Source organism: Lewinella sp. JB7, assembly GCF_024297185.1.
Lineage (GTDB): Bacteria > Bacteroidota > Bacteroidia > Chitinophagales > Saprospiraceae > Neolewinella.
In genome coordinates, this window is sequence record NZ_JANCTD010000001.1 from 115,343 (window position 1) to 173,013 (window position 57,671).

Sequence of the window (57,671 nt, forward strand, 5' to 3'; positions counted from 1 at the left end):
GCATGATCACCAACATCGACGACAACTTCGCCCGCCTCCTTCGTCACCTGGACCAGCTGGGCATCTCCGAAAACACGATAATTATCTTCACCACCGACAATGGCACCGCGGCGGGCTACCGACGGGATCCGCGGACGGATCAAATCATGGGATTCAACGCCGAGATGCGGGGCACGAAGGGTAGTGAGTACGACGGCGGCCACCGGGTGCCCTTCATCATTCGGTGGCCGGCCGGTGGACTTTCCGGCGGACGCAAACTCTCCGGCCTCACCGCCCACGTCGACGTACTACCCACCCTGGCTACGCTGACCGGACAGACGTTCCGACCGGACAATACCCTCGACGGCACCGACATCAGCGGCTACCTGCTCGGCCGGCACGAGGCACCGGAACGCCTGCTGGTCACCGACACCCAGCGCGTACCCTGGCCCGTAAAGGGAAAGAACAGCTGCGTGATGGAAGGGCAGTGGCGGCTCGTCAGCGGGAGCGAACTGTACGAGGTGAGCGAAGACCCCGGGCAGACCACCAACGTAGCCGATGCCTACCCGGAGCGGGTGGAGCGGATGAATGCCTTCTACGAGGACTGGTGGGCGGACGTAATTTCGGAAACCGAGCTTTCCACCATCGAACTGGGCGGCACCGCGAAGCCGGATGTGATCACCTGTCACGATGCCCGCATCATGGAGGGAACGCCCCCCTGGAACCAAATGCTAATCCGCCGGGGAGAGCCCATGAAGCTGGCCCCCTACGCCGTCGATTTCGTGCGTGGTGGCACCTACCGCTTCGAACTGCGTCGCTATCCGTTGGAGAGTGGACTGGCGCTCGGCGCGGCTGCCCACGACAGTATCCCCCCGACACCCTATACGGACGCTCGCATCCGGGGCCGGTCGATGTCCTTCCGGCAGGCGCACCTCCGCATCGGCGACCGTACTTATTCGGCCGACGCAAACGACGGTGCCGACGCCGCCGTCATCGAAGCCGAAGTGCCGGCGGGTAAGGCGGAGCTACTGGCCTACTTCGACCTGACCGACGGCGGTCAGAGCAATGCTTTTTACGTGTACGTGGAGTGGGTGGGGCCCGGTAAGTAATATTTTTCTATAGCCGTTGGACGGTGTACCCCCGTTGGACGGTGTACCCCCGTTGGACGGTGTACCCCCGTTGGACGGTCTACCCCCGTTGGACGGTCTACCCCCGTTGGACGGTCTACCCCCGTCCAACCGCTATACGGACTTTAATTAATAAAGTTCTTTATATTCGCGACTCACGCTGTCTATATGTCCGTTTCCACCTATCTGGATAAACTGCACTACCGCTCCCGGCAGAATCGCTGGCTCAGGTACTTCGCGATCTTTAACCGGATAGCCCTGGCCGCCGGATTTTTGCCGGCCGGCTTCGTGAAGATCAACGGAGAGCGCTTCACCGACTTGCACAATCTCCACCCGCTGGGCGGTTACCTGGAGGCGCTGTTCCATACGGGATATTACTACACCTTCATCGGGATAGCTCAGGTAGCCGCGGCGGTGCTACTGCTGATTCCCCGGACGGCGCTGCTGGGGGCCTTACTATACCTTCCCATCATCGTCAATATCTGCATCTTGTCGTTCGCGGTTCGCTTCCAGGGCTCCCTGCTGACGGCCCCGCTGATGATCCTGGCTAACCTCTACCTATTGTGCTGGGATTACCACAAACTGCGGCTCATTTTTCCCTGGAACTATGGTACCGGCCGGTCCGCGCTGCCCCCTCCGGAGGAGATGACCTTCCGGTTTCCCATCAAGTTCGTAGCGGCGGTGGTGGCGACCGTTCTCCTCGTTTTCGCTTCCGTCGTGTGGGTGATGCGGAATGCCCTCATGCCCATGAATCGCGTACCGGAATGCCGGACCCGCTGCGCCGGCAGTACCGACCCCGAAGCCTGCCTGGAATTTTGCGAGTGCGTCCATACCCGCGGCGAAACCCTGGACAACTGCCTGGAAGCCTACGAGCGGGCGGTGGGGTAGGGTTCCTTCGGCCCGAAAGCAGGGCACGTACAGATGATAGTCGAACAACGCAGAGAGGCGATCCCAACCGGGATCGCCTCTCCTGAATTTGTACTCCGTTGTATGGAGTCACGGCGGTGAATCGCGGGCTTACTTCACGTCGAAGCGGTCAGCATCCATCACCTTGGCCCAGGCCTTGGCGAAGTCATTGACGAACTTGTCGGAAGCATCGTCGGCGGCGTACACCTCGGCGAGCGCGCGCAGCTCCGAGTTGGAGCCGAAGATCAGATCCGCCCGGGTACCGGTGAACCTGGTCTCGCCCGTACGGCGATCCTTACCCGTGAAGGTGGTTTCGCTGTCGTCGTCGGCCGCCCACTTGGTGCTCAGGTCCAGGACGTTATTGAAGAAGTCCTGCGTCAGTTGTCCGGGACGATCCGTGAAGACTCCGTACTTGCTGTCGTCGTAGTTGAGTCCCAGCGCGCGCATACCGCCGACCAGGACGGTCATTTCGGGGGCGGTCAGGGTAAGTAGCTGAGCGCGGTCGACCAGCAGTTCCTCGCCGGTGGCGTTGATGGGATTGTTGCGGTTGATATAGTTCCGGAATCCGTCGGCGTATGGCTCGAGGGCTTCGAAGCTTTCGGCGTCCGTCTGGTCCTCGCGGGCATCCACGCGGCCGGGGGTAAAGGGTACCGTGGTGGTTTTACCGGCCTCCCGGGCGGCCCGCTCGATGGCAACGTTACCGCCGAGCACGATGAGGTCCGCCAGGGAAACCTGTTTGTTGCCCGACTGTCCGTCGTTGAAGTCGCGGCGTACGTTCGCCAGGGCATCGAGTACCTTCTTGAGCTGTTGCGGCTTATTGACCGCCCAGTTACGCTGGGGAGCGAAGCGGATGCGGGCACCGTTGGCGCCGCCCCGCTTATCGGAACCCCGGAAGGTAGCGGCGGAAGACCAGGCGGTGTACGCCAGCTCCTGTACGGAAAGGCCGGTCTCGGTGATCTTGTCCTTGAGCGTCTGTACGTCAGCGTCGTCGATCAGATCGTAGTCGCGCTCGGGGAGGGGGTCCTGCCAGAGCAGCTTTTCCTGGGGTACATCGGGGCCGAGGTAACGGCTCAGCGGACCCATGTCGCGGTGCACCAGCTTGTACCAGGCGCGGGCGAAGGCTTCCTTAAATTCCTCGTTGTTGTCACGGAACCGCTTCGAGATTTTCTCGTACGCGGGGTCGACCCGGAGCGCCAGGTCGGTGGTGAACATCGACGGGTGGTGCTTCTTGCCGGCATCGTGGGCGTCGGGGATCAGGTCCTGCCCCTCCCCGTTCTTGGGACGCCACTGCCAGGCACCGGCCGGGCTCTTGTAGAGTTCCCAGTCGTACTTGAACAGAAACTCGAAGTAGTCATTGCTCCACTGGGTGGGGGTGCGGGTCCAGGTTACCTCCAGTCCGGAAGTAATCGTGTGGGCACCGTGGCCGCTTTCGTAGCTGCTGTTCCAGCCCGTGCTCATGGCCGCGATGGGGGCGCCGGCGGGCTCGGCGGCGACGTACTTCTCGGGATCGGCGGCGCCGTGGGCCTTCCCGAAGGTGTGACCACCGGCAATGAGGGCAACGGTTTCCTCGTCGTTCATGGCCATACGGCCGAAAGTTTCGCGAATGTCGCGGGCGGCCTGCAGGGGATCGGGATTACTGTTCGGTCCCTCGGGGTTTACGTAGATGAGACCCATCTGCACGGCGGCGAGGGGGCTTTCCAGTTGGCGATCACCGGTGTAGCGCTCGTCTCCGAGCCACTCGCTTTCCTTACCCCAGTAAATATCGCTGGCGGGCTCCCAGACATCCTCGCGGCCACCGGCGAAACCGAAGGGTTTTACGCCCATGGTTTCGAGGGCCATGTTGCCGGTCAGGACCAGCAGGTCGGCCCAGCTGATCTTACGGCCGTACTTTTTCTTGATGGGCCACAGCAGCAGACGGGCCTTATCGAGGTTGGCGTTGTCGGGCCAGCTGTTGAGGGGGGCGAAGCGCTGATCACCCGATCCGGCGCCGCCGCGGCCGTCGGCAATACGGTAGGTACCGGCGCTGTGCCACGCCATGCGGATGAAGAAGGGGCCGTAGTGACCGAAATCGGCGGGCCACCAGTCCTGGGAATCGGTCATCAGATCGCGCAGATCCTGCTTCAGGGCCTCCAGGTCGAGGGTTTTAAATTCCTCGGCGTAGTTAAATCCTTCCCCCATGGGGTCGGTCTTTTCGGAGTGCTGCCGGAGGATCGACAGGTTGAGGGCGTTGGGCCACCAGTCGCGGTTGGAGGTGCCGGCGCTGGCGGTGGAGTGAGCACCGCTCAGAAAGGGACAGCTGCGGCTCGATTCGTTAACCTCCCAGACCTTCCCGTTGTCGTGATCGTGGTCCTGATTATGCGATTTTCCGTGGCTCTGGGCTTCCTTTTGAATACCCGAATTATTGGTCTCTGCCATGTTAGCTAACAATTATTGTGGGGGGCCGGACGGACCGACCGCGCGTGGATTAAAGTTCAGGCAGTAAAAGGGCTGGGCGCCCGCCATGGTTCAAAGGCACTATGAAAGCTTTGTGTAAAATTGGGCGGGAACGCAGGAGCAAGGGAATTCAGGTAAAGCCGTGGCTCCCGCGCGCCGCCGCCCCGAACATGCCGCACCGGGCCGGGTTGGGAGTTACACTTCAACCCACCAACCATGCACGACAAGAATCAAGCACCCACCCCCGACCGCAGCAGTAAGGACGAACACCTGGAATCCTACCGGAGCGACGCCAGCGGCCAACCCATGACCACCAACATGGGCCTCAAGATCAACGACGCCAACAACTCGCTCAAGGCGGGCGTAAGGGGAGCCACCCTGCTGGAAGATTTCATGCTGCGGGAGAAGATCAATCACTTCGACCACGAGCGGATCCCCGAACGGATCGTGCACGCCCGGGGAAGCGCGGCCCACGGGGTCTTCGAACTCTACGAAGCCATTCCGGAATTCACGAAGGCGGGAATCTTCAACGATACCTCGCGGAAAACCCCGGTATTTACCCGGTTCTCCACCGTGGCCGGCTCCAAGGGGTCGCCCGACCTGGCCCGCGACGTGCGCGGATTCGCCGTCAAGTTCTACACCGAGGAAGGGGTCTGGGACCTGGTCGGCAACAACATGCCGATCTTCTTTATTCAGGACGCGATGAAGTTTCCCGACCTCATCCACTCCGTCAAGCCGGAGCCGGACCGCGAAATCCCCCAGGCTGCCTCGGCCCACGATACCTTCTACGACTTCGTTTCGCTGACCCCCGAAACCCTGCACAACCACATCTGGGTGATGAGCGACCGCGCCATTCCCCGGAGTCTGCGCATGATGGAAGGCTTCGGTATCCACACCTTCCGCATGATCAACGACCGGGGGGAGGCCCACTTCGTCCGCTTCCACTGGAAGCCGGTACTGGGCGTCCACTCCGTGACCTGGGACGAAGCCGTGAAGATCAACGGTGCCGACCCCGACTTCCACCGCCGCGATCTCTGGGACGCGATCGACGCCGGCCAGTACCCCGAGTGGGAACTGGGCCTGCAGATCATTCCGGAGGCCGACGAGCATAAGTTCGAATTTGACCTGCTCGACGCTACCAAGCTGATTCCGGAAGAGATGGTGCCCGTAAAGATCGTTGGTAAGATGACCCTGAACCGGAACCCCGACAACTTCTTCGCCGAAACGGAGCAGGTGGCCTTTCTGCCCACTCACCTCGTACCCGGTCTGGACTTCAGCAACGACCCTCTGCTGCAGGGACGGCTGTTTTCCTACCGCGACACCCAACTGAGTCGCCTGGGCAGCGTGAACTTCGAGCAGATCCCGATCAACCAGTCGGTCACCGCCGCCCACAACAACCAGCGAGACGGCCACATGCAGATGCAGATCCCCAAGGGAAAGACCGCCTACTTCCCCAACACCCTCGGCGGCGGGTGCCCCTACCTCACGCAGATCTCGGAGGGCGCCTTCGAATCCTTCACCGAACGCATCGACGGGAACAAGATCCGGGCCCGGAGCGAAAGCTTCGTCGACTACTTCTCCCAACCTGCCCTTTTCTACCGGAGCCTGAAGGACTGGGAAAAGGCCCACGTGGCCGACGCCTACACCTTCGAACTGGGCAAGTGCACTTACAAGCACATCCAGCAGCGCATGTTGTGGATGATCAAGCAGATCGACGAAGCCCTGGCCAAGGAAGTGGCCGAAGGACTGGGAATGGACGTACCCGATACCATAGACCAACCCATTAACCAGGCCATCGGCGCCGATGCCGACGTGGAGAAGCAACAGCCGGGCGAAAAGAAGATCTACCTGGACAAATCCGCGGCGCTCAGCCAGACCCACCTGAAGTCCGATACCATCGCCACCCGGCAGATCGCCGTACTGGCGGCGGACGGCTTCGACGGCGACGACTTCACGGCCATGTCCGAGGCGCTGAAGGCCAAGAACGCCATGGTGAAGATCGTAGCGCCCCACGGCGGCACGATCACCTGCAGCAAGGGGCACGAGCACGAAGTCTTCGCGGCCATCATGACGACCGAGAGCGTACTCTTTGACGCGGTGTACGTACCCGGCGGAAAGCAATCGGTGGAAGCCCTGCTGAAAAAGGCGAAGTATAAGAAGTTTGTCAACGAAGCCTTCAAGCACTGTAAAGCCATTGCTACCGACGGTGCGGGAGAGAAACTGCTGGACGCCACCTTCGCGGGAGACCATAAGGATGACGCCGCCGTATTCGTGGACGGTAGCCCGAAGGACTTCATCAAGGCCATCGCCCAGCACCGGAACTACGACCGCATGGAGGTCGCTAAGATGGTGCCCGCCTAGCGTAGGCGGACGGCTACGTCCCGGAAAGCCCCCTGAAGAGCAGGCACCGCATACTGGTTGCGGTGCCTGCTCGTCGTTTCGGGAACACCGGCCCGGGCCGTTCGGGCGTCCATTCAGAACACGGCTGCTGCTGTTCGGAACATGCGACGCCAAAAATGAAATGATCGCCCGGAAATCGCATTACCTATGTGACATCGATAGCGAACGTTGTGAGAGACGTCGAATTTATCCGATAGTATTTTTGCTTGATTTGCATAGACACTATGGTTTCATAAAGCTTGACGTTGTGAGAGACGTGAATTTAACCGAGCCTGACTTTTTCGACACTATGAATATTGAAGCTTGACGTTGTGAGAGACGTTGATTGATATGAACAGCACTTGTTTTTACGGATTGCCTACCATAGCCCATACGTATACTGGCATTTACAGCATGCGTTCAAGAACTAATTGTTGGTGCGATCTTACAAACCCGGCCCCTGATGCGGCCGGGTTTTTTTGTGCCCGGTAAGTAGCTGATAATGAAGCCAGAATAGTCGTTCCCTCTGCTTGTCGGGCAAAACTGGTGCCGTTCAGAACACCGTAGTTACCCCTCAGAACATACGAACGTCAGGATGAAATTTAGGGCCGGAAATCGCCTTATCTATGTGACATGGATAGCGAACGTTGTGAGAGACGTCGATACCGATTAGCAATTTTAGTTGATTTGTTTTTTGACACTATGAATACTGAAGCTTGACGTTGTGAGAGACGTTGATTGATATGAACAGCACTTGTTTTTTATGGATTGCATACCATAGCCAATACGCATACTGGCATTTACAGCATGCGTTCAAGAACTAATTGTTGGTGCGATCTTATAAACCCGGCCCCCTGATGTGGTCGGGTTTTTTTTGTGCCCTGTCGGAAGCAATTATTATGCAGTCCCGGAGACGTAGATCCTCATGATATTAGCAGATGCACTATATGTACGCCGGGGAGGTTAGCTTTATGGAATGCGACATCTGATATTCACCCTGATCATCCTCTTGTTGGCTACGCTCAGCTGTTCCGGGCAGGAGCTTACGTACCGCGAAGTATTCGATGGCTACGTATTTACCAAAGACAGCGAGATCATCACTATGCGAGAAATGATCCGTGGTCAGGAAAGGGGATCGGAGCTAAACCGCCTGTTCAGAAGCGCGAACCGGAACAAGAACTGGGCGAACGTCCTTGCCTTATCCGGTGGCCTGGTCCTGGGGGCGGCCGTAGGGGATGCAATACGGAAAGACGACAGTGAGGAAAGCCTTAATCGGTGGCAGACGTACGTCGCCGGTGGCCTGCTGGTGGGTGTCACTTTCCCCCTGTCCGCTACGGCTGACAAGCGTGTACGGCAGGCGGTCGACCTCTACAACGCGGACCCCGCACTGGGAGATTCCCCATACCCCGTCCGACCGGAACTCCACTGGGGCGCTACTCGGGAAGGACTGGGGCTCGTCCTGCGCTTCTGATCCACGCTTGCACCCGCGCCCCGCCGCCGCCCTCAGGTTCCATGTCGGAATAAACCGGTAAATTATGATCGTAACTGCCCCGGTTGTTTGCTTCACACAAAACCAACCGATATGAAACCTTCATCCGTACTTTTTATACTGTGCCTCTTCCTGGTCCCGGGAACGGCGGCGCTCGCCCAGTCTCCGACGGAGCAACTGATCCAGGACTGGGAACGCGGAAAGGCCTTTACTCTCGAGTATCTGGAGGCAATGCCAGCCGAGCAGTACGATTTCAAACCCACTCCCGACATGCGGTCCTTCGCCCAGCAAATGCTCCACCTGGCGGACGGCATCTACGGTATCTCCTCGGCCGGCACCGGCGTGGACAGTCCGGTGGCTCAGGGAGAATCGGAAAAATCTTCGGATCACTCAAAGGAGAACGTAACCCGCATAGTCACGGAAGCCTACGATTTCGTACTCGCGAGCATCCGTGATATGGATCCCGCTACCCTTAGCGAACAGATCAACATGTTCGGTCGCTTCGACCTGAGTCGCGCCTCGGCCATCGACAAGGCCTTCGAGCACCAGACCCACCACCGCGGACAAACCACCGTCTACCTGCGACTCGCCGGCGTGGAGCCTCCGGGGGAGAAATTGTTTTAGATAAGCCTCGTCGGGGGAATTGGAATGGGAATGGGGATTTACAATTTACCATTTTCAATTTTCAATTTGCGGGGATGCTTGCTGCGCTCGTGTGCGTCGTCGGTCGGCACCTATACCATGCGGCAGCCCAATCGTACATGGTACATGAGAAACGGTACATGGTAAATCCCTTGATCCCGGCGTACTAACACCTCCCACGTGCGGCAGCTCAATTAAAAATTTCAAATTCTAAATTTAAAATTTCATCACCACTCCTTCCTCACCCGTCACGCCTATACCGTGCGGCAGCCAAATGGTACATGGTACATCAGAAATGGTACATGGTAAATCCCTACATCCCACGTGCGGCAGCCAATTAAAAATTTCACATCTTAAATTTAAAATTTCATCACCACTCCTTCTTCTTCCGAGACGTGGATCACCCGTTCCGGTACCGTCCGGTAGCCCGCATCTTCACTGGAGTTTTCGAGCCGCAATACTCCCCGGGGGCACACCGCCGCGCAGACGCCGCAACCGACGCAACTGGCCCGCACGATGTCCTGTCCCATCTGGGCGTAAGCACGCACGTCAATGCCCATTTCGCAGTAGGTGGAGCAGTTGCCGCAGCTGATGCACTGCCCACCGTTCGTGGTGATGCGGAACCGACTCTGGAAACGTTGAACCAGTCCCAGGTAGGCCGCCAACGGACAGCCGAAGCGGCACCAGACGCGATTGCCCATGAGGGGATAAAAACCCGTGCCCACGACGCCGGCAAATCCCGCGCCGATGAGGAAGCCGTACCATTTCTGGACCTTCCAGGTTTGAAAGCCAAGTAGACTTTCGGCACCGGTAAAGTAAGAATACAGCGTAAGGGCCGTCATCAGAATGGCCGCCACCAGCACGCCGTGGATGATCCAGCGCTCGAACTTCCAGGCGCGCAGGCTCTTGTCGCTGAGCTGCCGCCAGGGGTCACCCATGGTCTCGGCCAAGCCACCACAGCCACAGACCCAACTGCAGTACCACCGCTTGCCCACCAGATGCACCATGAGGGGTACGCCGACGATAACCAGAAAGATGCCCCACACTAACATGAAAGTGCCCAGGGCCCCGGCACTCTGGAACTGATCGAGCTGCCAGCCGAAGAAAAAATCGTAGTCGAGGGGCCAAATATTCTTGAGGTCCTGCTGGGGCTTGTTCAGCGCTCCGAGAATTTCGGGGATGATGAAGGCGAAGGCCGTCTGAAAAAACATCACGGAGAGTGTTCGGACGATCTGGTACTTATTGTGGCGGTACTTGGCGATCATGCGAACGCCCATCACCAGAATGATAAGGGTGTACAGCACGCCGTAAAGAAACCACTGGCTCGCCACGCCGCCGAATAAGCCCTGCTTGAGCGGATCGACCATCGTGATCCAGGGCGCGACGTGCTCCGGGGCCCAGTACAGCAGGACGTAGAAGCCGATCAGGTACGTCCCGGCGAAAATGCCGAGGTAGGCCGACAGTCCGGCCGGGTCCGCCGCGCGCGCCGGAGCATTGCGCCAGGAATGCTGCACGAACATCACCAGGCCGATGATCGCCAGTGCGGTCGCCGCCGTGACGGCCGGCCAGAACCAATCGCTGGCCATATACCGGATGCCGTAGCCGATGATGCCGACGGTCGTGACTCCCAGGAAGAAACTTCGCCACCCCAGATTAAGTCCTTTGGTCAACTGGGCGTGGTAGACATGGTCGTTCTTAATGCCCGCGTGCCCCCGAAATTTGGGCAAAATATACAGCAGGCCGCCGAGCAGACCCAGCCCGATGGTCAGTCCCAGGAAGAGTACGGGATTGTTCTTCACCGGCCCCCGCTCCGCCGCGGCGGTCAGGGCCGCCAGATTCTGCTTGAAGTAGATCGGATCGGAAAGGCGGATATCCCACTCGGAAACGCCTTCGGGGAGGGCATTCTCTTCCTGGAGCCGGTCTACCCGCTCGTTCACCCGCACTTTGGCCGCCTCGAATACTTCGCCGACCCTCGCGCTGAAACTGAAGCTGCTGCCGAAGGTGGTGCCGAAAAGCCCCCGCTCCCGCCCCGCTTCGCGGAAGGCATCGCCCTGAATTTCGTGGATCAGGCGCGCCTTCGGGTCGACATCGGTGACCGGCTCCTGGGCAGGTGCGTCGTCCGCCTGGACGCTGGTTCCGCCCGATGAGCCGGCGGAAACCGTAGAGGCCGCTTCGCCGTCTCCGTCCTGAACCGACCGTGGGTCCGGAGCCACCGTATCGATCAGGTCTTCCTCGCTGAGCTGGTACCGTTCCAGGCCCAGCATGGCCGTGAAGGTCAGCAGCGCCAGGACGAATAGTCCGAGTCCGATATACTGGAGCAGGGATTTTTGGGTGGTCTTACTGGGCATCAGGGGTAGCGGTTGCGCGCGGTGCGCGGCGTTTGAAATTAAGGAACTGCAGGGCGGCCTTCAGACCGCGCTTCTGGCGAAGCTGAAGCTGCTTGCCGGTTTGCCGGTTGTACAGCTCGACGACCTCCGCTTCGTACTCCTGGTAAAACTCGGGATCGAAGTTGGCCATCCCGAGCTGCTGGAGCACCTCCTCGACGTGGGTGCCGCGGGCGATCCACTTTTCGCAGACCTCGTGGCGGTAGCGGATGCCCATCAGGTTGAAGCCGACTACCCGACCGTCGCTTTCCTCGTAGTTGATGCGGACGGACTTTTCCCCGTCCGGGTGCTCCCAGTAGAGAGTAGTCAGCCCGTCGCGGCCGTGCGCCGGTACCTCGCCGTACACCTGGTACTCAATGTCGATGAACTTGGCGGAATTGAACCAGATGCCCGGATCGTAGGCTACCGGGCGACCGAGCAGGGTGTAGGCCACCGTCTCGCCCATGATGCGGCCGGTGTACCAGACCGCCTCGATGGCTTTGCGCCCGGGCCGGGGGTTGCGCACCTCCGCGCAGTCGCCGATGGCGTAGACGTCGGGGACAGAGGTTTGTAGGTAATCGTCGACCAGAATACCCTTACCGAGCTCGAGCTCCGCTACGTCCCGCAGAAAATCGATGTTGGGATGCACCCCGGCGGTGAGACCTACGTACTGGCACTCGATCCGTTCGCCCGTTTTGGTGGTGATGGCTCCCGCGGCCCCGCCCCCGTCGTCCTGAATTTCCGCAAGCTCCGTGTCGTGGCGCAGATTGATGCCGTGACTGACGATGTGACGGCTCACCATGCGGCTTTCCTCCGGCGGCAGGGCATTGCTCCAGTAACTTGATTCGCGCACCAGCAGGGATACGGGAATGTGCCGACTGTGCAGCATTTCGGCCAGTTCGATGCCGATGAGGCCGCCGCCCACCACGACGGCTGCCTTAATCTCGGGGGTGATCTCCTCCAGATTGTCCAGGTCCTGGGCGCTCACCATGCCGCTGACCCGCCGGAGGTCCTGTCCCGGCCAACCGAATTTATTGGGGCTGCTGCCGGTGGCCAGTACGAGCTTATCGTAGGCCAGGGTGCCACCGTCGCCGAAGTGCAGCACTTTTCCGTTCGTATCTACTCGTTCCACGTACCGCCGCAGGAGGTCAATGCGGTTCTTCTTCCAGAAAAAGGGTTCGTAGGGCATCAGATCTTCCCAGCGCTGGTGGCCCATGTATACGTACATGAGGGCGGTGCGGGAGAAGAAATAGTCCGATTCGGCGGAGATCATGGTGATTCGGACGTCATCGCTGAGTTTGCGCAGCCAGCGGGCGGCGGTCACTCCGGCGATACCGTTGCCGATGATGGCGACGTGCATAGTAACTGGGATAGGTAGTTCCACAAACTACGCCATCCGGGCAGAAGTGCGCGTTCGCCACCGTCCGTGCTGTCGCAAGCTTACATTTACGCCTATGCCCCACCGCTATTTCGTTCACCTGGCCTACCGCGGCACCCATTACCGGGGCTGGCAAAGACAATCCGGCAACACGGTAAGCGTGCAGGAAACGATCGAACGGGCGGTGACGCAGGTGCAGTCTTCGCCGGTGAAAGCAGTAGGATGCGGCAGGACCGACGCCGGCGTCCACGCCTCCGACTACTACCTACACTTCGACAGCGAGCAGCCCCTGCGCGACAACTGGCTCTTCATCGTCAACAAGCTCCTCCCCGACGATATCGTGCTCTACCGGGTGTGGGAGGTCGACTCCGGTGCCCACGTTCGCTACGACGCCCGGGAGCGCACCTACGACTACTTTATTCATACCCAGGCCGATCCCTTCCTGGCTCCGCTGAGTAGTTTGTACGAAATGGAAGGCTATGACTTCACGACTATGCAAGGAGCGTGCGCGTTGCTCACCGGCCACCACGATTTTCGCGCCTTCTGCCTGACGCCCGATCGCCACAATACCACCACTTGTGAGCTGCGCGAGGCCAGTCTGCACGACGAGGGGGAGGGCCGTTACCGATTCCGCTTCGTAGCCGATCGTTTTTTGCGGGGCATGATCCGGATCTTTGTCTTTCAGTTGTTGCGGGTGGGGCAGGGAAGGGTGACGCCGGAGGAGATAAAGCGTGCGCTCGAAACCGGCCAGCGACTGGGGGTGGGGCAGGCACGGCCGGAGGGCCTATTCCTCAGTAAGGTGGAGTACTGAGGCCGGGCGGTCAGCCGGCATCTTGGTCGGGAACATTCCGTTCGGTGGTCATTCCCGGTTCCGCGAATCCATCCAGATCGTGACCGGACCGTCATTAATGAGCTCGACCTGCATATCGGCCCCAAACTCACCGGTCTCCACCGGACGGCCGGATACTTCGGCCAGCCGTGCCACGAACCGCTCGTACAGCGGAATGGCCACCGGCGGCCCGGCACTGCGCGTAAAGCCCGGCCGGTTGCCTTTCTTCGTACTGGCGAAGAGGGTGAACTGGGATACGACCAGCAGGCCGCCGTCGGTGTCCGCTACACTGAGGTTCATCTTCCCCTCCGCGTCGCTGAAGATGCGCAGGCGGCTGATCTTTCCGCAGAGGTGCTCGATGTCTTCCGTGCCGTCAGCATCCTCGATGCCGAGCAGGACGAGGAGGCCGGGGCCGATCTGGCCGGAAACCTCCCCGGCAATCGTTACGGAGGCCCGGCTGACACGTTGAATAAGGATACGCATGGCGGCAAGGTACGAACGTGCAAAAAGCCCGGACTGCATACAGCAGCCGGGCTTAAAATTTTGCAACCTTCCGGGAGTTAATCCGGTGGTATCAGTTACTTCTTGTAGGTATCGTCGCTGACGGTCAGCTTATAGCGACCCTTAGCACGACGGCGGGCCAGCAGCTTGCGGCCATTTTTGGTTGACATACGGGAACGGAAGCCGTGCTTGTTGACGCGCTTACGCTTGGAGGGCTGGAATGTCCTTTTCATCTTCTATATTTTTCGGGGCACGCGAGACCGGGCCGGAGGTTCTGCAAAAGTCGGGCAAAGGTAATGCTTTAGCAGACAACCTACAAACTTCGCCTTCAATTTATTGCCCCCGCGATTGCGCCTTACCTTGACCCTCGCAAAACCCCGCGTATGTTCCGTGTCCCGCTTTTGCTGCTTTTCGGATGGCTGATCGTCGCCAATCCGGCAGTCGCGCAACGCGGCGTACCCCGGGCCGAATTCCGCAGCCTGCCCGTACTCGACCTCCCCCTCCAGGATAATGCCATCCTGCTCCGTCGCGAAGCCGAAGCCCACCGAGCGGACCGCCCCCGGGAGTTTGCCGTCACCCTGCCCGTACAGATCACGCCCGACCGGGAGGGGCAGTGGACAACCGTAGATGGCCGGGCTACCTGGCACCTACGCGTCCGGAGCCCCGGTGCCAAGTCCCTCAATCTCGGCTTCACCGGCTACCGGCTTCCGCAGGGAGCCGAGCTGTACCTCGCCACCGAAGAGGTCCGTTACGGCCCCTTTACCTCCGCCGACAACGCGGATCACGCTCAGTTCTGGTCGCCCCTCCTGCCCGGCGATGAGTTGCTGATCGAACTGGTCATGCCCGATGCGGGGCGGGAGGGTACCGGCCTCGTCCTTTCGTCCGTGAACCACGACTTCGTCGGCGTGGCCGATCAGTCCGGCCACTGTAACATCGACGTGGTCTGCGGATCGGCCGACGGCTTCCCCCTCATCGACGACTACCGCGACGTGATCCGCAGCGTCGCCGCCTACACCCTCAACGGCCGTAGCCAGTGTACGGGCTTTCTGGTCAACAATACGAATCAGGACGGCCGCCCCTTCTTCATCACCGCGGAGCATTGCAACGTTGACGAATCTTCGGCCCCCTCCCTGGTCGCCTACTGGAACTTCGAGAACAGTAGCTGCCGGCCACCGGATTCGGCGGAGAACGGCGCGGCGGGTAACGGCAAGCTCGAGGTGTTCAACTCCGGTGCCCGCCTGCGCGCCCGTCACTTACCCACCGATCTGGTACTGCTCGAATTCGACGACCCGGTCAATCCCCGCGCCGATGCCTTCTTTGCCGGCTGGTCGAACGAAGCTACCGCGCCCGCCGACGGCGTCCTTACCGTACACCACCCCAACGTCGAGGAAAAACGCATCACCTACTCCTACCAACCGACGGCCGTAAGTAACATTACCGGCGATAGCCTCTACGCCGCAGGCGACTTCCTGCGGGTTCCCACGTGGGATGCCGGTACCACCCAGGCCGGCTCGTCGGGTGCGCCGCTCTTCGACCTGGACGGAAGGGTCCGCGGCCAACTCTTCGGTGGGCGGGCTTCCTGCGAGCGGGACGGTGACGATATGTTCGGTTTTCTCCACCGCAGCTGGACGGGCGGCGGCACCCCCGATACCCGACTCGTGGACTGGCTCGACCCCAACCAGACCGGTGCCGTCACTCTCGACGGACTCGAACAAGCCGATCTTCCCTTTCTCCTGACGGCTAAAGCCGGGTCCCTGACCAGCTGCGTGACGGACTCCGTGGCATTTACCGTACGGCTCGGGGAAGGCTTCGCCGAAACCAACAACGTCACCGTTTCTACCGACGATAACCTTACGCTCTACGCTCCTTCCGTCGCCTCCCGCGGCCGGGACTTCCAGATCATTTACCGGGGTACGGTCGTGCCGGCCATGGCGGGGGAATACTCCATCCGCGTAACCGTGACCGGTGAGGGGGTCGCGGACGAGTTAACTCTCCGGCTACGACTGACCGACGGTGCTCCCTCCGCCCCCACGCCGGGGCTGCCCGTCGCCGGTGAGTCCGACGTCGACCCCTTCGCCCAATTCACCTGGGCGGCGCGGGAAGGGGCCACCGCCTACAACCTCCAACTGTCGACCGATCCCACCTTCGCCAGCCGCGAGCTTGACCTGTCGATGATTACGGAAACCCGGCTGGAGCTCGTCTACCCGCTGGCGGGGACAACCACCTACTACTGGCGGGTACGCTCCCGCAATGCCTGCGGGGCGGGGGAATGGTCGGCTACGTCCACTTTCACCACCTCCGACCGGAGTTGTACGGTAAAATACGCGAGCGACCTGCCGCTGACCATCTCTTCCCGCGACTCGGTACGCGTGGTGTCCGAGATCTACGTGGCCAACCCAATTACGATCTCCTCCCTCGAAGTGACCCTCGGGCTGGAACATACTTACATCGGTGACGTGTACGCCGATCTCGTAGCTCCGGACGGTACCGTCATCTCCCTCTTCCGGCCACTGCAAAACGGGCTGTGCGCGGGCAGAAACCTCTACGTCAACTTCGCCGACGACGCCCCGGTGACGGCCGAATCGTTCGGGGAAGATTGTGAAACGGGGCGCCGCGATGACTACCGCCGCGTGCAATCCCGGCAACCGCTGTCCAGCCTCAACGGTACCCTGGCCCGGGGCACCTGGCAGCTCTTACTCACCGACCGGGCGATCCGGGACGGTGGGTCCCTCACCGACTTTGGTCTGAACATTTGCGGGGAACGCACCAGGGACCGGGAGGTCGGCATCGGGTTGCGGTCCGCGCCCATCACCAGTTGCTCCAATGGGGACGGAGAGGCTCGGTTGCAACTACGGGGCACCTTTACCGATCCCGATTTGCGGGTGGAGGCCGGCAATCTGGCCCTGGATAATTATAGCTACTCCATCGACCGCCAGAGCGGGGAAGTGCTGGTGCGCTTCAGCGCCTGGACGCTGGTCGGGCCCGGCACCTTCGACTTATCCTACGTTGTGACCGACGACGACGGCACCGAGCGGCGGGCGGTGAGTACGCTCACGGTACTGCCGATCCCCGAACCCGTACCCCCCGCTACGGTCCGCGCCGATTCGACCACGGTTACCTTTTACTGGAGAACCTCCGACGTGGCGCGGGAATACCGGTTGGAGATCGCGGAAACCGAAGATTTTGCCCGGGTCGTAGGCGCCCGTACCTCTCCCATAAATGTGCTCACCCTTCCGCGCGCCGATCTGCCGGAGGGATTTTACTGGCGATTGGTCGCCGTAAATGACTGCGGCGAATTTCCCGGTCCGGCGCAGTTCGTAACGCTGGAAGACCCGAACGCGCTGTTACCCGGAACCGTTGATCCGCAGCTAAGCCTCTACCCGAATCCCACCCGGGGCATCCTCCATCTGGAAGCGGGAGCGGCGTGGGTAAATAAACCCCTCCACCTCGTGCTGTACGACGCCGCGGGCCGACCGGTCCGTCAGTGGGAACGGCGAGCGGATGGTCCCGTGCAAATTGACATCCAGGGTGTTCCGACCGGCGTTTATCACCTTCGCATTTCGGGAGCGCCGGGGAGCGTTACCCGACGCGTATTGCTCCTTCACTAATTACATTGCACCTGCTGCCCTGCCCACCCGGCTACGCATAAAAAACCCTCTACCGCCATGCTTCTGCGTTGCCTTTTCTCCCTGCTTTTAGTATCCACCGTGCTGCACGGACAGCCTTCGGTGCGGGATGTGGTGCAGGATTTTGCGGGAACGCAGGAGCTAAGAAATGCCGTAATAGCCGTGGACGTACGCGACGTAAATACGGGCCGTCAACTGGCCGGCCACAACGCCGAACGGGCCTGTATCCCGGCGTCTACCCAGAAGTTGATCACCACCGCGGCGGCGATGGATCTTCTCGGTCCCGACCACCGGTTCCGGACCTGGCTGGTGGCGAACGGACCCATTGAGGGAGGTACCCTGCGCGGAAATCTCGTCATTGTGGGTGGTGGGGACCCTACCCTGGGAAGCTCGCTCATGGAGGGCGTGGCTTCGCTGGACGAAGTGGTCCAGACCTGGGTAGATAAAGTGAGGGCGGCGGGCATCACCCGCATCAGCGGCGCGGTGGTCGGCGACGGAAGCTACTACACGACCGACGGCGCCGGGCGGGGGTGGTCATGGGCGGACCTGGGCAACTACTACGGGGCGGGTACCTACGGCCTCAACGTAAACGAGAACGCCTACTACCTGTCGTTCAGTCAGCGACAGCGCGAGGGAGCTACGCCCCCGATCCTGGATACGGAACCCAAAGTGCCCGGACTGGTATTCGTAAATGAGCTGACCAGCGGACCCCGGGGCAGTGGTGACCGGGCGTATATCTTCGGGGCACCCTTCAATTACCGGCAGTACGTGCGGGGCACGATACCGGTCGGTACTGGCCGGTTTCGCATTCGGGGCTCGATCCCCGATCCGGCACTGCTGGCCGCCCAATTGCTCGACCGGAAGTTGGAGGCCAGTGGCGTGGACGTGGTACAGCCGCCCGCCAGCGACCAAACGGTAGGTAGCGGCCCCTACGGCAATGGGAAGGTGCTCGACGAACGCAGGTCACCCCCCTTGAGCGAAATCGTCGACCGCACGAACCTGACCAGCAATAACCTGTACGCCGAAACGCTCCTGCGCGAAATGAATAAGGCCCGGGGCAACACCGATTTGGCGTCTACCGATATCGTAATCGACTGGTTGGAATCCAGGGGAGTGAAAACCGAAGGCGTTCGCCTACTAGACGGTAGCGGCCTCTCGGCACGCAACTTCTTTCCCCCGTCGGCCATGACGACCCTGCTGGTCGATCGGTCGGGAAGCGATCGGTGGCGGGAAAGTATTCCCCTGGCCGGCCGTACGGGAAGCTTGCGCCGGGTACTGCGGGGGACCGTCGCCGAGGGCCGGGTACAGGGGAAAAGCGGAACCATCGATGCGGTACGGGCATACGCCGGCTACGTGGACCGGCCGGACGGTAGGCGACTAGCCTACAGCATCGCGGTGAACAACCATACGCTGCGGGGAAGCCGGCTGAACGAACTGATCTACGGCCTGATGCGCGACCTCTGCACGGCAAGTCTGTGAGCGGACCGTATCTTGCCCCGCCACCCGTCCGAATCATGCGCTTTCCGTTCATTGTCCTCCTGTTGTGTCTCCTGGGATGTAGGGATGCGGACGGTCCGGCCCCTCCACCGGAAGACGTGTATGCTACCGGTAAGACGGAGGAGGAGCGTGACCGCCACGTATGGCAGAAGCCGGGTTTAGTCATCGAGGTGCTCGGCGATATCGAAGAAAAGGTGATCGCCGACATCGGGGCCGGGGAGGGTTTCTTCGCCCGCCGCCTCGCACCCCTTGCCGACCGCGTGATCGCCGTGGAGATCGATCAACGATGGATCGACTACCTCGATACCTTGCGGGTAACGGAACTTCCGACTTCCCTGCAGGGGCGGCTGGAAACCCGTCTGGGCCTGCCGGACGACCCACGCCTGGAGGACGGGGAGGTCAATATCGTTCTCTTCGTCAATACGCTTTACCTCATCGATCATCCGGAAGACTACCTCAAGAAAATACGGCCGGCCCTGCGGTCCAATGGGCGGGTAGTGATCGTGGACTGGAAGAAAGAAGAGACCGCGCTGGGCCCCGATCCGGGCGATCGGATCGGCCTCTCGGAGCTCGCCCACATGCTCGAGCGGGCGGGGTTTGCGGTCGTGTCCACCGATAATACCGGACTGGATTACCAGTACATTATGGTAGCGGAGAAAAAATAGGCGGTTGTTACCGGTCCAGCCACCGCAGCAGGAGCGGAATGAGCAGGAGGTCGCTGATCACCGCGCTCGCCAGGGTCAGGGAGATGAGTAGCCCGATGGTCACGCTCGGCGGACTTACGCTGAACAACATTACCAGAAAGCCGAAAAAGAGTACGACCGACGTGAGCACGATCGCCTTGCCGGTCTCCCGGAAAGTCAGGTGGATGGCCTCCTGGGTGGCCAGGCCCCGGCGACGGGCCAGTTTGTACTTCGACAGGAAGTGAATGGTATCGTCGACCGCGATGCCGAAGATGACGGCAAAAACGATGCTTACGCCGGCTTCCAATTCGATGCCCAAATAACCGAGCATGGCTCCCGCGATGAGTAGGGGAAGGAGGTTGGGGATCAGGCTCACGATCAACATGCGCCAGTTGCGGAACAGCAGGGCCATGAGTCCGCAGACGATCACGATGGCCAGTCCCAGGCCCTGCAGCAAGTTGCGGCGGATGTACTCGGCGTTTTTATCCACGATAAGACCGGTGCCGGTAGAACGGATATCGACCAGGGAGGTATCGACGTGGGTGTTGATCCAGTCGGTCGTATTTGCCAAAAACACCTTGATGCTGTCGGCCCCGATATCGTCCAGGCGGCTGGTGATGCGGGCCTTTTTTCCGTCGCGACTGACGAGCAGATTCAGGTTAACGTCGGGAATACGTTCGGCCAGACTACGGTACTGACGGTAGCGCCCCTCGTCGGCCGGCAGGACGTAGGCGTCGGGGCGATTGTTGTTGAAGGCCTGGTTGATGCTGCGGTACACCGCCGTGATGCTTGCCGTACTCTGCACGAAGGGAAAGGCTTTGACGTGATCCTCGATCTTAGCGATCTCCCGGAGAACACGGAAATCGGTGACCCGGCTACTGTCGCTGGTAATGACGGCGAGTTCGAAGGGCCGGAACCCGCTCAGTTCCCGTTCGAAGTACTGGAAGTCTTCGGTAACCTTGCGCCCCCGGGGCAGGTTGGATTCGATGCGGTAGTTGGTGGTGATTTGGGAAATGCCGAGCACGCACAATCCCACTACCGCTGCGGCCCCGATTTTTATGGCCGTACCGTTGGACTGGGTGAAGCGGTAGGTACGTTCCAGCAGTCGGTCCCAGAAGGCCTGCTGCCGTCCGATCTTGACGATCTGATCCACGCTCAGGTAGCTCAGCAGCGAGGTGGTGAATAGTATCACCGTGAGAAAGGCGATCATGACTCCCAGTGCGGCGTTGATCCCGAAGTCGCGGATCGGATCGATCCGGCTCGTCAGCAGGGTAGCGAAGCCCACCGCCGTGGTGATGGATGTCAGCAGGGTGGCGAGGCCGATCTCCCGGATCGTGGTGCGAATGGCGGCCTCCTTCGGTTGGCCCTTACGCAACTCGTCGATGTATTTCGACATGATGTGAATCACGTCCGAGGTACCCACGATGATCATCAGTACGGGGTAGAGGGCCGCGATCGCGTTGAGTTCGCGACCGAGCAGGCCGAGGGTTCCCATGAAGAGGAGCAGCCCCAGCGCGATGCTCACCAGGGACACCGCGATCCCGAGTGGCCGGCGGAAGAGCAGGAACATGACCAGGCTCACCAGCAGGCCGGAGATCAGCGCCGACACCGCGACTTCCCGGATCTGAACGTCCACCAGCTCCTTCTGGAAGTACGCCGGGCCCAGATAGTGATGGTCCGGAAAGTCGTAGGTCGCCATCAGGCTGTCGAGCCCCCGCATGAGGGAACGGCTCTGCTCAAGATTGATCAGGCTCGGGGTCTTCAGTACGGTGACCAGTGCCGTGCCGCGTCGGTTGATGAGGTTGCCCACGAAGCGCTCGTCGGCCATGATGCGAGCGCTGTCGGCGGCGTACCGGCTGGGGTCACTGAGGTGAATGGCCGGGATCGTCGTTACGGCAAAGGGTGTTTTGATCGGGTAGCCGAAGGAAGTCAGCGACTGAGCATTGTCCACCTCCGGCAGGTCGCGCACGGCCAGGGAGAAGGCGTGAGCCTGCTGGAGGAAAGTGCTGTCGAATACGGTGGGTTCCCGCTCGAGGGCAACGAGTAAGAAGTTGTCGTCCCCCTCGAATTCATCGATGAATTCAAGGAAGAAGTCCAGGTCCTCGTCGCCCCGGGGAAAAAACTGCTGAAAGTCGAAGGTGAAGTTGAGCCGGAAGCAACCGTAGACGGCCACGGCCGCGTACAGAGCGAAAAACAGAATGACCGGAAGTCGGTAGCGGCGCATACGGGCGGGATGATTCCCTGCTTAAAGAACGGCCGCCCGGGATTGTTGGACGGAAACCACGTATTCTTTATCCCTTCCCCCGACCGCGTCCGCTCTTCCCGCTCCCTCCGGCACGGGGCTTGCGTTTGTACACGAGGTGCATCCGGCTTTCCAGGGGGTTGGCCGTATCCTCCAGGTAGCGCTGGCGGTTAATGAAGGCGTCGCGGGCAAGAAAGAGGGCGGCGAGAAAAGAGTCAGGACTTGCCTTGTCCTGCCCCACCAGATCGTAGGCCGTCCCGTGATCGGGGGAGGTACGAATGGCGGGTAGCCCCGCCGTAAAGTTGACCCCCTTACCGAAACTAAGGGCTTTGAACGGCACGAGACCCTGATCGTGGTACATAGCCAGCACCGCATCGAACTTGCGGAACTTTCCACTGCCAAAGAAGCCGTCGGCGGGGAAAGGGCCCAGCGCCATAATGCCGGCAGCCTTGGCGGTTTCCACCGCCGGCCGGACGATCTTCTCGTCCTCATCCCCGATCCGACCCTCGTCGCCGGCGTGGGGGTTGAGGGCCAGCACGCCGATGAGCGGCTTTACGATCCCGAAGTCGCTCCGTAGGCTCTGGTCCATGATCTTTAGCTTGGCCACGATCTTGTCCTGAGTGACCTCATTGGCCACCCGGGAAACGGGGATGTGGTTGGTCACTACCCCGACTCGCAGATCGTCCGCTACCAGGAACATAAGACTCTCGTCGGCCTCCAGGCGCTCCGTGAGCATTTCCGTATGGCCGGGGTAGGGAAACGCGTCGCGGGGCATGACCGACTTATTGATGGGGGCCGTTACGAGGGCATCCAGCCGCCCCTGCTTCAGGTCCTCCACGGCGCGATCCAGCGACCGGGCGGCGACCCGCCCCCCGGTCTGGGTCGGCTGTCCGGGAGAGTACTCGATGGGTTCCTCCCAGCAGATCACGAGGCTGACCTCCCCGTCTTCGGCCGTCTCCGCGCCGTCAATCTCCGTGAAGGCGAGTGGTTCTTCCCCCCCGGCCGTGGAATTGGTAAAAACCTCGGGCGTGGCGTAGATCACGGGAGTGACCAAGTCGAGGACCCCGTTGCGGCGCAGCGCCTTGACGATCACCTCCGGGCCGATGCCGTTTACGTCGCCGACCGATATACCAACTCGCAGGGGATCCATACGTATACTGTTTGATTGGTGGGCAAAGGTAGCCACCACCCGACGGGGAACGGTAAAGCATCCGTAAGTTTGTGCCGTGGTGAAACATGTGCTGGTATGGGTTATGGCGGTGACGCTGTGCGGCTGCGGAGGCGAGGACGAAGCGGTACAGATACAGCTCACGCCCGATCAGCGGGAAGAATACCAGGCTATTGCGGCCAGTCGTATCGATTCCCTGCGGCCCCTACTGGACAGTCTGTGCTCGGCCACCTTCGAGGATCGGGTTGCCGTAGCCACCGACAGTATCGTTCAGCGCCGGTTGGAAGAAGAGCTGCGCCTGCGGGCCCGCCTCGGTCAAAGTCCGGAACAATGAGGTACGCTCCGCTGCTGCTTCTGTTGCTCCTGCTGGGCTGTCGTGGAGAAGAGGTCGATCCCCGCGTCCTGGTCGAGCAACGCGCCGCGGAGCAGGTCGCGGCTATCCGGGCCAATCTGCTGCGCGACTGTCAACGTAACGTGATGGACGCCGCATCGGCACGGGCCGATTCCCTACTGCTGGATCGCGCCCGCCGTATGCGCCGCATCGCGGGTCGCCCGCCACGGCCCGGTCGGCCCGGAGCACCCCCGGTCAAGGAGCTATCCGCCCCCCTGCCGTTACGGCCCTTGTTTCCCTTCGAAATTCGCTACGATACCCTGCTGCGCGATAGTCTGCGGCGGGATAGCATCCGTCTGGATAGCCTGCTTCAGGAGCGAATTCTACGCGATAGCCTGCGGTGAGGAACTTGATTTGTAATCAAATTGATTACGTAATCCGACGAATTAAGAAAATTATCACCTAATTGTTGCGCCGGTGACCCGAAGTTACTAACTTCGGGCCGTCAGCCGACTATTCGAACGGCTAATTCGACGGCTGTCGCCCCACATTCAAGTTTATTTTTTGCAACCTTTGAAAAGGCCGGAGATCACTCTCCGGCTTTTTTTATGCCATCACGCTAGCTGCGTACCCGTAGTGGCGTACACCCTCGTGTCCTTCGCTGCGGTCGTGAACGTCCGCCAGGAAGAAGCCTCCCTCGCACTGGCCGGCGACGTTCCGGTCCAGTCCGCAACGGTGGAGTTGTTCGTAGGTAGGGTAATCGATCTCTTCCCGGCTATCCAACCGTGCCCGGAGGTCAAAATCTTCGGCCACTTCCCGCCAGCCGTTTCCGACCTCGGCGGAAAAGACCTTTGCTTTAGAGCCGCTGCCGTAAGCGAAGACAAGCAGACTGCTGCCGGAAAGTTCGCGATCGCCGGTCAGGGCAGCTTCGAGGGTGGAAACTATGCTCAGAAAAACGCTGCCGGCGTAGAGGTTGCCGACCCGGGCGCTGGCCCATTCTCCCGGAGCGATGTACCGCTCCACGAACCGACCGTACTCATCCGTCTTCGTCACCGCCCGTAAGAATTCCCCGCACTTGGCGATGTACTGCTCCCGATCCTCATAATCGTCGGCACAGGGTACGTCGAGATCATTGCGTTCGATAAATTCCATCCACTCCTGCCGCGCCTTCAATTCCTCCATGAACAGTTCGGAGAACATCCGACGGGCCTGGTAAGCGTAGGGTAAGTGAAAGGCCAGTCCGGCGTAATCGTCGGTCAGGGAACCCGCCCGGGTACCGCGGCGGCGGCGGTAATCGATGAGGGCCTCCCGAATGCGGGCCTGGTAGGCCTCCGTGCTGTAGGGACCGTCGAAGACCGGCGTATCCTTGTGGAGGGTGATGTACCGCTCGTTGCAGTCGAGGACACCGTTCACCTCCAGCCCCAGATTCAGTTGATCCTCCAGTTGATCGAGTTGATAATCCTCCGCCGAGAGATCGGGCAGGAGATTGATGACCTCGCGTATGATGGATTGCTTGCTCACCCGCCGTTTGGGCTTAAAGAAGTCGTGGGCCGGCCGGGTAGCCACCCCGAAGTCGGGATCGATCGTGAGCAGGCGGGGGTCACGCTTTACGAGCATGGCCACGGCCCCGGCTCCCTGGGTATACTCTCCCGTACTGCCGAGTTCGTACTTGGCACTATCGCTGGTGACCACGATACCGGTGCGGCCCTCCCGCGCCGCGGTCCACTCGAGGGTATTTTGCAGGGCATCGACCCCACCGATGCAGGCGAAGGTCAGGTCCACCACGTCGCAGTGAAGAAAGCAGTTCGGACCGTAGGCGTCGGCGAAATGGTCCTGCAGCATATCCAGCACGTAGGTCGCCGTAGGCTTGGAACCGTCGAGGGCGCTTTCCGTACCTAGGTAAATTCGGCCGACGGTGCAGGGGTCGATGTCATTCTTATGCATCAGGTCCAGCACGGCGTTCGCGGCCATGGTGGCGGCGTCTTCTCGGGCGTCGGCAACGGCCATCTGCTCCAGCCCCAGTCCCTTGTTCAGCTTCGCGTAGGGGATGTCTCTCCGTTTGGCGAGTTGCTCGATGGACAGGTACAGTTGGGGAATATAGACGGAGAAGTCGTCAATACCGACGGAGGGAGCGGACATGTAGCGGAGGGTTTATAGCCACTTCAACGCCGCGCCAAATCGCATGGTTTAGGCTAGGGAGCACTTAGCGGGCTACCCGGCAGTGGCGCAGGTATTCTAACACCATAGCGGGTACCAGATCACCGATCAGGCTGTGGCCGCAGTCACGGGTAGTAATTAGGCTCGACCCCGCCCAGTTCTCGTGCATCCGGTAGGCGCCGTCGATGGGGGCCAGGTCATCGCATTCATCGTGAACGATCAGGCCCGGTACCCGTAAATTCTTCACGTACTTAATGAAGGAGATGTCGGTAAAGCTCACGTCTAGTTTACGCCGGAACTGCTCGTCAATGCCCCGTTTCACCTTTTCGTGTACCCCAACGAAGTCGCAAAACTTGTCGATAAAGTTCTCCAATTCACCCGGTACGGCCAGCGATACCAGTTGCTGGGGTTCGTAGGCCGCCTCCATCTCCGTCAGGTACCAGATCGCGGCCATCCCGCCGGCGGAGTGACCGATCCAGTAATCGGGCGCGAATCCATGGTGCTGTAGATAACACTGAAGGGCCTCGGCGTAGATCAGGGCGTTGAACCGTTTCCCCCCGCTGCGGCCGTGGGCGGGGGCGTCGAAGGCGTAAATGGAATAGCCGGCTCGCCGCAGAGGCTCGAAGAAGGCAAACCAGCGACCGCTGTTGCTCTCCCAACCGTGCAATAGGAGTACGCTGGGCCCCTTGCCCGGCCAGTGAAAACACTGCAGTTTGGTTCCGTTGGCGTTGACGGTATACCGCTCGGCGGTACGCATAAAGGCATCACTCAGGGGCTCGTCGGCCGCCCGCCGGGGCTTGCTCAGGAGGTAGAAGCCGATCTTACCGGCCTGCCGCCGCGACATACGCGCGGTGCCGTTCAGCAACCGACGGATGCTTCCGATGACGAACTTTTCTCTCTTACCTGCCATGCGGCATTTGGGTCTTTTGCACCGACAAACTTAAAGTGCATTCCGGGAACTTACGTACGATCGGGGCCGTTATCTCGATTCTTAACCCCTCCCCATGGCCGAATTGCTCCCCCGCCTGACCCGACTGTACGTCCGGGCGTTCTCCGGCCTTCCCCGTAAAGTATGGCTTTTGTCGCTCGTGATGGTGGTAAATCGCAGCGGAGCGATGGTCATCGCTTTTCTCTCGGTCTACCTCGTTAATTCCATGGGCTACACGGCCACCGATGCCGGGTGGGTCATGGGAGCCTTCGGCGCCGGCGGTATCGTAGGCAACTACGTCGGCGGACTCCTCAACGATCGCTACGGTTCCTGGCACATCATGATCTTCAGCCTCGTCATCGCGGGGATACTGCACATCCTGATTGGACAGGTCACCTCCTTCTGGCCGTTGTGCGTACTGGTATTCCTCACCTCGGTCACCGCGGATGCCTTCCGGCCGGCTAATCGCGCCGCCATCGCCGTCTACGCCCGACCCGAAAACCTCACTCAGTCTTACGGCCTGCAAAGGCTGGCCGCCAATCTGGGATTCTCGATCGGGCCGGCACTGGGCGGACTACTCATCCACGCTTACGGCTACGAGAGTCTTTTCTGGGCCGACGGCATCACCTTCCTGCTGGCGGCCGTGCTGTTCCTGCTTACGCTTCCCGCCGACGAAACCTCGCGTCCGCTGGTTGACACCGCTCCCGCGTCCCCCGCCCCCGGAAAACCCCTGACGGAAACGCGCCGGGCCCTGCGGCAACCCTGGTTGCTCTACCTGATCCTGGCGAACGCCTGCGTGATCACCTGCTTCTTCCAGTTCTTCAGTACGGTACCGGTGCATCTCACCCAGAACGGGTATACGGAAAGTCAGTTCGGCCTGCTCCTCACGATCAGCGGTGTGGCCATCGTACTCATCGAAATGCCGCTGGTGTACCTGGCCGACCGCCGCCTGCGCCCCCTGTACGTTATGCTGGCCGGTACGGCCCTTATCCAGGTCGGTTACTTCCTGCTGCCGCTGGCCGTCGTGACGGGCTATTTCCTGCTGGTCGTATGGATCTTGCTCATCACGCTGGGGGAGATCCTGTTTATGCCCTTCACGAGTACCTACGTAGCCAAGCACGCGCCGCCCGCCCGCCGGGGCGAATATCTGGGGGTTCTGTCGGCGAGTTACTCCCTGGCCTTCATCCTCACGCCGGTACTGGGGTTCCAGCTGGCCGAATACTTTGGTTACGTGGTATCGATTTACACCGTCACGAGCATCGGGATCCTCGGCCTACTGCTACTGTTGCGCGTAGATCACCTCCGGGAGGTACGTACCCGGGAGCTTAGTGCCGACCTCGTTTAGGTCAGGGTATCGATGACGGTCTTCAGGGTCACGAAGAAGGGCTCGCGCGCTTCCCGGGAGATTTCATCCTCACCGTCCTCTGCCAGCAACAGGTCCTCCACGAAGGCTAGTAGTTCTTCCTCCTCACTCTGCTCGAAGAAGGGGGTGAGGCGATCGCGAAAGTTGCCCTTCGCGGCACCGATGATCTCGTAGTTGCGCTCCTCGGCCGCGGCGATCTGGTCACCGGTCACTTCGGTCAGGCCGGCGCGTTCGTCGTCTACGGACTGGAAAATGACGAGGGCGGCGAATACGAGCAACTCGCGTTCCCGCTCGGTGAAAGCCTCCACGTCCTCGTTGGTGAGGTAGTCCATAAGGTCGGGCTGGCTCTCGGCGAAATCACGGATTTCGGTTTCGTAGTCGTCGCCGGCTCGCTCCAGGCGGGCGAGCGTTCGTTCGATGGTTTGTTCGGAAATCATATGTGGGGGGTTGGGGGCGGGGACGCGGGTGCGGTGAATATCCGCAAATCAGGCCTTCGCGGCCACGAATCCGAAGCGCCCTCCGGCCTCATCGATGATCAGGAAGCAGAAGCTGTCGGCGTTCTCCCGGTAAACCTTGCGGAAGGGGTCGATCTTCTCCTGGGTTACGACCCGCTTAGCCACCAGTTCTTCGAGGGTGGTTACGTTGACCGTCCAGACCAGGTCGCGGGGAGTGGGCACCTCCATGAGGTGAATGCCGGGTACGCTCTCCGTATCGTCGCCGGCGTAGGCGACGAAGACGGGGTAGTTGCTCACCTTTTCGTCGATTACCGTTTCCGCCGCCTGGCGCAGGGGCTGGTGGTAGGACTTAATGTCGGTCTGGAGCTGGATCCAGTTGGCGTTGTCTTGCATGCGCGGGGATTCGTTAGGGGGCGAGGCGTTCGCGTTGCCAGTCGTTGTCGCCGTGGCGGGTATAGACGAGGCGATCGTGCAGGCGGCTGCTGCGCCCCTGCCAAAATTCGATCAGTTCGGGGATGACCACGAAGCCTCCCCAATTTTCCGGACGGGGGAGTACCTCCTCGTCGCGGAACCGCTGTTCCATCTCTTCCCTGCGCCGGTCCAGAAAGTCGCGGCCGGGGATCGCGTCGCTCTGCGGGCTGGTCCAGGCACCGATCTGACTCTTCTTGGGGCGGCTCTGAAAATAGGCCGTGGAGGTTTCCGGATCGACCCGCTCCACCCGGCCCTCCACGCGGACGGACCGCTGGAGTTCCAGCCAGTTGAAGACCAGGGCCACGTGGGGGTGAGCCATGATTTCGTGGCCCTTGCGGCTATCGTAATTGGTGTAGAAGATGAATCCCCGGTCGCTCACTTCTTTCAGCAGGACCGTGCGGGCGGCGGGGTGGCCCGCGGCATTCACGGTAGCTACCACCATGGCATTCGGCTCGGGATCCTTGCTATCCTTAGCCTCCCGGAACCAGCGGTCGAAGAGGGGGAACGGGGTAGGGGGCGCGTCCGCCTCGAGGAGAACGTCGGCCTGGTAGTCGACCCGGAGGTCGGAAGCATCGATGGGCATGGTTCAGCGTTTTATCCGCGGTGCGGACTAAAGGTAACCGGGCGACCACGGGATAGGTGCGATCCCCTAGGCCGCGGCGCGGAGCACTTCCAGCATTCCACCCTCCAGTTTACTCTTGGCGTAGACGGCATCGATGGTGTAGTGCTTGATCTCCTTGTGGCCGGGCAGGTCGAACATGGCGTCCGTCATGATGGCCTCACAGATGGAGCGCAGGCCCCGGGCACCGAGTTCGTACTCGAGGGCGGTTTCGGCGATGTACTGAATGGCGTCGTCGGTGAAGACCAGGTTGATGCCTTCCAGGCGGAACAGGTGCTGGTACTGCCGCAGCAGGCTGTTGCGGGGCTCAACCAGGATGCGCTTCATGGCGTCAAGGTCGAGGGGGCGCAGGTAGGAGATCACGGGCAGGCGACCGATGAGTTCGGGGATCATGCCGAAGCGCTTCACGTCGCGGTGGGTGACGTACTGCAGCATATCTTCTTCCTTGATCTGCTTCTTATTGGCGTTGCCGTAGCCGATCACTTTGGTGTTGGTGCGACGGGCGATGATCTTTTCGATGCCGTCGAAGGCTCCTCCGCAGATGAAGAGGATATTCTGAGTGTTCACCTTGACGAGCTTCTGCTCGGGGTGCTTACGGCCGCCCTGGGGGGGCACGTTGACGTCGGTTCCCTCCAGCATCTTGAGCATGGCCTGCTGCACGCCCTCGCCGCTGACGTCGCGGGTGATGCTGGGGTTATCGCTCTTGCGGGCCACCTTGTCCATCTCGTCGATGTACACGATCCCGTGTTCGGCGGCGGCTACGTTGTAGTCACACACCTGTAGCAGTCGGCTGAGGATACTTTCCACGTCTTCCCCCACGTAGCCGGCCTCCGTAAAGACGGTAGCGTCGACGATGGCGAAGGGAACCTGGAGGAACTTGGCGATGGTCTTCGCCAGGAGGGTTTTGCCCGTGCCGGTGCGGCCGACGAGCAGGATATTGCTTTTTTCGATCTGCACCTCATCGTCGCTCGTGGCGGGGTGGGAGAGGCGCTTGTAGTGATTGTACACGGCGACGGCGAGAATCTTCTTCGCCTCGTCTTGTCCGATCACGTACTTGTCCAGGTGCTCCTTGATCTGGCTCGGGATGATGCTCTTGGGCAGCTTAAATTCAAAACCGGGCTTTTTGGCCTCGGGCTGGGGTTGTTCTTCGGGGTTGAGGCCTCCGTAGAGCTCCTCGGCGACGATCTCCTGAGCTTGTTCCACGCAAACTTCACAGATATGGGCGTCAAGACCGGCCACGAGCACCAGGGCATCGCTTTTGTCACGACCGCAGAAGGAACAGCGGAAATCTTGTCGTTTACCTCGCATCATATATAAGATAGGTAAGCGGAGGCGTAACCGCAAGGCCACGCCTCCGCTGGTGAGTATTTAGGCCGCGGTCTTATCGCGGTTCAGGACCTCGTCCACGAGGCCGTACGCAACGGCTTCCTCGGCCGTCATCCAGTTGTCGCGGTCGGAATCTTTTTCGATCTGTTCGAAGCTCTTTCCGGAATGCTTGGACAAGATAGTGTAAAGCTCCTCGCGCAGCTTCGAGATCAGGCGGTAGTTGATCTCCATGTCGGAGAACTGACCCTGCATGCCGCCGCTGGGCTGGTGGATCATGACCCGGGCGTGGGGCAGGATGGAGCGCTTACTCTTCTCGCCGGCGGCAAGCAGCACGGAGCCCATCGAGGCGGCCAGGCCGGTACAGATGGTAGCCACGTCGGGCGTGACGTACTGCATGGTATCGTACATGCCCATGCCGGCGATCACGCTGCCGCCGGGGCTGTTGATAAACATCTGTACGTCGCGCTTCGGATCCACGGATTCGAGGAAGAGCAACTGCGCCTGCACGACGTTGGCGACATAATCGTTGACGGCAACGCCCATGAAGATGATGCGGTCCATCATCAGGCGGCTGAAGACATCCAGGGCGGCGATGTTCATCTGCCGCTCTTCAATGACGTTGGGGGAAAAGCCGGTGACCTGGGGCGACGCCATGCCGCCGATGGTCTGAGCGTATTTCTCCAGGTGCATGGTACTCAAACCCATATGGCGGGTAGCGTACTTCATGAATTCATCCTGGGGGACTTGGGGAGTCATATTAACTTATTTTAGGGATAGTTTCTCCCCGTTAACGTTGCGGCGGCTCCGGCGGTTGACGGCCCCCTACTCCTCCTCCTGCTCCGGGGTGTTGGCCTCGTTGAAGGTCCGGATGGTCTCGTTGAACTCCTCGACGGACAGCGGCTTCTCCTCCAGGGTAAGGTCGGCGCGGATCGCGTTCATGACCTTTTTCTCCATGGCGTTGCTGCTCAGCTCCTCGCGCTGCTTCTCGTCCTTGAGCATGTTCTGGATGTAGTTGTCCAGGAACTCGTCGGTGAGGAAGTCGGGGCGCTGGCCGCCGAGCATGCGCATCAGATTCTGGAGGGCTTCGGCGCGTACGTCCTCGTACTGGAGTTCGATCTCCTTCTGTTCGGCGATCTTATTGCGGATGAGCATCCAGCGTACGCCCCGCTCGAAGTTCTCGAAGTTACTTTCCTTGTCGTCCTTGCTCAGCTTCCGCATGAGTTCGGTGGGGACTTCAAAATCGTTGCCCTCGACCAGTGCCCGCTGGATCTCGAAGTTGGCCATGGAGATGCCCTGGGCGTTGAAGCCTTCGGCCGCGTTGGCCGCCAGCCGCTCGCGCAGTTGCTCCTCGGTGGTCACTTCGCCGGAGGGGTCGAACTGGATGAAGAACTCCTCGTTGAGCTCGGCCGGAGTGAGGCGGCTGATCTTGTCGACGGTGATGGTGAACGACTTGCCCGACAGGTCGGTGTCCTTCGCTTCGTCGTCGAGTTCCAGGAGATATTTCTTTACGTTGGCTTCCGTACCGTTCTGCTCTACGGTCGTGAGGTCGTCGACGGTGATGGAGGCGCCGACGTTCTGTCCCACGAGCTGCGACTTGACGTCCTCGGTCAGATTGTCAACGTACAGTTTGGTGGAGTTGCTCAGCTCACCGTCCACTTCCTGTACGGTGACGTCGAGAATATCTTCCTCGGCGATGGGGCCTTCCTCGACCTCCTTGCTTTCGCCGCGCTGCTTGCGCAGGTTCTCTACCTGCTCGTCGATGAAGTCATCGTTCGTATCCAGGACGTACTTATCGAACGACCGCTCGGGGAGCTGCAGCTCGAACTCGGGTTCGAGGCCCAGGTCGTAGGAGAGCTTGAGGTCCTTAATATTAGTGGCGCTGATCTGCTCTACCTGCTCCTCCTCGTCGGGAATGGGGCTGAAGATGAGGCGGATGTCATTCTCTTCGATGTAGCCGAACAGTTCCTGCTGAATGGTACGATCGAGGAGGGGGCCGAAAACCTGGTTACCCATCAGCTTGCGCAGCGCGGAGATGGGGGTCTTGCCCCGGCGGAATCCCTTGATGTTTACCCGCTTGCTCTCCTTCTTCAGCTCTTCGTTGAGCTTCTTACCGAGCTCCTCCTTCGAGAAATTGAGTTGAATCCGACCGGTGACCGGGCCGGTCTTTTCGTACGTTACTTCAGCCATAATGCTACTAGGTTAAAAAAGGCCCACCCGCAAAAGGTAGGCCATGTGTGCGGGTGAAAGGACTCGAACCTTCACGCCTTGCGGCACTAGATCCTAAATCTAGCGTGTATACCAATTTCACCACACCCGCGGGGAAAACGCCCGCAAAGGTACAATCTCCGGCCGGAACGTGCAAGATGGTCCGTCAATCCGCCCGCGATATTCTCCCTGATTTAGCTCATGCTGTAAATAAAGCGTTCGGAAATAATCTTGCCGTTGCGGACCTCGTACACGCAGATCTCGTGCTCCTGCACCCGGTCACCGTCCTGCTTGGTCACGTCAATGCTCATCCCGACGGTAAAGAATTGGTGATAAACGAGGGGCTCGGTCACTTCAATGCCGTGTACCGTCATGCCGTCGTCGTACGCTTCGCTCTTCGCGATGAGGGTGTCGAGTCCGCTGACGTCGCCGCGGGGAATGCCCGGCATTTCGTGAGAGGAAGCATTCTCGGCGAAAAGCTCCCGGTATGCCTGGGTACTTTCCATTTTGCGGGACAACTCGACCAGGCGGTCGGCAATTTGTTGAACGGTCATCATAGTCTGGTCTGTGTTTAAACAAACTTAGGGAAAGCACCCGAATAAAACAAATCGTTTTTAATTCGTCCCGCTTGCCGGCTCTCCGCTCCCTTCGTTGCTCCCGCGATCCCGCCCCCGCCGTTACCTTTGCCGCATGCTTACCGAACCCTTCGAGCGATTCTGGAACACCGTACGCCGCGCCACCCACAACGCCCGGCTCGTCAAGTTGACCCTGAGCAAGCCGCGGCGGAAGGGACCGGCCACTCCCCGCAATCTGTACGCCCGCCCGGTGGAGGTGAAGGGAGAGCAGCTCCTGCAGGTCACCCACCGCTACCACGACCGGGAGGAGGCCAAAAACTACCCCTACGAGGACGGACTGACCTACCTGCGTGGCCAGTTGGAGGAAACCTACTACAACGGCGACCTCTTCAGCCTCGACGAGCAACTGTCCGTCATGCAGAGCCGAAAGGGCAACGCCCGCCTCACCGAACAACCGCCCCAGCACCGCGAAGCCGCCGCCGAACACAACCGCGAAAAACACCGCGACGTCCCCGCCGGCCGGCCCTATCTCCACGCTCTCGGCATCACGAACGACAAGGGGGAGGTGACCGGAGCGGGCCGGCGAAAGTTCCGGCAGATCAATAAGTTCGTGGAGATTGTCGACGGGCTCGTCCGGGCCCACCCCCTGCCCCCCGGCGCCCACATCGTCGATATGGGCTCCGGCAGCGGCTACCTGACCTTCGCCCTCTACGATCACCTTGCGAATACGCTGGGCCTCGACGTGCACGTGACCGGCGTGGAACTGCGAACCGCCCTCGTGGAAAAGTGCCGACGCATCGCGGCGGAGAATGCCTTCGGTAACCTATCCTTCGAGGAGGGCTACATCGACAGTTACCGCCCGGAACGGATCGACATGCTCATTGCTCTGCATGCCTGCGATACGGCTACCGATGACGCGCTCTACCGGGGGGTGCGGGCCGGTGCCGAAATTATGATCGTAGCCCCCTGCTGCCAGAAACAGGTTCGGCGGGACATGGTCGTCCCCGCGGAACTCAAACCCCTCCTCGGTCACGGCATTCTGCTGGAACGACAGGCCGCCATGGTCACCGACGGACTCCGGGCGCTCTACCTCGAAGCGGAGGGCTATGACACCAAGTTGTTTGAATTCATCGCCCTGGAGCACACGGCGAAAAACGTTATGATCACCGCCGTGCGGACCGGGATTAAGCGGGCGGGAGCGCGGGAGCAGGCCGAAACCCTGAAGCAACGGTTCGGGGTGGGGCGCCACCACCTGGAAGAGTTGCTCAAATAACGCAGACCGGGGGGAAACACCCTCCCTCATTGTACCTTAGCCCCATGTCCGCACGTCGTTCGTACTTCCTGCTTTTGCTCCTGTGCTTCGGTGCCGGCCTGATCGCTCAGCAGGCTACGAACCGCACCGTGAACGTCCGCGCCGAACTGGCCCGCAAGGAAATAACCATCGGCGACCAGATCTACCTGGACGTAAACATCTCGGCCCCGCCGGGGACCAGGGTGTACCCCATAGCCCCGGCCGCCCTCAACGAATTGCCCGGCCTGGAAGTCATCCGCGACGAGGAACTGCGCACCATTGCCGAACAGCCCGAGCGGTTGCTGGAGCAGCGCATCCTGATCACCAGCTTCGATACGGGCTACGTAACCATTCCGCCGCTGGCCATCTTCTTCGAGGACGCCGGCGGGCGGGCGGATACCGCCTTCACCACCGACCTGCTGCTCACCGTGAAGGGAGCCGTCGTATCGGCCGAAGACGACATCCTGCCCATCAAGCCGATCATCGAGGAGCCGCGCAATCTGCTGGATTACTGGTGGGTGTTCGCGCTCCTGGCCCTGACCCTGATCGTGGTGGGTGTGCGGGAGTACCGCCGCCGCCGGGCCGCGGTCGCGCCCCCACCGCCGCCGCCCCCGCCGGCCCACGTGCGGGCACTGGCCGAACTCGACGCCCTGGAGGCCCGCCAACTCTGGCAGAACGGCCAGACGGATGCCTACTACGTCGAACTCACCCACATCCTACGGGCCTACCTGGAGGCCCGTTTCGGCATTCCCGCCCTGGAACTGACCACCCGGCAGATCACCACCCGGTTGCAGTCGCAGGAAGGACTTGCCGTCGCGGAGCGGGAAGAACTCGCGCAGTTGCTGCGGTTGTCGGACGAGGTCAAGTTCGCCAAGGCCGTTCCGGCGGAGGATCTGCACCCCCGGGGGATGCAACGGGTCAGGGACTTCGTGCGCGCTACGGGCGTCGACCCTGCGGCGGAAACTACGGAAGCTACCCTGGCGGGTACCGATAAAGAACACGGATGATGGGCTGGTGGAACCAATTTACCTTCGTTTACCCCTGGCTGCTGCCGCTGGCGATCGTGCCGGTGCTGCTGTACGTATGGAATCAGCGGCGGGCGGGGGAGCGGCTGGTGAGTTTACGGCTGCCCAGTACGACGGCCATCGACGGACTAACCAGCTGGCGCAGCACCCTACGGCCCTTTCTGCCCCTGCTGCGGGTGATCGCGCTGGTGCTGATGGTGGTGGCACTGGCCCGGCCCCGCCTCGATCTGAGTGAGGAGTCCGTAACGGCGGAGGGGATCGACATCGTGCTGACGATGGACCTTTCCACCAGCATGGGGGCCCAGGATTTCAATCCCAACCGGCTGGAGGTTGCCAAGCAGGTGGCCCGTGATTTCGTCAGCCGGCGGGAGTACGACCGGATCGGACTGGTCGCCTACGCGGGGGAGGCTTACACGAAGTCGCCCCTCACGGTCGATAAGGATATCATCGATCGCTTCATCGGCGAGTTGCAGATGGGGGAAATTACGGACGGCACCGCCATTGGCCTCGGCCTCGAAACGGCCATAAACCGGCTTAAGGAAAGCGAGGCCGCGTCGAAGATCATCATTCTGCTGACCGACGGGGAAAACAACGCCGGTGACCGGCACAAACCGGAGGTCGCGGCGGAAATCGCCCGCAAGTTCGGCATCCGGGTGTACACCATCGGGGTGGGTAGCGGGGAGGAAACGCTCATGCCCTCCGCTCCGATTGGGGGAGGCCGCTACCGCTTCAAACCTACGCGCGGTACCGTGGACGACAAGCTGCTCTCCTACATCGCCGAGGAAACCAACGGCCGCTACTTCCGGGCCCGCGACACCGAGGAGCTGGAGTCTATCTACGCCTACATTGACGAACTGGAGAAAACGGAGATCGAAACCACCGTTTTCAAGCGTTACGAGGAGCAGTTTGCCCGCTTCCTCTGGCTGGGCTTCGGCCTGCTGCTTCTGGAAACCGTATTGCGGTATACCGTGTTAAGGACAGTTCCCTAAGCTCCCGATTACGTGTCGAAAAATTTGCCCGCCGCCCGCCAACAACTTGCCCTGGTCTACGAACTGATGACCATAAGCGGGCAGCCCGGATACCAGGAGGTGACGCTGGCCGAATCGATCTTTACCGCCCTGTCCGATCTGCTCGAACTGCTTCCGGACGAGGGCGTAACCGAACTGCTCTACCGGCTCAGTGAGGGCGTGCCGGCCATCAAGGTCGCGGAGCTCTACAACGTCCTGATCTGGTCAGCCGACGCCCGGGGTACGATCGACGCGGAAGAGATCCAGCAGTGGTTTTACGGCAAACAGCGCCGTCGCATCGAGATCGCCGCCCAGGTGGATCTTTTTCCGAGCAACAGTATGGACGAGTGCGAGCGGGTAGTGGGGGAGCTGATGAAACGGTTTCCGGACCTTGACTATCTCCTCTACCCCCTGTGGAAGGAGATCAAGGCACAGATTAAGGAGGAAAAAGCCTGGTCGGATTACCGACGCGAGACCTTCGAGATGCCAAAGGAAATGACGCCGGATATCATGAAGATCATTCGGGGGATTAAGAGTAGGTGATTTTTTATGGTTGCTGCGCAACGGGGGGGGCACCACGGATTGAAGCGACAGGTCGAGCGGCCTCTGGTCCGAGACGGAATTGGTTGCTGCGCAACGGGGGGCACCACGGATTCCGCGAATTAAGACGACAGGTCGAGCGGCCTCTGGTCCGAGATATTTTTTTCCACCGCAGATTACGCAGAAGGCACAGATTACGTCGCGGATCTAGGTCGAGTGGCCTCTGGTCCGAGACGGTTTGCTTGCTGCGCAACGGGGGCAGCGCAGTCGTTGGCCGACCGAGGCACGAGGCTCGTCCGCCGACTAAGCGTAGTGCACTGCTTACCTTGGCGCTTCTCTTTAGCGTACGAACCTTAATTTCTTCACTATGGTCCGTTTCGAACACTCCGAATACCTCTGGCTGCTCCTCCTGCTACCCGCCGTGATCGGTTTGTTCTTCTGGTACTGGCGGCAGCGGCGGGCCGCGCTGGAGCGGTTTGCCGACCGGGAACTGCTCGATTACCTGGCCCCGGGGATCAACCGTCGGCTTCCGTGGACGAAGTTCATCCTTTTCGCCCTCAGCCTGCCCCTGCTGGTGGTGGCCCTGGCGAATCCCCAGTGGTCGGCGCAGCGGGAGGAAATGCAGCGCCGGGGCATCGACGTAGTGATCGCCCTGGACATCAGCAACTCCATGCTCGCCGAGGACGTTAAGCCCAGCCGCATGGATCGCGCCCGCTACTTCACGACCACCCTCATTGACGAACTCGTCGGGAACAACATCGGCGTGGAACTCTTCACCTGTACCGCCGTCATGGCCGCCCCCCTCACCACCGACTACAATTTCGTGAAGAGCGTCGTCAGCACCGCGGCCCCCTACCAGATCAGCGCCCAGGGCACCAACCTGGCGGAGGCCATCACCACGGCCGAGGCGGCCTTCGACGCGGAAAGCGCCAACCACCGCGCCCTCATCATCATCTCCGACGGGGAGGATCACGCGGGATCGGCCGCCAGCGCCGCCGCCCGCGCCCACGAGGCCGGATTACTGGTCTATACCGTCGGAGTCGGAAAATCCGGAGCCAGCCTGATGCCCGTCCAGCTCAACAACGGCCGCAGCGATTACATCCGGCAGTCGGGGGGCGGTCCGGCCACTACCAGTGCCGACCAGGCAACGCTGGAGGATATCGCCGGCAGCGGCGGCGGGGCACACTTCCCCCTCAGCGGCGACAGCGAAAATCTGGCCCAGGCCCTCCGCGCCCAGGTGGACCGGATCGAAAAGCAGGAGTTCGAAACCCAGTCGTTCTCGAGCTACGACAGCTACTTCTACTGGTTTCTGGCCCCGGCGGTGCTCTTGCTCCTCGTCGAAATGACCATCGGCTACCGCGCCCGGTACGACGCTGCCTCCGGCGGCGATGTATGATGCGGTTTCCGACCGCGCAGGGTACAATGCGGTTTCCGACCGCGAAGTAAGATGCGGTCTCCGACCGCGAAGTACAATGCCGCCCCCGGAGGCATGGGAATACTAACGACCCCCACTCGCGCGACTACAAGTCGCGGTGCACTTCGCTCCCGGAGGTAGCGTCGTACAGGTCGCGGACAATCCGCCAGTAATTCCCGTGCTCCAGCCGCAGCACCCGCTCGGCGATCTTTTCCGGAGAATCCTCCGGATCCAGACGTACCGCCGCCTGGTAGATAATGCTGCCCTCGTCGTAATTCTCATTGACGTAGTGGATGGAGATCCCGCTTTCGAGATCGCCGGCGTTCTTGACCGCTTCGTGGACGTGGCGGCCGTACATCCCCTTGCCTCCGTACTTAGGCAGGAGCGCGGGGTGGATATTGACAATCCTGTTCGGATAGGCTTGTACGAGGTAGCCGGGGATGAGCCACAGAAAACCCGCCAGCACGATCAGGTCGACCCGGTAAGCGCTCAGTGCTGCGAGCAACTCCTCGCCGGTGGCCCAGTCGGCCCGCTTTACCACGAGACTCGGGATCCCGCGCTCCGCCGCCATAAGCAGTCCGCCCGCGCCGGTCCGGTTACTGACGAGGAGCACGACCTCGACCCCGTCCTCCGGGTGCTGCTGAAACCGGTCGATCATGACGCGGGCATTCGACCCGCCGCCACTGATGAAAATGGCAATGCGTTTGGGCTGACTCATGGATGCAAGAACGGGCTTCCCCGCCAATTTACTAGGCGATTGCCCGGATCCGCCGCGCGGTATAGATGGCCACCAGGCTCATCACGATGGTGAAGTAGCCCAGCACCTCGTAGTGTTGCAGCTTGCCGTCGGGCCCCTCGGTGATGATGAAGCCGGCAATGACCGTGCTGAAGAAGAGGGCCATTTCGTTGACCGACTGGCGGATACTCATAAAGCCCCCCCGGTTTTCGGGGCGGACCACGGACGTGATCATGGTCGTGGCCGGTACGTTGCGCCCACTGGCAACGACGAAGAAGGAACTCGTCACCACGAGGGCCAGAGGAATGGAGGTGGTATCCAGGTTGGTCAGGGCATAGATGCTGAACAAGGCCAGGAAGGAGGCCCCGGTAAAGATGCGGAGCCGCCCGTAGCGGTCCGCCAGCCGCCCGAACAGCGGCAGCAGGAACACGGTGAGTAGTCCCCCGATGAGATAAATGAGGCTCACTTGTTTGTCCGCGAAGCCGATGTTGATCTGCATGTACGGCGCGATGAAGGGGATGATGGTGAAGTGGCCAAGCATCAGGGTAAGCGTGAAGAGCAAAGCGGCCCGCTGATTGGGGTCGGTAAAGATGGCGCGGAAGGGGTCGACGACCCTGCGGACCAGCGAGGTGGGCTGCAGCAGCTGGGCTTCCGGGTCACGGCCGACCTCGTCTAGGTCGCCGTCGGGCACGATGGTCTGTTCCACCAGGTGGCCGCGCATGGGGGGCACGAAAAAGAAGGCGACCGTCACGAAAACAGCCGCCAGTCCCGCCGTGGCGTAGAAGGGAGCGTGCCAGGTAAATTCCGCCGCGATCCAGATGCCCGCCGGCACCCCGACGACCGAGGCGGCGGAGAAGGCCGTCATGACCCAGCCCATCGCCGAGGCGCGGCGCTCCAGGGGAATGACGTCGCCCACGATGGCCAGCACCAGCGCGCCCAGGGTGCCGCCGAACAGGCCGGTGCCGAAGCGGGCCGCCAGCAGGAAGAGGTAAGTGGGGGCAAAGGCACAGGCCAGCGTGCCGAGCGTAAAGCAGGTGAAGAGGAACAGCAGAGCCGCGCGTCGGTCGAAGCGGTCGATGACTACCGTGCTCACCAAATTGCCAGCGAAGGCCGCCAGCGCGTAGGCCGACACGACCCAGGCAAACTGTCCGGGACTGATGTCGAAGGATTCCATGATCGTCTTACCGAGCGGCATGATGATCATGAAGTCGATGATGTGGCAAAACTGCACCGTGGCCAGGATGAACAGCAGTCGCCTCTCGCTGATCATTCCGGGCGGCTTTGGCAGATCTCGACGAGCACGCCGCCGGTGCTGCGGGGATGAAGGAAACAGACCAGCTTGTTGTCTGCTCCCGGGGTGGGAACTTCCTGGAGCAGCTCAAATCCGTCCTCCCGCAGGCGACGCATTTCCGCCATGATGTCCTCGACCTCGAAGGCAAGATGGTGAATGCCGGGGCCGCGTTTGTCGAGGTACTTCTGGATAGGACCGCGCTGATCTTCGGGGGCGACGAGTTCGAGTTTGGCCGCCCCGTCACCGGCGGTGAAAAAGCTGGTGGTAACGGACTGACTCTCCACCGTCTCCCGCTTATAGGGGGCGCGGCCGAGCAGTCGTTGCAGGAGAGCTTCGCTTTCGTCCAGATTAGCGACGGCGATGCCGATGTGTTCGAGCTTCATGGATGGGTTTTTTGGGCGGGTCCGCGGGTGCAACGAACGTACAATGAGCCATGCGTGGAACGCGAAGGATAAGCCCGCTCGGCGTGCAACGCCCCGGCCGGTTTAACTTTGCAACTCCCCGCACTTCCAGTAACGTTCCTTCGCCATGACAGTTTCCGACACCGCCAACGATATTCGGACCTCCTTATCGCTCCTGCGCGCCGCCGCCCTCCACCTCAACCGCCTGCCCGCCGAGCGCCTGAATGCCTGTCTGCGCCGACTGGCCGACCTGGCCGAAGAAGAAACCCCCGCCCTCCTGGCCGCCAACGCCCTCGATCTGGCGCGCATGGACCCCCGGGATCCGAAGTACGACCGTTTGCTCCTCAACGAAGACCGGCTCCGGGCCATCGCCGGTGACCTCCGCCGCGTTGCCGATCTGCCTTCCCCCTTGGGCAATACGCTGGAGGAGCGGGAACTGGCCAACAGCCTGCAACTCCGACGGGTCAGCGTCCCCATCGGCGTAGTGGGGGTGGTCTTCGAATCGCGACCCAACGTGACCTTCGACGTATTCGCCCTCAACCTCAAGGCCGGTAACGCCACCGTGCTGAAGGGCAGCCGGGACGCCGCCCATAGCAACCGGGCCATCAAGATCCTCATCGACCGAGCCCTGGAAGAAACGGGATTGCCCGCCGCCTGCTTCCTGGCTCCGGCCGAACGGGAGGCGCTACGCCCCATTCTGACGGCCGACGGACTGGTGGACGTCATCATCCCCCGCGGAAGTCAGGGACTCATCGATCACGTGCGGGCCAATGCTACCGTGCCCGTGATCGAAACCGGTGCCGGCATCTGTCACACCTACGTTGACGCGAGCGCCAATCTGGACTGGGCCCGCGACATCATCACCAACGCCAAGGCACGCCGGGTGAGCGTTTGTAACGCCCTGGACTGCCTGCTCCTACACCGCGATCTGCTCCAAAAGCTGCCCTTTTTACTGGAGGAACTGGCGGGTGACCACGCCTGCGAAGTCTACGCCGACGCGGAAGCCTACGCCGCGCTGGAACGTGATTACCCTGCCGACCTCCTGAAGCACGCCGACGAAGACTCCTTCGGCACGGAGTTCCTCCGCATGGCCATGGCCGTAAAGGTGGTCGGCGATATCGATGCCGCGATCGCCCACGTGGAAAAATACGGCAGCCGGCATAGCGAAGCGATCGTGAGCGACGACGACATCAACCAGGCCCGCTACCAACGGGAGGTGGACGCCGCGGTGGTGTTCGTCAACACCAGTACCGCCTTCACCGACGGCGGGCAGTTCGAGCTCGGGGCCGAGATCGGCATCAGCACCCAGAAGCTCCACGCCCGCGGACCCATGGGACTCGCCGCGCTGACGAGCTACAAGTGGCTGGTGGAGGGCGCGGGACAGGTGCGGTAGGGGGGTGCCGGTACTAATTTTAAATTTAAAATTGCCGATTTAGCTACCGCTGTTTGGTGCTCGCTGCGCTCGTGGGCTGAAGCCGGCGGCGGACTAAAGGGGTAGTGGAATTCTCCGGATAAGGGGTTTTGTGGAATTTTAAATTTAAAATTGCCGATTTAGCTACCGCTGTTTGGTGCTCGCTGCGCTCGTGGGCTGAAGCCGGCGGCGGACTAAAGGGGTAGTGGAATTCTCGGGAATAAGGGGCATTGTAAAATTTCAAATTTAAAATTGCCAATTTAGTAGGTGCTGTTTGGTGCTCGCTGCGCTTGGGAGCTAAATTGGTCGGCGGACTAGGGGAAGCAAAATTTGCTGGAGGCAGTGGCATTCCTGGGCCGCACTGTACTTTGCGAACCATGCGACTTCGATTCCCCCGCGTACGATTCACGACGACCGCCCTGAACCTGCGGTTGGCCTTTGTGATGTTGTTCGTGGCGGTGGGCATCGGCACGGTGGGGCTGATGCTGATCGAGGATTATTCCCTGATCGAGGCGATCTACATGTCGGTCATCACTATCTCCACGGTAGGGTTTAGCGAAGTGAGGCCGCTTTCCGCGGGGGGGCGCATTTTCGTTTCCGTCATGGTCGTAATCAATATCGGGGTAGTAGCTTATGTACTGGCGGCCTTCTCGTATTATGTCATCGACGGTAAAATATTTGAGACCATGCAGTATAACCGGATTCAGTCGAAGATCGCCGCGATGGAGGGGCATACCATCGTTTGCGGGTACGGCAAATACGGCAGTGAGATCATCGGCCACTTACGGCTTCACAATCACCCTTACGTCGTCATTGAACAGGACGCCGAAAAGATCGAACCCCTGATCGACGAGGACGAAAATGCCCTGTACGTACTCGACGACGCTACCCACGACGAAGCCCTCTTCGCGGCGGGAATCGAGCGGGCCGGCGCCCTGATCACGGCTTTGAACGACGACAGCGACAATCTCTTCATCGTACTGTCCGCCAAGGATCTGAATTCGGGCTTGCGGATCGTGAGCCGCGCCAAGGAGCTTCGCAGCCGCCAGAAACTGATGAAGGCCGGTGCGAGCCACGTCATCATGCCCGAACAGATCGGTGGGTTCTACATGGCCACGCTGATCTCCAAGCCGGGGGCGGTCGAATTTTTCAGCTTCATCACCAACGAGCTCTCGGCCGACATTGGCTTTGAGGAACTGCGCTACGATCAGTTGCCGGAAAAGTATCAGGGAAAACCGATCATGGAGCTGAGCCTGCGCTCCAATACCGGCGTCAACATCATCGGCCACCGGTTGGAGGGGGGAAGGTACCGGGTGAACCCCGGTCCGGATACCGTACTGCGTCCCGAAGGAAGCTTCATCGTCGTCGGCAACCCCCAGCAGCTCGACAAATTTCGTAAGCTCTTTCACCTGGAATAAGACCGGACACCCACGCCGCCCGGGGCAGACTCGCGACTTACCGTAAGGAAAGAAAGCGAACGGTGCGGTAGGGTGACCGGCCCGGTAAGTAAATGCCATCCGCCGGGTTTGGCCCTTCCGTTCGGCCGTTTTAGCTAATCTTTAACCCCATGCAACTCTTCACCGACCTTACCGGCCCGAACCATCGTCGCGCACTGGGGCGCGCCATCACGCTGGTGGAGAGCAGCCGCCCGGAAGACCAGGACGCGGCCGCGGCACTCATCGCACGTGCCGAACAGCATGCGCGCACGAAGAGCACTTTCCGCCTCGGCATCAGCGGCACCCCCGGCGTGGGAAAATCCACCTTCATCGAAGCCTACGGTACCGAAGTGCTGAAGCGGGGCCACCGGCTGGCAGTACTGGCCATCGACCCGACGAGCAGCCTTAGCGGGGGCAGCATCCTGGGGGATAAGACCCGCATGGAAAGCCTCACGCGGGAAGCGAATGCCTTCATCCGCCCCAGCCCCAACGCCGGGGAACTTGGGGGGGTAGGGCCGGCCAGTCGCGCGGCCGTTTTGCTCTGTGAAGCGGCGGGCTACGATTACATCATCGTCGAGACGGTGGGCGTAGGGCAGGCCGAATGGCAGGTACACGCCATGACGGATGCCTTTCTGCTGCTCGCCCAACCCGCCGCCGGCGACGACCTGCAGGGCATCAAACGCGGCATCCTGGAACTCGCCGATCACCTGGTCGTAAACAAGGCCGACACGCTGCCCCGGGAAGCCCGGCTGGCCGCCGCCGAACTACGCCGGGGACTGCACCTGGCACCCCCGCGGCCGGACGGATGGGCCGTGGAGGTCGCCACCGCCAGTGCCCTTACCGGGGCGGGCGTGGAGGCGGCGGTGGACCGGATGGAACACTTTCGCCGGCAGCAAGCGACTTCCGTTGCCGCCCGGCGGCGGCAACAGCGGACGGATTGGCTGCGCGAACAACTTAACCGCGAACTGCTCCGACGGCTGCACGTTTACCTCAGGGTTGCCGGGCTGGAAAACGACCAACTTCGCGCCTTGCTCGACCAACACCTCACCATTCCCGCCACCGCGGATGTTATACTGACGGATTTTCTAAAATACAGTAAACCATGAGATCATTTTCCACCCTGGCCATCGTCGTTGGTATTCTGGCCGTCCTGCTCATCGCGGGTTGCTCCAGCTACAACGGATTCGTTAATGCCGAGGAGGACGTCGAGCGCGTTTGGTCCGACGTAGAGACCCAGTACCAGCGCCGGGCCGACCTCATCCCCAATCTGGTCAATACCGTCAAGGGGGCCGCTGAATTTGAGCGGGGGACCCTCGAGGCGGTTACCGAAGCCCGCGCCAAGGCTACGTCCATCACCATCAATGCCGATGATCTGACCCCCGAAAAGCTCGAACAGTTCCAGGCGGCTCAGGCCCAGGTAAGTGCCGGACTCGGACGCCTCCTGGCCACCGCCGAAGCTTACCCCCAGCTGCAGTCCAACGCCCAGTTCCAGGCGCTGCAGGACGAGCTGGCCGGCACGGAAAACCGCATCAGTACCGCCAGAATGCGCTTCAACGAGCAGGCGACTCAGTACAATAAGAAGGTCCGGCAGTTTCCGGGAGTGGTTTTCGCCTCCGTATTCGGCTTCGACCAGAAGCCTCAGTTCCAGGCCGAGGCCGGTGCGCAAAACGCCCCGACGGTCGAATTCTGATGGTAAAATTCTTTAATACGGAGGAAGAAGCCCGGATCATCACGGCCATTCGGGAGGCGGAAACGGCGACTTCCGGGGAGATCCGGGTGCACGTCGAAGTCGGTGCCCGCAAGCCCGCCCTCGAAATCGCCAAACGCATCTTTGGGGAACTGGGTATGGAAAAGACCCAGGACCGCAACGGCGTGCTCATCCTCCTGGCCGTCGACCGCCGCGAATTCGCGATCGTAGGGGATACGGGCATCAACAAGGTAGTACCCGCAGACTTCTGGGCCACCGAGCGCGATCTGATGCAGCAGTACTTTAAGCGGGGGGAGTTCGCCGCGGGTATCGAACTGGTCATTCAGCAGATCGGCGCGAAACTTAAAACCTACTTCCCCTACCAGACCGACGACGTTAACGAACTCCCCGACGAGATTTCTTACAACAAGCCCAAGTAAATCCCGCACCACCGGGCCAGGCCAAAATGCGAACCGTGAACAACCGATCCTCCGTACTGAATCTCTCCCGTGGCTGGTTGTCGGTGCTGCTCCTGTTCGTGCTGTCGCTGGCGATGGTGGCCCAACCGGCCATTCCCGCGAAGAGCGACCAACTGGTCAACGATTACGCGGGCTTGCTCAGCGCTGCCCAGCGGGCGGAGCTCACCCAACGCCTAAACGACTACGCCCGGGAAACTTCCACTCAGATCGCGGTGGTCACGGAAGCCTCACTACAGGGCGAGGATGTCTTCGACCGCAGTCTGGCCATCGCCTCCGGTTGGGGCATCGGTGGATCGGAGCAGAAGGACAATGGCGTGCTGGTGTACATTGCCCGTGACGACCGTAAGATCTTTATCCAGACCGGCTACGGTGCCGAAGGCTTTCTCAACGACGCCCGCGCCGGCCGTATCATCCGGAACATCATGACGCCCGCCTTCCGGCAGGGTGACTACTACGCCGGCATCGCGGGAGCCACCCAGGCTATTATGGATGCCGGGCGGGGAGAATACACGGCCGATGAAGTCCCCGAAAGCAGCGGCGGCATCCCCCCGATCTTCGTCTTCATGTTTATCTTCTTCATCTTCATGCTGCTGAACCGCTACGGGAACCGCCACGACGATGATGACGACGACGATGGAGGATACTGGCGCAACGGACGCTACGATAAAGATGATCCCCGGCGGCGCAGACGGCGTGGGGGCGGCTGGTTCATCCTGCCCGGTGGCTTCGGCGGCGGCGGCGGTGGTGGTTTTGGCGGCGGGGGCGGCTTCGGGGGAGGCGGCGGCTTCGGGGGCTTCGGTGGGGGTGGTTTCGGCGGCGGCGGCGCGGGCGGTGGCTGGTAAGCTTTAACGTCACATTCACAGCCGTTCGCGGTCCGGGAGCGTTGCCCCTATATTCGCCTTACCGTTAACGCCCCGACCATGCGACTAGTCCTGATCTTTTGTTCCCTATTGCTGTCGGCCGGTGCCTTCAGCCAGTCCGCCGCGGCGAGCACCTGGCAGGACCTGGCCAAGGTGACTTACGAAAAGAAGTACGATGAGCTGTTGGGCTTCAAGGTGGACGTGCCCGTTTTTGCCGAAAGTATCCGGGCGATGGAGGGGAAAATCATCGAGATCAGCGGCTACATCGTGCCCGTGGAGGGGTACAAGAGCCACCGGGAGTTCGTCTTTAGTGCCTACCCGTACAACATGTGCTTTTTTTGCGGGGGCGCGGGTCCCGAGACGGTGATGGAAGTGACCGCTTCCGAGCCCGTTAAGTACAGTACGTCCCGGATTACCCTGCGCGGGAAGCTGACCCTCAACGACAGCAATATCAATCGGTTGATGTACCTCCTCACCGACGCCGAACTCGTAACGAAGTAGCCCTCCTACGCCGGCGAGCCATCCGTCGCATACGATTGACTGATGACGGGAGGCGAACTCAGGACGGCGATAACCCTCAGAATACCCAGCCTTGACAATTAAGTATGTAACCCCGTGCCTACTGTTTATGCTCCTGCTCCTGTCCGGGTGCCAACCGGATCCCGCCGCTCCCATTGCAGATACGGCTCCTGCGACCCCGCCCGTGAAGAAAGACGCGAAGCCCGTCCCGAAATTTGACCGGGACAGTGCCTACGCTTACGTTGAACGGCAGGTGAACTTCGGTCCGCGGATAGTGAACAGCGATGCTCACCGCCAGACGAAAGCATGGTTGGTCGACCGGCTCGAAGCCTTCGGGGCACAGGTAGTCGAACAGGATTTTACGGCCGAGGCCTACGACGGCACGGAACTCCGCGCCACGAACATCATTGCCTGCTACGCACCCCAGCTGTCGGACCGCATTCTGCTGGCGGCCCACTGGGACACCCGCCCCTTCGCCGACAGTGAACTGGAAACCGACCCGAATGCCGTCGTGAACGGCGCCGACGACGGTGCCAGCGGGGTAGGGGTCTTACTTGAAGTCGCCCGACAGCTCGGTCTGAATACTCCCGACATCGGAGTCGATATAGTACTACTGGACGCGGAAGATTACGGGGAAGCGAACGGCGGCAATCGCAACAGCTGGGGGCTTGGCGCGCAGTACTACTCGCGGAACGTCCCGCAGCCTAAACCCCGCTTCGGTATCCTGCTGGACATGGTGGGGGGCCGGGACGCGAACTTCGCGGTAGAAGGATACTCGGAGAAATACGCCCCGGAAGTGGTACGCAAGGTTTGGCGTCTGGCCGACGGGATGGGCTACGGCAACTACTTCGTCAACGAGCGGGGTGGCGCGATCACCGACGATCACTACTTTCTGAATACGATCGCGGGCATCCCGACCATCGACATCATCAACCACCGGAAGGATACGAAGAGCGGGTTCGTCGAGCACTGGCATACCGGCAACGATAATATGGACGTGATCGACAAGCGGACGCTCCGGGCGGCGGGCCAGGTCGTGCTCGCTACGATCTTCCGCGAAGCGGCGGGTACGCTTTAACCGCGTCCGCATTTTCTCCGGTAGTGGATGATGCGTAGCGTTACTGCGCGGAGCGAAGCAATGTACCCATGTCCACCTTCGGGCCGATCAGGCCGGCCAGCTCCTCGGCTTTGACGCGCACCTGCTCCAAGGTATCACGGTCGCGGACGGTCACGGTGCCGTCCTCCAGGCTGTCGAAGTCTACGGTAATGCAGAAGGGGGTACCCACCGCGTCCTGCCGGCGGTAAAGCTTGCCGATCGAGCCGGTATCGTCGTACTGCACCTCGAAGCGGAAGCGCAGGTCATTGAAGATGTCCTTAGCCATGCCGACCAGCCGCTCGTCGTTGCGCTTCAATGGCATGATGGCCGCCTTGATGGGCGCGATGGCGGGGTGCAGCGATAGTACGGTGCGGGTGTTGTTCGGATCGTCCTGGCCGGGAACCTGCTCGTCGCGCAGGGCGTGGGTGAGGGTGGCGAGGAAGAGGCGATCGGCTCCGATGGAGGTTTCCACGACGTAGGGGACGTAGCTTTCCTTCGTTTCCGGATCGAAGTACTGCATTTTCCTGCCCGAGAGCTCCTGGTGGGCGCTGAGGTCGAAATCGGTGCGGCTGTGAATACCTTCCAGTTCCTTAAAGCCAAAGGGAAATTCGAACTGAATATCCACCGCGGCATCGGCGTAGTGGGCCAGATTATCGTGGTCGTGGAAGCGCAGTTTACTCTGGGGGTGGAGGGCCAGGTGCCACTTCAGGCGGGCCTCCTTCCACTTTTCGTACCATTCCTGCTGGCTGCCGGGTTGGATGAAGAACTGCATCTCCATCTGCTCGAATTCCCGCATGCGGAAGATGAACTGGCGGGCGACGATCTCGTTGCGGAAGGCCTTACCGATCTGGGCGATGCCGAAGGGCAGCTTCTGGCGGGTGGTCTTCTGTACGTTGGTGAAGTTGACGAAGATGCCCTGGGCGGTTTCGGGGCGGAGGTACAGTTTGCCTTCCTCGCCGGCGATGTTGCCGAGTTGGGTGGAGAACATGAGGTTGAACTGCCGCACGTCGGTCCAGTTCTTACTACCGGTATCGGGCTCGCTGATGCCGAGGTCCTCAATGATCTGTTTGAGTCCGGCCATATCGCCGTCGGTCATGGCCGTAGCCAGACGCTTGGCTACTTCCTGGTGCTCCTTCGCGTAGCGCTGTACGTTGGGGTTGGTGTCACGGAACTGCGCCTCGTCAAAGGAATCGCCGAACCGCTTCCGGGCCTTGGCGATCTCCTTATTGATCTTGCCCTCGATCTTGTCCATGTACTCCTCGATGAGCACGTCGGCACGGAACCGTTTCTTCGAGTCCTTGTTGTCGATGAGCGGATCGTTGAAGGCGTCGACGTGACCGGAGGCCTTCCAGGTTTTGGGGTGCATGAAGATGGCCGCATCGATGCCCACGATGTTATCGTGTAACTGTACCATACTGCGCCACCAGTACTCCTTGAGGTTGTTCTTCAGCAGTACGCCGTTGGGGCCGTAGTCGTAAGCGGCGGCCAGACCGTCGTAAATTTCACTGCTCTGGTAGATGAAGCCGTTCTCCTTGGCGTGGGCGGTAAGGGCTTTGAAGTCGATTTCGGTGGCCATGGCGGTAACTGTTTGGGGGCGCGAAGATAGGAAGACGCGTTGTACCTTCGGCAAACACCAATCTACCCATGGGAGAAGAAAAAGTTAACGTACCCACTCAGGACAGTCGGTCCGCCTTCACCCATCACCTCCTGCAGGACGTGCAGGCCCTGGAGTTCATGCTCAAACATAAGATGTTCGAGACGGATACCATCCGTATCGGGGCCGAACAGGAGATGTGCCTGGTCGACAAAAAGACCCTGAAGCCGACGCCGAAGAACATGGCCGTGCTCAAGCGGCTGAAGGACTATCCCTGGGCCACGACCGAGATCGCCCGCTTCAATCTGGAGACCAACTTCACGCCCCAGGTCTTCCGGGGCGATGCCCTGCGGAAGATGGAGGAGGAGAATATGAAGCAGCTCCGCATCGTGAAGGAGGCGGCAAAGGCCAGCAACGCCCAGTTGGTCCTGACGGGCATCCTGCCTACCCTGCGAAAGTTCGACCTCAATCTCGAGAACCTGACGCCCAAGCCGCGTTACCTAGCCCTCATCGAGGCCATTAAGGAGCAGCAAAAGAACGAGCGGGGCTTCACCCTCAATTTGCAGGGCATCGATGACTTGCACATTCACCACGACAGCCCACTGCTCGAGGCGTGCAATACCAGCTACCAGGTCCACCTACAGGTGACGCCCGATACGTTCGTTCCTCTCTACAACATCGCCCAGGCGGTGGCCGCGCCCATCCTGGCGATCGCGGCCAACAGTCCGCTGGTCTTCGGCAAGCGACTGTGGCACGAATCCCGGATCGCCCTGTTCCAACAGTCGCTCGACGTTCGTACCAGCAAGGAGCACATGCGACAGTCCGAGCCCCGCGTAAGTTTCGGCACCCGCTGGCTCGACCAGAGCCTTATGGAGATCTATAAGGAGGATATTGCCCGCTACCGCGTGTTGCTGGGCACGGAGATCGACGAAGACAGCCTCGAAATGCTCCGCAACGGAGACATTCCCAAACTCCGTGCATTGCAAGTACACAACGGCACCGTCTACCGCTGGAACCGCCCCTGCTACGGCATCAGCGACAACGGAATGCCCCACCTGCGGATTGAGAATCGCGTGCTTCCGGCCGGACCCACGGTACTTGACCAGACCGCCAATGCCGCCTTCTGGCTCGGGGTAATGATGGGAATGGCCCATAAGTACAAGGACATCCGCGAGCACATGAGCTTCGCCGACGTCAAGGATAATTTCTCTAAAGCCGCTAAATTCGGCATAGACACCCAGTTCACCTGGTTCAACAACCAGAAGATCAACTGCCGCGACCTCATCCTACAGGAGTTGTTGCCGCTGGCCTACGACGGACTCGTCGCACAGGGCATCGATCAACCGGACATCGAGCGCTACCTCAGCGTGATCCAGGGACGGGCGGAGGTGCACCAGAACGGTGCCCGCTGGCTCCTGAAGTCGTTCACTCAACTCACCGAGCGGGTGAACCGCGACGAGGCCGTGACCATCCTCACCTCCCAAATGGTTAAATGCCAGTTGGAGCAGGATCCCGTGCATAAGTGGCCGATTCCGAAGGTTGAAGATCTGAAGCACTACCGCCCCGTCGGATTGCGGGTCGAGGAATTTATGGAAACCGACCTGTTTACCGTCCGCGAGTCCGACCTTCTGGAACTAGTCGGCGACCTGATGGACTGGCGTAAACTCCGCTACCTTCCGGTCGAGGATGAAGACGGTCACCTCTGCGGTCTCATTACCACCCGCAAGCTGCTGCGCTACTACATCCACAAGGGGCGCATGGAGAATGAAGCGAACGATTACCAGACCGTCGGTGATCTCATGATCAAAAATCCGACCACCGTAAGTCCCCAGACGACCATCAAGGAGGCTATGCAAATTATGCGCGGAAGTAAGCTGGGCTGTCTTCCGGTCGTGAAGGACAACGAATTGGTCGGCATCATCACGGAGATGGACTTTCTGCGGGTGGCGGGCAGGCTGATTGAGAGGCTGAAGTGAGGGGGGTAAATTTTAAATTGGAAATTTTCAATTTAAAATTGTGTGGCTCTGCTCAGCGACTGCGTCGGCTTCGTTTTGGCGGCAAGGGGGGGGAGATTTACCATTTACAAGTTACCATTTTCAATTTCCAATTGACGGCTTTGCTCAGCGACTGCGTCGGCTTCGTTTTGGACAGCCAAATGGTACATGGTACATCCGTAAATGGTAGATGGTAAATCCCACTTAGCGATCAATCCGCCGGGACTTATAAATTGCTGGAGTAGGCACTGCTATGTGACAGCCAAATGGTACATGGTATATCCGTAAATGGTAAATGGTAAATTTTTGGCTAAACCCTGTGGCAACCGAATTAAGTGCTCGGTCAAAATTCCCACGCCGTCAGCGGGCCAGTCCAACAGAGTCACCGTGGCGAATATGACTGCACGGTAGCCAATCTTAAATGAGCAATTTTAAATTACCCTCCCGGTTGGCTGAAGACTCCCGCCCCGCAAGCCAGCTCAGGATACTTGGTGCATGGTAAATTTTAAGGTTGTTCCGTATGTCAGCCGAAATTCACCTGTTCAATTTTAAACCTGAAAATCCACGCCGTCAGCGGGCCAGTCCTACAGAGTCACCGTGGCGAATATGGCTGCGCGGTAGCCAATCTTAAATGAGCAATTTCACATTTTAAATTACCCTCCCGGGTGGCTGAAGACTCTCCCGCACGGCGGCCAAATTGTAAGTGGTACTTTTGAAGCCGTAAATCGTCCATCCCCATGCCCCACCACCCCCGCCTGACTCCCATGAACGACAAGGTGACCCTCCTGTCGCTCACCAAAAGTATGTACCTGAGCGAGCAGATTGCCGAGGCCTACGGCCATCCGCTGGGGCAGTTTCGGGTCAGCCGGTTCAGCGACGGGGAGATGCAGCCCATCATCGAGGAGTCGGTGCGCGGAGAATACGTTTTCATCATCGGCAGCACCTTCCAGCCCAGCGATAATTTAATGGAAATGCTGCTCACCATCGACGCCGCCCGGCGCGCATCGGCCGGTTACGTCTGCGCCGTAATTCCCTACTTCGGCTACGCCCGTCAGGACCGTAAGGACCGGCCCCGCGTACCCATCAGCGCCAAGCTCATCGCCAACCTGCTCGAAGCGGCGGGGGTCGACCGCATCATGACCCTCGATTTTCACGCCGATCAGATCCAGGGATTCTTCGACATTCCCGTCGATCACCTCCAGAGTCAGGCGATATACATTCCTTACTTTCAGGAGCAGGATATGAGCAATGTGATCTTCGCCAGTCCCGACATGGGAGGGGTGAAACGCGCCCGCGCCTACGCCAAGCACTTTGCCCGCGATATGGTCATCTGCGATAAGTACCGCAAGCGGGCCAACGAGATCGCGGGTATGACCCTGATCGGTGACGTGACGGGCGGCGACGTGATCCTGGTCGACGACCTGGTCGACACCGCCGGTACCCTCTGCCGGGCCGCCGATCTGATCATGGAAAAGGGTGCTCGCTCCGTCCGCGCCATCGCCACCCACCCCATGCTCAGCGGCAACGCCTACCGCAACATCGAGAACAGCCAGCTGACCGAGCTCATCGTGTCGGATACCATCCCGCTGAAGGAGTCCTCCGAAAAGATCAAGGTGCTCAGCTCCAGCGACCTCTTCGCCACGGCCATCCAGAATACGCACAACAACGAGAGCATCTCCGCCCTTTTCGTCAACTAGCCCGTGGGCCGGATGGTTAATTAAGGGCATGCCCGCACGCAAACTTTACGACTACAACGCCGATTTTCGCGCCGAACTCGCCCGCCTCAATCCCGGTCAGCGGGCCGCCGTCGAAGCCATCGAAGGGCCCGTCATGGTGCTGGCCGGACCCGGTACCGGCAAAACCCACCTGCTCGCCGCCCGCATCGGAAACATCCTGCTAAAAACAGATGCCGGCGCCCACAACATTCTCTGCCTGACCTTCACCGATGCCGGCGTAAAGGCCATGCGCCAGCGCTTGCTACAATTCATCGGTCCGGAGGCTCACCGGGTAAGCATTAATACGTTCCACAGCTTCTGTAGTAGCGTGATCCAGAACAATCTGCACTACTTCGGACGCCCCGGTCTGGAGCCACTGTCGGAGCTGGAGCGTATTCGCATTATCCGGGAACTGCTGGACGGCCTCCCCCAGACGGACCCCTTACGGCTCGGCTACCACGAAGCTTACCATTACGAAGACCACCTCCAGGACCTCTTTGCCCAAATGAAGGCCGAGAACTGGACGGAGGACGATCTACGGCAACGCATCGAGCGCTACGTTGCCGGACTGGAGGAACATCCGGATTTCATCTACCGGCGGAAGTACAAGGACAAGCAGAAGGGCGACCCCCACGTCGGTAAGATCGCCGAAGAGCGGCTACGCATGGATAAGCTGGCGAGTGGAGTAGCTCTGTTCTCCCGTTACCAAGACATGCTCAGACGGCAACGCCGCTACGACTACGGCGATATGATCGGGTGGGTTCTACGGGCCTTCCACGATCATCCGAGCCTGCTCCGGAGTTATCAGGAGCGCTACCGCTACCTGCTAGTCGACGAATTCCAGGATACCAACGGCAGCCAGGACCGCATCATCCGTCACCTCACCGATTACTGGGAAAATCCCAACGTCTTTATCGTAGGCGACGACGATCAGGCGATCTATGAGTTCCAGGGAGCGCGCCTGAATGCCATGGTCGATTTTCACAATCGCTACGCGCGCGACCTCACCGTCGTTACCCTCAACGAAAATTACCGCAGCACCCAGGCCATTCTCGACGGCGCCGACGCTATCATCACCCGCAATACGCTTCGCATCGGGGATCGGCTGCCGGAACGGCAAATCGACAAACGGCTCAGTAGCAACCAACAAGCGGGCGGGGACGCAGGAGCCGTGCCGGACCCGGAAAAAAGCCGTGACGTCCGGTACCTGGCCTTCACCGACCACCGGCAGGAAACGGGCTACGTTGTTAATCAATTGCAGCACTGGCACGACGCGGGCGTTCCCTGGTCCGAGATGGCCGTGATCTACGCCAAACACAGTCAGGCCGAGCTGCTGCGTCACCTGCTGGAACGGGCGGGTATTCCTTACCGCAGTAAGCGTCGGCCCAATGTCCTCGACGGCCGGCCGGTACGCCAGCTGCGGGAATTGCTCCGCTACCTGCAGGCGGAACACGAGCGGCCGGGAACGGGGGAGTACTTGCTCTACCGGATTTTGCACTTTCGCTGCTTCGGTCTGCATCCCCACGATCTTGCCGTGATCAACCTGGGGCGGCTGGACACCCTCGACCGGGAGGGCCGCCTCCCCAGCTGGCGGGAGTACCTGCGGCAGTCGGAGCTCTACCCCTACGGACTGGAAGCCCCCGCGGAGATCCGCCGGGTGGCGGACTGGCTGGAGGAAGGTATCGGACTGGTCGGAAGCCTTACCCTACCGGAATTCGTGGAATGGGTGCTGAACGGATCGGGGCTGCTGGCCGCCGTCCTCCGGGATCCGAACCGGGCGGAACTGCTGCAACACGTGGCCACCTTTACCGACTTCGTCCTGCGGGAAATTGCCCGCCGACCACGTCTGACGCTGACCGATCTTCTCGACACTCTCGTGCAGATGGACGGCAACCGCATCGAACTGCCGCTACGTTCCCACCTGGACCAGGCGGATGCGGTTCTGCTGGTAACCGCCCATAGCGCGAAGGGGCTGGAATTCGAAAAAGTATGGATGCTCGACTGCTCCGAAAAGGCCTGGGGACCCGGAAGCGGGCGCGCCAGTAGTCGGTTTAAACTTCCGGATACGCTGACTTATGCCGGTACGGAAGATGAGGAGGAGGCACGCCGGCGATTGTTTTTCGTGGCCCTCACCCGGGCGCGTAGCGAGGTGGTCCTATCCTGTGCGGAGCTGAGTAGTAAGGATAAATTGCAACAACACGTCGTTTTCGTCGATGAGCTGATCGAAGCCGGTGGGGTGGAAGCACGCGACGCCAATCTGGATGCGGATACCCTGGCGGAATTGGCGTACCTGCAACTGCAACCTAAGGATCGAGCCCGCTTTCCCGTGCTGGAACGCGCCGCCATCGCGGAGTTGCTGGTAGATTTCCGGCTAAGCGTGAGCGCACTCTACGCATATCTGGATTGTCCACTGCGCTTCTACTACGAAAAATTGCTCCGGGTGCCGGACCGCGAGCGCGAACGCACCGTCTACGGATCGGCATTACACGAGGCGCTTCAGGATTATTTCCTGCGTATGAAGCGCGATCCCGCCCACGTCTTTCCCAGCCGGGAAGAACTGATCTACAACTTCGAAATTGCCCTCGGCAAACGCCGCGGAATGCTCACCGTGAAGGGTTACGCCAGCCGGCTAGAACGTGGCCGACGGGAGCTGGCCACGTACTACGACCGCTACCACAAATCGTGGGTGCAGGAGGTCGAGATCGAGTACCGGATCCAGAATGCCGAAGTGGACGGCATCCCCCTGACCGGCATCATCGACCGGATCGACGTGATCAACGATGCCTACGTACGAGTGGTGGATTATAAAACGAGCACCGGCGGGACCGGTAAGCTGCGCCGTCCCGGAGAAAAGAACCCCCACGGCGGTGACTACTGGCGGCAGCTCACCTTCTACAAATTGCTGTACGATAACCGCCCCGGCAATCTCCGGCGGGTGCGGGAAGGCCGCATCAGTTACCTGCTCACGAACCCGGACGGAGAACAGGCGGAGGAGCGCCTTGAGTTGCTGCAGAAGGATACGGATGCGCTGCGTGCCATCCTCCGAACCGTCTGGGACGCCATTCAGGATCAGCAGTTTACGGGCTGCGGCAAGCCGGACTGCGAGTGGTGTCGCTTCGTCCGTGACCTCAGCGACGAAGTTCCCCTAAAGCACACCGAGGAAGTATATGGCCTTGACGACCCCACGTAGCGACGGCTTGAGCCGTCACGCTGTACCTCACGTGTAGCGCCGGCTTGAGCCGTCGAACTGTACCTAACGTGTAGCGACGGCTTGAGCCGTCACGCTGTCATATGGATAAGCAGCCGAACGGCTAAAGCCATCGCTACAGAAAAGCCGAACGGCTAAAGCCGTCGCTACAGGAAGGGATTTTCCCGCCGTTCCTCCCCGATCGTCGTCGCGGGTCCGTGCCCCGGATAGACCACCGTTTCATCGGCCAGCGGCATCAGCTTGGTCAGGATCGAGCCGATCAGCGCGTCGTGATCGCCCAGTGGCAGGTCGGTGC

Annotated in this window: 49 protein-coding genes and 1 tRNA gene (2 of these 50 running past the window's edge); 28 read left to right on the forward strand and 22 right to left on the reverse strand. The window is 60.6% G+C overall.

Going from position 1 to position 57,671, the window contains the following annotated elements; all coding sequences use genetic code 11:
* Nucleotides 1–1,088 carry the 3' portion of an arylsulfatase gene (locus NMA52_RS00440; protein WP_254825655.1) on the forward strand. It extends 739 nt beyond the left edge of the window, so 1,088 of the gene's 1,827 nt are visible here — the last part of the coding sequence; the start codon falls outside the window, past its left edge; it ends in the stop codon at nt 1,086–1,088.
* Between the two features lie 186 nt (nt 1,089–1,274).
* The gene (locus NMA52_RS00445) at nt 1,275–1,994 is read left to right on the forward strand and encodes a DoxX family protein (protein ID WP_254825656.1); all 720 of its coding nucleotides are present in this window, start codon (nt 1,275–1,277) and stop codon (nt 1,992–1,994) included.
* A gap of 129 nt (nt 1,995–2,123) precedes the next feature.
* Here the strand turns inward: NMA52_RS00445 and katG are convergent, their stop codons facing one another.
* Nucleotides 2,124–4,427: a catalase/peroxidase HPI gene (katG, locus tag NMA52_RS00450; RefSeq protein ID WP_254825657.1), complete on the reverse strand. Its 2,304-nt coding sequence runs from the start codon at nt 4,425–4,427 to the stop codon at nt 2,124–2,126.
* A gap of 234 nt (nt 4,428–4,661) precedes the next feature.
* Between katG and NMA52_RS00455 the strand changes: the two genes are divergently transcribed.
* From NMA52_RS00455 to NMA52_RS00465, 3 genes are all read left to right on the forward strand, one after another.
* The gene (locus tag NMA52_RS00455; protein ID WP_254825658.1) at nt 4,662–6,806 is read left to right on the forward strand and encodes a catalase; all 2,145 of its coding nucleotides are present in this window, start codon (nt 4,662–4,664) and stop codon (nt 6,804–6,806) included.
* Between the two features lie 994 nt (nt 6,807–7,800).
* Nucleotides 7,801–8,295, forward strand: coding sequence for a hypothetical protein (locus NMA52_RS00460; protein ID WP_254825659.1), 495 nt, complete (start codon nt 7,801–7,803; stop codon nt 8,293–8,295).
* A 111-nt stretch (nt 8,296–8,406) separates the two neighbouring features.
* Nucleotides 8,407–8,937, forward strand: a complete 531-nt coding sequence (locus NMA52_RS00465) for a DinB family protein (protein WP_254825660.1) — start codon at nt 8,407–8,409, stop codon at nt 8,935–8,937.
* Between the two features lie 377 nt (nt 8,938–9,314).
* Here the strand turns inward: NMA52_RS00465 and NMA52_RS00470 are convergent, their stop codons facing one another.
* Both NMA52_RS00470 and NMA52_RS00475 read right to left on the reverse strand, forming a co-directional pair.
* On the reverse strand, nt 9,315–11,303 hold the full coding sequence (locus NMA52_RS00470) for a 4Fe-4S binding protein (RefSeq protein ID WP_254825661.1): 1,989 nt from the start codon (nt 11,301–11,303) through the stop codon (nt 9,315–9,317).
* Complete coding sequence (locus NMA52_RS00475; RefSeq protein WP_254825662.1) at nt 11,293–12,678, reverse strand: NAD(P)/FAD-dependent oxidoreductase; 1,386 nt, start codon at nt 12,676–12,678, stop codon at nt 11,293–11,295. Before NMA52_RS00475 ends, NMA52_RS00470 begins: the two co-directional genes overlap by 11 nt.
* Nucleotides 12,679–12,772: 94 nt before the next feature.
* Between NMA52_RS00475 and truA the strand changes: the two genes are divergently transcribed.
* The gene (gene truA, locus NMA52_RS00480; RefSeq protein WP_254825663.1) at nt 12,773–13,507 is read left to right on the forward strand and encodes a tRNA pseudouridine(38-40) synthase TruA; all 735 of its coding nucleotides are present in this window, start codon (nt 12,773–12,775) and stop codon (nt 13,505–13,507) included.
* 48 nt (nt 13,508–13,555) lie between these two features.
* Here truA and dtd read toward each other — a convergent pair whose 3' ends face one another.
* Together dtd and rpmH are read right to left on the reverse strand one after the other, a co-directional pair.
* A complete protein-coding gene (dtd, locus tag NMA52_RS00485; RefSeq protein ID WP_254825664.1) occupies nt 13,556–14,008 on the reverse strand; it encodes a D-aminoacyl-tRNA deacylase in 453 nt (150 codons plus the stop codon).
* A 95-nt stretch (nt 14,009–14,103) separates the two neighbouring features.
* Entirely contained in the window at nt 14,104–14,259 is a 156-nt protein-coding gene (gene rpmH / locus NMA52_RS00490) for a 50S ribosomal protein L34 (protein ID WP_183495167.1), read from the reverse strand.
* A gap of 150 nt (nt 14,260–14,409) precedes the next feature.
* Here rpmH and NMA52_RS00495 point away from each other — a divergent pair, with 150 nt between their 5' ends.
* From NMA52_RS00495 to NMA52_RS00505, 3 genes are read left to right on the forward strand one after another with little or no spacing between them, the layout of a single operon-like run.
* A complete protein-coding gene (locus NMA52_RS00495) occupies nt 14,410–17,634 on the forward strand; it encodes a proprotein convertase P-domain-containing protein (RefSeq protein WP_254825665.1) in 3,225 nt (1,074 codons plus the stop codon).
* Nucleotides 17,635–17,691: 57 nt separating this feature from the next.
* Nucleotides 17,692–19,131 (forward strand): D-alanyl-D-alanine carboxypeptidase/D-alanyl-D-alanine-endopeptidase, encoded by a 1,440-nt coding sequence (gene dacB, locus NMA52_RS00500; RefSeq protein WP_254825666.1) that lies wholly within the window; start codon nt 17,692–17,694, stop codon nt 19,129–19,131.
* Between the two features lie 35 nt (nt 19,132–19,166).
* Nucleotides 19,167–19,814, forward strand: a complete 648-nt coding sequence (locus NMA52_RS00505; protein WP_254825667.1) for a class I SAM-dependent methyltransferase — start codon at nt 19,167–19,169, stop codon at nt 19,812–19,814.
* A 7-nt stretch (nt 19,815–19,821) separates the two neighbouring features.
* Here NMA52_RS00505 and NMA52_RS00510 read toward each other — a convergent pair whose 3' ends face one another.
* Together NMA52_RS00510 and pdxA are read right to left on the reverse strand one after the other, a co-directional pair.
* Nucleotides 19,822–22,056 carry an RND family transporter gene (locus NMA52_RS00510; protein ID WP_254825668.1) on the reverse strand — a complete coding sequence of 745 codons (2,235 nt, stop codon included), beginning with the start codon at nt 22,054–22,056 and terminating at the stop codon, nt 19,822–19,824.
* 67 nt (nt 22,057–22,123) lie between these two features.
* Nucleotides 22,124–23,224, reverse strand: a complete 1,101-nt coding sequence (gene pdxA / locus NMA52_RS00515; protein WP_254825669.1) for a 4-hydroxythreonine-4-phosphate dehydrogenase PdxA — start codon at nt 23,222–23,224, stop codon at nt 22,124–22,126.
* Nucleotides 23,225–23,303: 79 nt separating this feature from the next.
* On the opposite strand from pdxA, the gene NMA52_RS00520 reads away from it, so the two are divergent.
* Both NMA52_RS00520 and NMA52_RS00525 read left to right on the forward strand, forming a co-directional pair.
* Entirely contained in the window at nt 23,304–23,576 is a 273-nt protein-coding gene (locus tag NMA52_RS00520) for a hypothetical protein (protein ID WP_254825670.1), read from the forward strand.
* Nucleotides 23,573–23,977 (forward strand): hypothetical protein, encoded by a 405-nt coding sequence (locus NMA52_RS00525; protein WP_254825671.1) that lies wholly within the window; start codon nt 23,573–23,575, stop codon nt 23,975–23,977. The genes NMA52_RS00520 and NMA52_RS00525 overlap by 4 nt, the downstream gene beginning before the upstream one ends.
* 202 nt (nt 23,978–24,179) lie before the next feature.
* Here the strand turns inward: NMA52_RS00525 and NMA52_RS00530 are convergent, their stop codons facing one another.
* Both NMA52_RS00530 and NMA52_RS00535 read right to left on the reverse strand, forming a co-directional pair.
* Nucleotides 24,180–25,712, reverse strand: coding sequence for a hydroxymethylglutaryl-CoA synthase family protein (locus tag NMA52_RS00530; RefSeq protein WP_254825672.1), 1,533 nt, complete (start codon nt 25,710–25,712; stop codon nt 24,180–24,182).
* 64 nt (nt 25,713–25,776) lie between these two features.
* Complete coding sequence (locus NMA52_RS00535) at nt 25,777–26,640, reverse strand: alpha/beta fold hydrolase (protein WP_254825673.1); 864 nt, start codon at nt 26,638–26,640, stop codon at nt 25,777–25,779.
* Between the two features lie 94 nt (nt 26,641–26,734).
* Here NMA52_RS00535 and NMA52_RS00540 point away from each other — a divergent pair, with 94 nt between their 5' ends.
* Nucleotides 26,735–28,003: an MFS transporter gene (locus NMA52_RS00540; RefSeq protein WP_254825674.1), complete on the forward strand. Its 1,269-nt coding sequence runs from the start codon at nt 26,735–26,737 to the stop codon at nt 28,001–28,003.
* Here the strand turns inward: NMA52_RS00540 and NMA52_RS00545 are convergent.
* The 8 genes from NMA52_RS00545 to NMA52_RS00580 all read right to left on the reverse strand — a co-directional run bounded on the left by NMA52_RS00545 (nt 28,000) and on the right by NMA52_RS00580 (nt 33,654).
* Nucleotides 28,000–28,458 (reverse strand): hypothetical protein, encoded by a 459-nt coding sequence (locus NMA52_RS00545; RefSeq protein ID WP_254825675.1) that lies wholly within the window; start codon nt 28,456–28,458, stop codon nt 28,000–28,002. The two genes, NMA52_RS00540 and NMA52_RS00545, sit on opposite strands and share 4 nt — an antisense overlap.
* A gap of 48 nt (nt 28,459–28,506) precedes the next feature.
* The gene (locus NMA52_RS00550) at nt 28,507–28,869 is read right to left on the reverse strand and encodes a hypothetical protein (RefSeq protein ID WP_254825676.1); all 363 of its coding nucleotides are present in this window, start codon (nt 28,867–28,869) and stop codon (nt 28,507–28,509) included.
* 13 nt (nt 28,870–28,882) lie between these two features.
* The gene (gene pdxH / locus NMA52_RS00555) at nt 28,883–29,530 is read right to left on the reverse strand and encodes a pyridoxamine 5'-phosphate oxidase (RefSeq protein ID WP_254825677.1); all 648 of its coding nucleotides are present in this window, start codon (nt 29,528–29,530) and stop codon (nt 28,883–28,885) included.
* A 66-nt stretch (nt 29,531–29,596) separates the two neighbouring features.
* Nucleotides 29,597–30,874 carry an ATP-dependent Clp protease ATP-binding subunit ClpX gene (gene clpX / locus NMA52_RS00560; protein ID WP_371930937.1) on the reverse strand — a complete coding sequence of 426 codons (1,278 nt, stop codon included), beginning with the start codon at nt 30,872–30,874 and terminating at the stop codon, nt 29,597–29,599.
* A gap of 60 nt (nt 30,875–30,934) precedes the next feature.
* On the reverse strand, nt 30,935–31,648 hold the full coding sequence (locus tag NMA52_RS00565; protein WP_256534067.1) for a ClpP family protease: 714 nt from the start codon (nt 31,646–31,648) through the stop codon (nt 30,935–30,937).
* A gap of 66 nt (nt 31,649–31,714) precedes the next feature.
* The gene (locus NMA52_RS00570; protein WP_254825679.1) at nt 31,715–33,079 is read right to left on the reverse strand and encodes a trigger factor; all 1,365 of its coding nucleotides are present in this window, start codon (nt 33,077–33,079) and stop codon (nt 31,715–31,717) included.
* 48 nt (nt 33,080–33,127) lie between these two features.
* Nucleotides 33,128–33,209 (reverse strand) — tRNA-Leu (locus NMA52_RS00575).
* Between the two features lie 82 nt (nt 33,210–33,291).
* Complete coding sequence (locus NMA52_RS00580) at nt 33,292–33,654, reverse strand: SnoaL-like domain-containing protein (RefSeq protein WP_254825680.1); 363 nt, start codon at nt 33,652–33,654, stop codon at nt 33,292–33,294.
* 133 nt (nt 33,655–33,787) lie between these two features.
* Here NMA52_RS00580 and NMA52_RS00585 point away from each other — a divergent pair, with 133 nt between their 5' ends.
* The 5 genes from NMA52_RS00585 (at nt 33,788) to NMA52_RS00605 (ending at nt 38,931) form a co-directional block, all read left to right on the forward strand.
* Entirely contained in the window at nt 33,788–34,945 is a 1,158-nt protein-coding gene (locus NMA52_RS00585; RefSeq protein WP_254825681.1) for an SAM-dependent methyltransferase, read from the forward strand.
* Nucleotides 34,946–34,989: 44 nt separating this feature from the next.
* Entirely contained in the window at nt 34,990–35,970 is a 981-nt protein-coding gene (locus NMA52_RS00590; protein ID WP_254825682.1) for a hypothetical protein, read from the forward strand.
* Nucleotides 35,970–36,977: a VWA domain-containing protein gene (locus NMA52_RS00595; RefSeq protein WP_254825683.1), complete on the forward strand. Its 1,008-nt coding sequence runs from the start codon at nt 35,970–35,972 to the stop codon at nt 36,975–36,977. The genes NMA52_RS00590 and NMA52_RS00595 overlap by 1 nt, the downstream gene beginning before the upstream one ends.
* A 12-nt stretch (nt 36,978–36,989) precedes the next feature.
* Nucleotides 36,990–37,538 carry a hypothetical protein gene (locus tag NMA52_RS00600; protein ID WP_254825684.1) on the forward strand — a complete coding sequence of 183 codons (549 nt, stop codon included), beginning with the start codon at nt 36,990–36,992 and terminating at the stop codon, nt 37,536–37,538.
* Nucleotides 37,539–37,902: 364 nt separating this feature from the next.
* Complete coding sequence (locus tag NMA52_RS00605; protein ID WP_254825685.1) at nt 37,903–38,931, forward strand: VWA domain-containing protein; 1,029 nt, start codon at nt 37,903–37,905, stop codon at nt 38,929–38,931.
* Nucleotides 38,932–39,055: 124 nt separating this feature from the next.
* Here NMA52_RS00605 and NMA52_RS00610 read toward each other — a convergent pair whose 3' ends face one another.
* The 3 genes from NMA52_RS00610 to mce are packed head-to-tail and all read right to left on the reverse strand — an operon-like array spanning nt 39,056 to nt 41,359.
* Nucleotides 39,056–39,667, reverse strand: coding sequence for a phosphoribosylglycinamide formyltransferase (locus tag NMA52_RS00610; RefSeq protein WP_254825686.1), 612 nt, complete (start codon nt 39,665–39,667; stop codon nt 39,056–39,058).
* A gap of 31 nt (nt 39,668–39,698) precedes the next feature.
* Entirely contained in the window at nt 39,699–40,955 is a 1,257-nt protein-coding gene (locus NMA52_RS00615; RefSeq protein WP_254825687.1) for an MFS transporter, read from the reverse strand.
* Nucleotides 40,952–41,359, reverse strand: a complete 408-nt coding sequence (gene mce, locus NMA52_RS00620) for a methylmalonyl-CoA epimerase (protein ID WP_254825688.1) — start codon at nt 41,357–41,359, stop codon at nt 40,952–40,954. Before mce ends, NMA52_RS00615 begins: the two co-directional genes overlap by 4 nt.
* 145 nt (nt 41,360–41,504) lie before the next feature.
* On the opposite strand from mce, the gene NMA52_RS00625 reads away from it, so the two are divergent.
* The 8 genes from NMA52_RS00625 to NMA52_RS00660 all read left to right on the forward strand — a co-directional run bounded on the left by NMA52_RS00625 (nt 41,505) and on the right by NMA52_RS00660 (nt 48,847).
* Nucleotides 41,505–42,770 carry a glutamate-5-semialdehyde dehydrogenase gene (locus NMA52_RS00625; protein WP_254825689.1) on the forward strand — a complete coding sequence of 422 codons (1,266 nt, stop codon included), beginning with the start codon at nt 41,505–41,507 and terminating at the stop codon, nt 42,768–42,770.
* 395 nt (nt 42,771–43,165) lie between these two features.
* Nucleotides 43,166–44,206 carry a TrkA family potassium uptake protein gene (locus NMA52_RS00630; RefSeq protein ID WP_254825690.1) on the forward strand — a complete coding sequence of 347 codons (1,041 nt, stop codon included), beginning with the start codon at nt 43,166–43,168 and terminating at the stop codon, nt 44,204–44,206.
* Nucleotides 44,207–44,355: 149 nt separating this feature from the next.
* Nucleotides 44,356–45,330 (forward strand): methylmalonyl Co-A mutase-associated GTPase MeaB, encoded by a 975-nt coding sequence (gene meaB, locus NMA52_RS00635; RefSeq protein ID WP_254825691.1) that lies wholly within the window; start codon nt 44,356–44,358, stop codon nt 45,328–45,330.
* A complete protein-coding gene (locus NMA52_RS00640; protein ID WP_254825692.1) occupies nt 45,327–45,914 on the forward strand; it encodes a LemA family protein in 588 nt (195 codons plus the stop codon). The genes meaB and NMA52_RS00640 overlap by 4 nt, the downstream gene beginning before the upstream one ends.
* Nucleotides 45,914–46,351: a TPM domain-containing protein gene (locus NMA52_RS00645; RefSeq protein WP_254825693.1), complete on the forward strand. Its 438-nt coding sequence runs from the start codon at nt 45,914–45,916 to the stop codon at nt 46,349–46,351. Before NMA52_RS00640 ends, NMA52_RS00645 begins: the two co-directional genes overlap by 1 nt.
* Before the next feature lie 35 nt (nt 46,352–46,386).
* Nucleotides 46,387–47,232, forward strand: a complete 846-nt coding sequence (locus NMA52_RS00650; RefSeq protein WP_254825694.1) for a TPM domain-containing protein — start codon at nt 46,387–46,389, stop codon at nt 47,230–47,232.
* Between the two features lie 78 nt (nt 47,233–47,310).
* Nucleotides 47,311–47,751 carry a hypothetical protein gene (locus NMA52_RS00655; RefSeq protein ID WP_254825695.1) on the forward strand — a complete coding sequence of 147 codons (441 nt, stop codon included), beginning with the start codon at nt 47,311–47,313 and terminating at the stop codon, nt 47,749–47,751.
* 127 nt (nt 47,752–47,878) lie between these two features.
* Entirely contained in the window at nt 47,879–48,847 is a 969-nt protein-coding gene (locus NMA52_RS00660) for a M28 family peptidase (protein WP_254825696.1), read from the forward strand.
* Nucleotides 48,848–48,887: 40 nt separating this feature from the next.
* On the opposite strand, the gene NMA52_RS00665 is transcribed toward NMA52_RS00660, so the two are convergent.
* Entirely contained in the window at nt 48,888–50,441 is a 1,554-nt protein-coding gene (locus tag NMA52_RS00665; protein WP_254825697.1) for a glycine--tRNA ligase, read from the reverse strand.
* A 68-nt stretch (nt 50,442–50,509) separates the two neighbouring features.
* On the opposite strand from NMA52_RS00665, the gene NMA52_RS00670 reads away from it, so the two are divergent.
* The 3 genes from NMA52_RS00670 to NMA52_RS00680 all read left to right on the forward strand — a co-directional run bounded on the left by NMA52_RS00670 (nt 50,510) and on the right by NMA52_RS00680 (nt 57,358).
* On the forward strand, nt 50,510–52,435 hold the full coding sequence (locus NMA52_RS00670) for a CBS domain-containing protein (RefSeq protein ID WP_254825698.1): 1,926 nt from the start codon (nt 50,510–50,512) through the stop codon (nt 52,433–52,435).
* A gap of 755 nt (nt 52,436–53,190) precedes the next feature.
* Nucleotides 53,191–54,150: a ribose-phosphate pyrophosphokinase gene (locus tag NMA52_RS00675; protein WP_254825699.1), complete on the forward strand. Its 960-nt coding sequence runs from the start codon at nt 53,191–53,193 to the stop codon at nt 54,148–54,150.
* A 28-nt stretch (nt 54,151–54,178) separates the two neighbouring features.
* Nucleotides 54,179–57,358, forward strand: coding sequence for an ATP-dependent DNA helicase (locus tag NMA52_RS00680; RefSeq protein ID WP_254825700.1), 3,180 nt, complete (start codon nt 54,179–54,181; stop codon nt 57,356–57,358).
* Between the two features lie 164 nt (nt 57,359–57,522).
* On the opposite strand, the gene NMA52_RS00685 is transcribed toward NMA52_RS00680, so the two are convergent.
* A protein-coding gene (locus NMA52_RS00685; RefSeq protein ID WP_254825701.1) for an MBL fold metallo-hydrolase crosses the window boundary here: on the reverse strand, nt 57,523–57,671 show its final stretch. 493 nt of this gene lie beyond the right edge of the window; the window shows 149 of its 642 coding nt (coding positions 494–642); its start codon lies off the right edge, out of view; it ends in the stop codon at nt 57,523–57,525.

Coding starts and splice junctions, on each gene's coding strand:
- NMA52_RS00445 (WP_254825656.1), top strand. CDS start 1,275: ATGTCCGTTTCCACCTATCTGGATAAACTGCACTACCGCTCCCGGCAG.
- katG (WP_254825657.1), bottom strand. CDS start 4,427: ATGGCAGAGACCAATAATTCGGGTATTCAAAAGGAAGCCCAGAGCCAC.
- NMA52_RS00455 (WP_254825658.1), top strand. CDS start 4,662: ATGCACGACAAGAATCAAGCACCCACCCCCGACCGCAGCAGTAAGGAC.
- NMA52_RS00460 (WP_254825659.1), top strand. CDS start 7,801: ATGCGACATCTGATATTCACCCTGATCATCCTCTTGTTGGCTACGCTC.
- NMA52_RS00465 (WP_254825660.1), top strand. CDS start 8,407: ATGAAACCTTCATCCGTACTTTTTATACTGTGCCTCTTCCTGGTCCCG.
- NMA52_RS00470 (WP_254825661.1), bottom strand. CDS start 11,303: ATGCCCAGTAAGACCACCCAAAAATCCCTGCTCCAGTATATCGGACTC.
- NMA52_RS00475 (WP_254825662.1), bottom strand. CDS start 12,678: ATGCACGTCGCCATCATCGGCAACGGTATCGCCGGAGTGACCGCCGCC.
- truA (WP_254825663.1), top strand. CDS start 12,773: ATGCCCCACCGCTATTTCGTTCACCTGGCCTACCGCGGCACCCATTAC.
- dtd (WP_254825664.1), bottom strand. CDS start 14,008: ATGCGTATCCTTATTCAACGTGTCAGCCGGGCCTCCGTAACGATTGCC.
- rpmH (WP_183495167.1), bottom strand. CDS start 14,259: ATGAAAAGGACATTCCAGCCCTCCAAGCGTAAGCGCGTCAACAAGCAC.
- NMA52_RS00495 (WP_254825665.1), top strand. CDS start 14,410: ATGTTCCGTGTCCCGCTTTTGCTGCTTTTCGGATGGCTGATCGTCGCC.
- dacB (WP_254825666.1), top strand. CDS start 17,692: ATGCTTCTGCGTTGCCTTTTCTCCCTGCTTTTAGTATCCACCGTGCTG.
- NMA52_RS00505 (WP_254825667.1), top strand. CDS start 19,167: ATGCGCTTTCCGTTCATTGTCCTCCTGTTGTGTCTCCTGGGATGTAGG.
- NMA52_RS00510 (WP_254825668.1), bottom strand. CDS start 22,056: ATGCGCCGCTACCGACTTCCGGTCATTCTGTTTTTCGCTCTGTACGCG.
- pdxA (WP_254825669.1), bottom strand. CDS start 23,224: ATGGATCCCCTGCGAGTTGGTATATCGGTCGGCGACGTAAACGGCATC.
- NMA52_RS00525 (WP_254825671.1), top strand. CDS start 23,573: ATGAGGTACGCTCCGCTGCTGCTTCTGTTGCTCCTGCTGGGCTGTCGT.
- NMA52_RS00530 (WP_254825672.1), bottom strand. CDS start 25,712: ATGTCCGCTCCCTCCGTCGGTATTGACGACTTCTCCGTCTATATTCCC.
- NMA52_RS00535 (WP_254825673.1), bottom strand. CDS start 26,640: ATGGCAGGTAAGAGAGAAAAGTTCGTCATCGGAAGCATCCGTCGGTTG.
- NMA52_RS00540 (WP_254825674.1), top strand. CDS start 26,735: ATGGCCGAATTGCTCCCCCGCCTGACCCGACTGTACGTCCGGGCGTTC.
- NMA52_RS00545 (WP_254825675.1), bottom strand. CDS start 28,458: ATGATTTCCGAACAAACCATCGAACGAACGCTCGCCCGCCTGGAGCGA.
- NMA52_RS00550 (WP_254825676.1), bottom strand. CDS start 28,869: ATGCAAGACAACGCCAACTGGATCCAGCTCCAGACCGACATTAAGTCC.
- pdxH (WP_254825677.1), bottom strand. CDS start 29,530: ATGCCCATCGATGCTTCCGACCTCCGGGTCGACTACCAGGCCGACGTT.
- clpX (WP_371930937.1), bottom strand. CDS start 30,874: ATGCGAGGTAAACGACAAGATTTCCGCTGTTCCTTCTGCGGTCGTGAC.
- NMA52_RS00565 (WP_256534067.1), bottom strand. CDS start 31,648: ATGACTCCCCAAGTCCCCCAGGATGAATTCATGAAGTACGCTACCCGC.
- NMA52_RS00570 (WP_254825679.1), bottom strand. CDS start 33,079: ATGGCTGAAGTAACGTACGAAAAGACCGGCCCGGTCACCGGTCGGATT.
- NMA52_RS00580 (WP_254825680.1), bottom strand. CDS start 33,654: ATGATGACCGTTCAACAAATTGCCGACCGCCTGGTCGAGTTGTCCCGC.
- NMA52_RS00585 (WP_254825681.1), top strand. CDS start 33,788: ATGCTTACCGAACCCTTCGAGCGATTCTGGAACACCGTACGCCGCGCC.
- NMA52_RS00590 (WP_254825682.1), top strand. CDS start 34,990: ATGTCCGCACGTCGTTCGTACTTCCTGCTTTTGCTCCTGTGCTTCGGT.
- NMA52_RS00595 (WP_254825683.1), top strand. CDS start 35,970: ATGGGCTGGTGGAACCAATTTACCTTCGTTTACCCCTGGCTGCTGCCG.
- NMA52_RS00605 (WP_254825685.1), top strand. CDS start 37,903: ATGGTCCGTTTCGAACACTCCGAATACCTCTGGCTGCTCCTCCTGCTA.
- NMA52_RS00610 (WP_254825686.1), bottom strand. CDS start 39,667: ATGAGTCAGCCCAAACGCATTGCCATTTTCATCAGTGGCGGCGGGTCG.
- NMA52_RS00615 (WP_254825687.1), bottom strand. CDS start 40,955: ATGATCAGCGAGAGGCGACTGCTGTTCATCCTGGCCACGGTGCAGTTT.
- mce (WP_254825688.1), bottom strand. CDS start 41,359: ATGAAGCTCGAACACATCGGCATCGCCGTCGCTAATCTGGACGAAAGC.
- NMA52_RS00625 (WP_254825689.1), top strand. CDS start 41,505: ATGACAGTTTCCGACACCGCCAACGATATTCGGACCTCCTTATCGCTC.
- NMA52_RS00630 (WP_254825690.1), top strand. CDS start 43,166: ATGCGACTTCGATTCCCCCGCGTACGATTCACGACGACCGCCCTGAAC.
- meaB (WP_254825691.1), top strand. CDS start 44,356: ATGCAACTCTTCACCGACCTTACCGGCCCGAACCATCGTCGCGCACTG.
- NMA52_RS00640 (WP_254825692.1), top strand. CDS start 45,327: ATGAGATCATTTTCCACCCTGGCCATCGTCGTTGGTATTCTGGCCGTC.
- NMA52_RS00645 (WP_254825693.1), top strand. CDS start 45,914: ATGGTAAAATTCTTTAATACGGAGGAAGAAGCCCGGATCATCACGGCC.
- NMA52_RS00655 (WP_254825695.1), top strand. CDS start 47,311: ATGCGACTAGTCCTGATCTTTTGTTCCCTATTGCTGTCGGCCGGTGCC.
- NMA52_RS00660 (WP_254825696.1), top strand. CDS start 47,879: ATGCTCCTGCTCCTGTCCGGGTGCCAACCGGATCCCGCCGCTCCCATT.
- NMA52_RS00665 (WP_254825697.1), bottom strand. CDS start 50,441: ATGGCCACCGAAATCGACTTCAAAGCCCTTACCGCCCACGCCAAGGAG.
- NMA52_RS00670 (WP_254825698.1), top strand. CDS start 50,510: ATGGGAGAAGAAAAAGTTAACGTACCCACTCAGGACAGTCGGTCCGCC.
- NMA52_RS00675 (WP_254825699.1), top strand. CDS start 53,191: ATGCCCCACCACCCCCGCCTGACTCCCATGAACGACAAGGTGACCCTC.
- NMA52_RS00680 (WP_254825700.1), top strand. CDS start 54,179: ATGCCCGCACGCAAACTTTACGACTACAACGCCGATTTTCGCGCCGAA.